Here is a 53,413-nt window from a genome sequence, read left to right on the forward strand (position 1 = left end):
GCCGGTGTCGATGTCCGCGACGGCGAGCACGCGCACGTCGGGGAAGGAGGTGAGGTTGCGTAGGTACTGGCCGCTGATCACTCCGGCGCCGACGAGTGCGACGCCGACCGGGCCGTTGCTCAAGAGCTCTCCAAGGAGGTGAGGTAGGCGTGGCTGTCCGCGAGGGCCGTGAAGATGTCGGTGGCGCACTCGTCGAGCTCGACGACGCGCCAGGCGCCGGGGGCGGCGGCGAGGATCTCGGGCACGGGCATGACGCCGGTGCCCACCGCGGTGTGCGGCTCGCCCTTGACCCCGGGGCCGTCCTTGACGTGCAGCGCCTCGATCCGGTCCGACAGGCGGCCGAGCAGGGCGGGCACGTCGGCGCCGCCCACGGCCGCCCAGTAGGTGTCGATCTCCAGGAAGACCTCGGGGGCGAGCAGGTCGGCCAGCACCTCGATGGCGTGCCTGCCCTCCACCCGCGGCTCGAGCTCCCACCAGTGGTTGTGGTAGCCGATCCGCATCCCGTGCCGCGCGGCCTGCTCCGACAGGCCGTTCAGCAGGTCGGCGGCCCGCTGGAGGCCGTCGCGCGTGGTGAACTCCTCGTGCGCGATGCCGGCAGGGAGGATGACCTTGTCGGTCCCGATCGTGGCGATCGCGTCGAAGACCTCCGCGGGCTCCCGGTCGAGCAGCGCGTAGGCGTGCGTGCCCGACACGCTCAGCCCCAGACCGTCGGCCACCTCGCGGAAGCCCTTGGGGTCGGCCATGGGGTCGAAGGGCTCGACGGCCCGGTACCCGATCTCGGCGATCCGCCTCAGCACGGTGTCGCGGTCGGCGGCCAGCGGTTCTCTGACGGTGTAGAGCTGGACACTGATCGGTCGGGTCATCCGCGTACCCCCATGAGGTGCTCGAGCGCGAGCTGGTTGAGGTGGGTGAAGTGGAAGCCGCGGGCGGCCGCCGCCTCGGGGTCGAAGTCGTCCTTGGCCAGGTCCTGCCAGGTCTCGCCGGCGGCCAGGGTGGACTGGGCGAGCTCGTCCACGCGCGAGGCGCTCAGGGCCTGCTGGACCTCGGGGTCGGCGCGGAAGGCGCGCGACTTCTCCTTCAGGATCAGGTAGGTGCGCATGTTCGCCGCCGCCGACACCCACACGTCCTCGGGGTCCTCGGTGCGCAGGGGCTTGTAGTCGAAGTGGCGGGGGCCGTCGTAGCCGCCGTTCTCCAGCAGGTCCACCAGGAAGAACGCGCTCTTCAGGTCGCCGTGGCCGAAGATCAGGTCCTGGTCGTACTTGGGCCCGTGCTGGCCGTTGAGGTCGATGTGGAACAACTTGCCGTGCCACAGCGCCTGGGCGATGCCGTGCACGAAGTTGAGCCCGGCCATCTGCTCGTGGCCGACCTCCGGGTTGAGGCCCACCATCTCAGGGTGCTCCAGCTCGTTGATCAGCGCCAGGGCGTGGCCGATCGTGGGCAGGAGGATGTCGCCGCGTGGCTCGTTCGGCTTGGGCTCAAGGGCGAAGCGGATGTCGTAGCCCTTGTCGATGACGTACTGGGACAGGAGGTCCAGGCCCTCCTTGTAGCGGTCGAGCGCGGCCTTGACGTCCTTGGCGGCGTCGGACTCGGCGCCCTCGCGCCCACCCCAGCAGACGTAGGTCTTCGCACCCAGCGAGGCGGCCAGGTCGAGGTTGCGCATGACCTTGCGCAGCGCGTAGCGGCGGACGTCGCGGTCGTTGCTGGTGAAGGCGCCGTCCTTGAACACCGGGTGGGTGAACAGGTTCGTGGTGGCCATGGGGACCTTCATGCCGGTCTCGTCCAGGGCCTTCCTGAAGGCGGCGATGGCCTTGTCGCGGTCGGGCTCGACGGCGAGCAGGTCGTCGTCGTGGAAGGTGACGCCGTGCGCGCCCAGCTCGGACAGGCGGTGCACGCTCTCCACGGGGTCGAGCGCCGGCCTGGAGGCGTCGCCGAAGGGGTCGCGGGCCTGCCAGCCCACGGTCCACAGGCCGAAGGTGAAGCGGTCGTCGGGGGTGGGAGTGAATGCGGTCATTTGTTGTCCTTGGCTTGGATTAGTCCATAATCTGTACATAATCCTGAGGAGGTGAGTGCCGTGTCGTCAAGAGGGGTTCGGCATGATTCCATGCGCGCCCGTAACCTGGCCGTAGTGCTGGCGACCATTCACCGGTCAGGACCTCACACCCGCGCCGCGCTCGCGGAGCGGACCGGGCTCACCAAGACCACCGTGTCCAGCCTGGTCTCCGACCTCCTGGAGGCCGGTGTGGTGACCGAGAGCGGGGCCGTGCGGGGCGGGGAGCGGGGGCGGCCCGGTGTGGCGGTGAGCCTGAGCGGGCATCGGGTGGCCGCGCTGGGGCTGGAGATCAACATCGACTATCTGGCGGCGTGTGTCGTCGATCTGACCCGTGCCGTCCGGCTGCGGCGGACGCGGCCCGCCGACAACCGCAACTCCGACCCCGCGCGGATCCTTTCCGGGGTGCGGAACCTGGTGAAGGAGATCACGGCCGAGGCGGAGGCCGACGGGCTGCGCGTCATCGGGGCGGCGCTGGCCGTGCCTGGCACGGTGGAGGGCGGGGTGGTGCGCAGCGCGCCGCATCTCGGCTGGCGGGACGTGCGCGTGGCCGACCTGGTGGACCTGCCCTTCACGATCGACAACGAGGCCAACCTGGCGGCGCTCGGCGAGTTGTGGTTCGGGTCCAGGGAGACCGACTTCCTCTACGTGTCCGGGGAGATCGGCATCGGCGCCGGTGTGGTGGTCGAGGGCACGGTGTTCAGGGGCACGTTCGGGCTGGCGGGGGAGCTGGGGCACGTCGTCGTCGTGCCGGACGGGCCCACGTGCCGCTGCGGCGGGCGGGGCTGCCTGGAGGTGTACGCGGGGCAGGACGCCCTGCTCGGAGAGCTGGCCTCGGTGGGTGAGCTGGTGGGGCGGCTGGAATCAGGCGACCCCCGGGCGCTGGAGGCGTGCGAGCGGGCCGGGCACGCGCTCGGGGTGGCGCTCACCTCGGCCGTGCACCTGCTGGACCCGGGCAGGATCGTGCTCGGCGGGATCTTCGCGCCGCTGTACCGGTGGCTGGAGGGACCGGTGTCGGAGGGCCTCGGGGCCAGGCTGGGCCAGATGCGCGGCACGCCTCCGGCCCTCGTGGTCTCGGCGACCGGCGCGGACGCGGCCGTCCTGGGGGCGGCCGGGTCGATCATCCAGCAGATCATCGCCGAGCCCGCTCAACTCCTCGGGCTGTGAGCGACAATTCTCGACATGTTGGTTGAAGAGCGGGACCCGGGTGATCTCGAGCTCGCGGCGTTGCTGGACGCGGCGTTCGCGGAGCTGGTCGTCCGTTACGGGCTCGAAGGGCGCTCGCAGGTGAAGGACGGCGCCAGGTTCCTGGTGGCCTCCGTGGACGGCCTGGCCGTCGGGTGCGGCGCCGTCCAGCACGTGGACGACGGCACCGGCGAGCTGAAGCGGATGTACGTGCTGCCCGACCACCGGGGGCGCGGCGTCGCCAGGTCGTTGTTGTCCGCCCTGGAGGACCTGGCCCGCGACCTGGGCTACCGGCGGCTGCGCCTGGCGACCGGCCTGCGGCAGCCCGAGGCCATCGCGTTGTACGAGAAGTGCGCCTACACGCTGACCGAGTCGTACGGCAAGTACGTGGACGCGCCGCTGGTCCGCTGCTACCAGAAGGAACTGGCTCAGTAGTAGCCCTTCTCGCCGTCGAGCAACTCCCTGACCGTGTCGAGCTGGCCGGCGTGCCTGGCGGTCTCCTCGAGCATGTGGAGCAGGACCCAGCGCAGCGTGGGCGGGTTCTCGAAGAGGGAGTGCTTGCCCAGGTCGTCGAAGGAGTGCGCGGCGACGATCTCGTTGGAGACCTGGCACTGGCGCTCGAACTCGTCGAGCAGCCGGGCCAGTGGGACGCCCTCCACCCGCATGTCGGCGTTCTCCGCCGACTCGTCGAACTGCGGGTTGACGGCGGAGTCGCCGCCCAGGAACAGCACCTCGAACCAGCAGTGCTCGGTCCAGCGCATGTGGGAGAGCAGGCCCGCCACCGTCATGAGCGGCGAGGTGGGCAGGACGGGGCGGTGCGCGTCCTGCTCCGACAGTCCTTCGCACTTCCACAGGACGATCGAGCGTTGCAGGTCGAGCCAGCCGACGAGCTGGGTGCGTTCGTCGGCGACGGAGGGAGGGCGTACCCGAGGGATGCTCATGGGCGCCGACGCTAGTTCACGCCGCGCCGGCGCCGCACGAGGTTTTCTACGCCCTGCCGTTGAGGGCGAGGACCTTCAGGTTGGGCACCGCGGTGCTGGTGAACGAGACCGCCTCGCGGGCCGGGTCGACCGGTACGGACAGGCGCCAGATAGTCACCTTGCGGCCGTCGGCCGTGCCGTTGACGTTGTAGCGGGTGTCGGCCGTGAGCGCCGCCTGCTCGCCGAAGTGGGCCGACGTGCTCGCCCAGTCGGTCACCTTGAGCGGGGCGGTGGAGGTCGTGCCGTCCGCGTAGGTGATCGTCAGCTCGGTCTGCTGGTCGCCGTTGACCGCCGTGGCCAGCAGGTCGAGCGCCTGGTAGCGGCCCTTGGTGAGGTAGGTGCGCTGGCCCCTCAGGCTGTGGAAGTTGCCTGCCGTGCCCTTCGTGTCGGGGATCAGGAAGCCGTTGTCCGCCCCGGGGGCCGGGAGTTGCTCGGCGGGGAAGCTCCAGCCCTTGCCGTCGAGGTTGCCCTGGGCCTTGGCGTCCGTCGTGGCCACGCCGTCCACGTCGTACTGGAGTCTCTGGGCGCAGGACTCACTGATCGGCTCGCACGCCTCAGGAAGGTTGGGGATCGGGGTCTGTGCATCCGGTACGTGATCGACGGGCAGGTCGGCCTTGGCCGTGGCCCACGCCTTGTTCGCGGTCGCGCCCACGGTGACGGTGACCTCGCCACCCCGGTTGAGCAGGGACTCCGGGAGCCAGGAGCGGGTGTACGCCCTGCCGTCGACCTTGACGTCCTGGACGTAGATCGCGTCGGGGGCGGCCCGCGGGGCCGTCACCGTGATCGTCCGGCCGTTGCCGCGCTTGATCCACGCCTTCTGGAACATGGGGCTGGACAGCAACATCTCGGCGCGGCTGGGCGTCTGCGGGTACATGCCGAGGGCGGCGAAGACGTACCAGGCGGACATGGTGCCGAGGTCGTCGTTGCCGGGCAGGCCGCTGGGGCCGGTCTTGTAGACCAGGGAGGCCATCGCGCGTACCGTCTCCTGGGTCTTCCACGGCTGCCCGAGCGCGTTGTAGAGCCACGGGACGTGGATGCCCGGCTCGTTGGTCGGGTCGTAGCGGAAGCCGTCGCCGCCGGTCGCCCACGAGCCGTCGGCGCGGTGGAAGAACGTGTCGAGCCGCTTGGCCGCCTGCTCGGCACCGCCCATGGCGGCGGCCACGCCTGACACGTCGTGCTGGACCATCCACGTGTACGTCGCGCTGGTGCCCTGGGCGAAACCGGCGTCCGAGGTCGTCGAGAACGGCCACGACCAGCTCCCGTCGGCCTTGCGGGCCTGCTGGTAGCCGCCCTCCGCGCCGGCGGACGGGTTGAAGGTGCTGCGCCACCAGCTCGCCCGCGGCATCAGCGTGTCGTGCTCCTTGGCACGGCCGATCCGCCCGGCCCAGTCCGCGAGCGCGAAGTCGGCCGTGGCGTCCTCAAGAGTCTCGGCGGCGCCGCCCCAGCAGTGGCAGGTGTCCTGGGGGGCGTAGTGGAGGCGCAGGTACTCGGCCAGGTTCGGGCGCTGGCCCTCGCACTGGCCCGGGCAGCCCTTGTCGGACAGACCGGACTCGTGCGGCACGGTCGCCTGCTTGTAGAGGGAGTCGAAGGCGCCGCGCACGTCGAAGTTCCGCACCCCGAGCGAGTAGAAGCCGGCCAGCGCGGGGGCCGACGGGTCGCCGGTCATGACGTGGGTGGGGCCGTTGACGTGCACCCAGCGGTCCCAGACGCCGCCGTTCTGCTGCGCCAGGTTGTACAACGACTGGGCGTAGTCGCCGGCGACCTGGGGTTCGAGCAGGGCGAGGAGCTGGGTGTGGGCCCGGTACTGGTCCCAGCCGGAGAAGTTGCCGTACTGGGCCCGCTGCCCCTTGGCCAGCCTGTGCACCTTCTGGTCGCTGCCCAGGTAGGTGCCCGCGACGTCGCTGGTGACGTTGGGCTGGAGGTAGGAGTGGTACATCGCCGTGTAGAACGTCGTGAGCAGGTCGTCCGAGCCGCCGGCGACCTCGACCGAGCGCAGTTCGTCGTTCCAGACGCGGCGGGCCCTGGCGGCCACCGAGGCGACGTCGTCGCGGTTCGAGACCTCCTTGGCGAGGTTCTGCCTGGCGGCGTCGAGGCTGGTGTAGGAGATGCCGACCTTCATGCGCACGTCGGCGTCGAAGGTGGTGTCGAAGCTGACGTACCCGCCGGAGCCCTTGCCGGCGCGGTCGGCGCCGGTGGCGTAGCCCTCGCCGCCGCTCGCCGTGGTCGTGCCCTTGCGCAGTTCGCCGTCGACCCACGTGCCGGTGCCGGAGAAGGCGTGGTCGAAGGTGGCGGCGAAGTGCAGGCGGTAGTAGGTCTTGCGGTTGTTCACGCCGCCGTTGGCGCGGCGGCCGCAGAACGCGCCGGTCAGGACGGAGCCGGTGACCGTGCGCTTGGCCGGGTCGATGGTGATCTCGGCGTCCTCGCTGCCGTTGAGCGAGTTGGAGACGCGGAACAGCAGGTTGGCCGCCGAGCCTTTCTGGAAGGTGAACTCGCCCACGGCCGCTCGGGTCGTGACCGACAGGTCGGTCTTGACGCCGGAGTCGAGGGTGACGGTGTACCGGCCGGGCTGGACGCTCTCGTTCTCATGCGTGAAGGTGCTCGCGTACACCGCGTCGGTGGTGTCCGCGGTCGGCGAGGAGGTGACCTCGCCGGCGAAGGGCATGATCGGGACGTCTCCCGCGGCTCCCGGGTGGCAGCCGGCGCCGTTGACGTGCGTCAGCGCGAAGCCGCGCGTCCGTGGCGCGTTGTAGGAGTATCCGTTGGCGCCGGCGGCGTTGGTCTGGTCGCCGGAGGTGTTGGTGGGGCTCCACGAGATCATGCCGAACGGCAGGACGGCACCGGGGTAGGTGTTGCCGCCGCCCGCCGAACCGATCAGCGGATCGACGTGGCCTGCTGGGTCGGTGACCTTCGCGGGGCTGGTGAGGGGGGTTGCTGCGGTCGCGGGCACGGCGATGCCGGTCGCGAGGAGCGAGCCGGCTATCGCGGCGGCGAGCCACGAACGGGGATTGAACACCTCGTGATCACACTGCTCCACATTAACCGGACCATGAACGTTCCCGTAAGAGCGGACGTCGCGCCTGATAAGACACGATTTGCAACGAATGTGCAATGTGCTGAGCGACCCTCGCCATGACCGGCCACACTCCGAGAAGGGACTCGTCATGGCCATCGACCAGGACAAGCTCATGGACTTCCTGCATCTCTTCGTCAGCGACCTCGGTGCCACGATCGCGGCGGGCAACGTCCTGGTGGGTGACCGGCTCGGCTTCTACCGCGCGCTGGCGGACAAACCGCTGCTGCCGCACGAGCTGGCGGAACGCACCGGCACCTTCCCCCGGTACGTGGAGGAGTGGCTCAACGGCCAGGCCGCGGGGGGATACGTCTGCTACGACCCCGACAACGGCTCCTACTGGCTGACCGAGGAGCAGGCGTTCGCGCTCACGAACCCGGACGGGCCGATGTTCCTGCCCGGCGGGTTCGAGATGGCCATCGGGGCGCTGCGGGCCGGGCCGCGGGTCGAGGAGGCGTTCCGCACCGGTGAGGGGATCGGCTGGCACGAGCACGACGCCGAGGTGTTCAGCGGCTGCGAGCGCTTCTTCCGCCCCGGGTACGCGGCCAACCTGATCAGCACCTGGCTGCCCGCGCTGGACGGCGTGGAGGCCAAGCTGCGCGCCGGAGCCCGGGTCGCCGACGTGGGCTGCGGGCACGGCGCCTCCACGGTGCTCATGGCGCGCGCCTACCCCAAGGCCACGTTCGCCGGCTCCGACTATCACGAGGGATCGGTCGAGAAGGCCAGGTCGGGAGCGATCAGGGCCGGGGTGGCTGACCGCGTCTCGTTCGGGGTGGCCTCCGCCCAGGGGTTCCCCGGCGGGCCGTACGACCTGGTCACCTCGTTCGACTGCGTGCACGACATGGGCGACCCCCTGGCCGCCGCCCGCCACGTCCTCGGCTCCCTCACCCCCGACGGCACCTGGATGGTGGTCGAGCCGAACGCGGGCGAGAGCGTGAGCGACAACCTCAACCCGGTCGGGCGGGCGTTCTACTCGTTCTCGACGTTCCTGTGCCTGCCGAGCGCCCTGTCCCAGCCCGGCGGGTACGCACTCGGCGCCCAGGCCGGGGAGGGCAGGATCCGCACGGTGGCCATGGAGGCCGGGTTCACCCGCTTCCGCCGGGTCGCCGAGAACCCCTTCAACATCGTGTACGAAGTCCGTCCCTGAGCTCCGCAGATTGTCCGCTCCCTGTGGTCTGATGTGACCCCACGACGTGTTTCGGAGGTCCCAGCATGCGGAAGATCATCGCGGAGCTGTTCATCTCGCTCGACGGTGTCGTCGAGGCGCCCGACCAGTGGCACTTCCCCTACTACAACGAGGAGATGGGAGCGGCCGTCGGCGCCACCCTCGGCACGGTGGACACGATCCTGCTCGGCCGCAAGACCTACGACAGCTTCGCCGGCGCCTGGCCGGAGCGCGAGGCGGGCGGCGGGGAGGACGCCCCCTTCGCCAAGCTCCTCGGCGACGCCAGGAAGATCGTCGCGTCGAACCAGCCGCTCGAGTTCACCTGGCGGAACTCGGAGCTGCTCTCGGGCGACCTCGTCGAGGCGGTGACCGCCCTGAAGAACGAGCCCGGCGACGGCCCCATCGCCATGAGCGGCTCGGTCTCCATCGTCCGCCAACTGCTGGCGGCCGGCCTACTGGACGAACTGCACCTGATGGTGCACCCGATCGCCGTACGCAAGGGCATGCGCCTGTTCGATGAGGACGAGACCCCGATCCCCCTGAAGCTGCTCTCCTCGCAGACCTTCGAGACCGGCGTCCTGAACCTCTTCTACGCCCCCGCCGACCAGGCCGCCGAGACCGGCTACGACGACGTCAAGACACACCTGTCCTAGCGAGCTCCGCCGGGCCACGCCGAAGGGCGCGGATCAGCCGGACAGGACCCGCTGGCCGGCGTCCACCGGGATCTTGACCCCGGCCACGGCGTCGAAGCCGCCGTCGAGGATCGAGCCCACCACCGCGGCGACGTCCTGCGGATCGAGCATCCGGCCGAGGACCGAGCGCCGCCCCAGCGCCTCCTCCACCTCCGGGGTCAGCATCGTGGCACTGCCTTCTGTGCGAACGGCGGCGGGCGCCACGGTGTTCACGGCGATCCCCCAGGCGCCGGCCTCGGCGGCGACATGCTGGGCGAAGGCGTTGAGCGCGGCCTTCGCGGTCGCGTGCGCGTCCACCCGCGCGCAACCCTCGACGAGCGCCGCCACCTGGCCCGGGTCGCAGACGTCGGCCTGTACGGCCCGCGCCACGCCCCCGGCGGCCTCGATCCGCCTGACCACCGAGGCGGCCGCCGGCTCGTCGGCACGATAGTTGACGATCACGTGGAAGCCGCGACGGCCGAGCTCCTGGGCCGTCGCGGCGCCGATTCCGCGCCCCGCGCCGGTGATGAGCGCGATCTTCTCCATGGCATGCCTCCTGGTCCCGCGGTGCTTACCTTAGGTACTGGGCATTCGATAGGAAAGTACATACCCAAAGGTAAGCTCGTCACCGCTGGGCGTTCTCCTCCAGCCAGGCGACGATGCTGGCCACGAATTTGTCGACGTTCACCAGCGGACGGCCGTCGAGGACCCCGACGAGATGCCCGACGCCGAACGGGGCGTCGTAGACGCGGGCGCGCCGGTAGGTCTCGGGGTCCACGGCCTTCCTGACGGTGTCCCAGCCGTGCCAGGCCATCAGGGCCGCGTCGACGGCGGGGTCGAACAGATGGGCCTGGTCCCAGTCCAGAACCCCGACCAGCCGGCCGTCCCGGCCCCAGTGCACGTTGTCGGCGCCCAGGTCGCCGTGGACCAGCGCATCCGGTACGGCCTCCAGGGTCCTCGCCTCCTCCAGACGCCCGCGGCACTCCTCCCGCCACCTGTCCGGCAGGTGCGGGACGACCTCCTCGGCCAGGACGTCGGCCCAGCCCTGCTCCCTCGGCGCGTTGAGCAACCGCCTGAGGCGTGGCGTGACGGTGACCTCCCGTACGGCACGCAGCAGCCTCCCGGTCTGGCCGGGGTCGCCCTGCCCCTCGGGCCAGGCCTCACCGTCGATCCAGGAGACGGCGGCCGCCGCGCGCTCGCCGAACCTGGTCACCGGTGTGAGCGGCTCAGGCACCGCGAAGGGCAGCCCCGCCGTGGCCAGTTCCCGCAGCACCTCCATACGGCGCGGCATCTCCTCGGCCGACGACGAATGCTTGGTCACCCGTACGGCCGCGGTTCCAGGAAGGAGGACGACGTGGTGGAGATTGCCCGCCGTGATCCGGGCCGTGTCCAGGGAGTGGCCGGGGAGCAGGGCTTCGGCGATCTCCAGCAGTTCGTCGGTGACGGGGGAGCGTGTGGTCATGTCTTCGCCAACGTCCACGTCGCCGCGAGATTCCGGCTGGACGAAGTGACTCTCAGGCGACGCCCTGGTCCGCCGTCCCGGCCTGGGCCGCCGCCATGCGGGCCCGCCCGCGCCTGCCGACCGACATCGTGTACGTGACCAGCGCCGCCACCACCACGAGGGGAAGGACGCTGTTGAGCAGGACCATGGTGGCGGTCGGCAGCAGGAAGGCGAGCACGACGCGGACGGCGGCCTCCAGCAGGAACCCGGCTCCCCACACCACGGTCAGCCGATACTGGGCCCGGCGGAACCCGGGAAGCTCCCACATCCCGTTCCACCGCGCCAGCCCGGCGGGCGTGCCGTCAGTGCCGAATTTGCGCCCCAGGTGGAACATCAACGGCCGCGGCAACGCCAGACTGCCGAGGAACGCCAGCCCGAGCACTCCGGTGATCGCCGAATCCTTGATGAACAGCAGCCGCGTCGAGTTGTAGGCCACCATGCTGAGCGCGCCGAGCAGCAGCAACACGAGGATCATCACGCCGAACTCGTCCACGCGGCGCTTGAGCGCGAAATACAGGCCCGTCTCGGCGGCCGGCCACACGCCGCTGATCAGGAGCGCGTTCACCTCGCTCACGCCGTGGTCGGTGAGGATCCCATAGGTGACGAACGGCGCCACGATGCCGAGCAGGACCGTGGGCCCCCAGTTCAACAACATCGCCTTGCCCTTGCCTGACCCCATCACAGCCTCTTCGTGTGTCGAGTATTCTCACGATCGTGAAAGAAACAGTAACAGGAAGCGGTGCCGGGGTAAACGTGTCGCGCGGGCCGGGAGTCGCGCTGGTGCCGCTCCTGTTCGGGGTCGCCGACCGCGAGGAACTGCCCGGCGTGGTGCTGGTACGACTGCTCACCGACCTCGGCTCGACCCCGGCGGCGGCGCGGTCCCTGATCGCCAGGATGCGGCGCGACGGGCAGATGGAGGCCACCTCGCGCGGCAGAGGAGCCGACTACCGGCTGGCGGGCTTCTTCCTGCAGTCGTTCCGCCAGATCCGCTACAGCAGGCCCGCGCCGCCCGCCTGGGACGGCTCCTTCCACGCGATCTTCTACACGGTCCCCGAGTCGCAGCGCGCCTACCGCGACCTGCTGCGCCGCGCGGCCACGCTGGCCGGCTACGGGCTCATGCAGCCCGGCGTGCTCATCTCCGTCACGGACCTGCGCGAGCGCCTGACGGCCGAACTCGGCTCCGCACCCCCGGCGGAGCCCGGCTCGGCACCTCACGCGGGGGCGGCCGAATTCGGCTCGGCGTCCCGGGCGGGGACGGTCTACCACGGCCGCGTCACGCTGAACCTCGCCGACGCCGCCGACGTCGCGCACCGGGCCTGGGGGCTGGACGAACTGGACCGCCGTTACCGCTCACACGCCACCCGGCTGCGTACCGCGATCCGCGATCAGCCGATCCCGCCGCCGCCCGGCGCCGAGGCGCTGGCGTCGTACGCCCGGCTGTTCGGCGGCGCGCTGGTCGACACCCTCCGCACCCCGCCCGCGCTCCCGGCAGAACTCCTGCCGAAGGATTGGCCCCTGCCGGACCTGCTGACGGCGATCCAGGAGACGTACGCACACTTCGGACCCGCGGCGAGAACCTACGCGCAGGACGTGCTGGCCGCTCACACGGCCGAGCAGTCTCCTCAAGGGCTGCGCGGGGTTACCAGGCCGGATTCGTAGGCGAGGATCACGAGTTGGGCGCGGTCGCGGGCGTGGAGCTTGACCATGGCCCGGTTGATGTGGGTTTTCGCGGTCAGCGGGCTGATCACCATGTGGTCCGCGATCTGGTCGTTGGACAGGCCGCGCGCGACCAGGGCGACGGCCTCGCGTTCGCGGTTGGTCAGCTCCTTCAGTCCGGTGCCGGTGCCGGTGTTGAGCGGCTGGGTGACGTACCTGTGGATGAGCTTGCGGGTGATCGACGGGGCGAGCAGCGCGTCGCCGCGTGCGGCCACGCGTACGGCGTGCAGGAAGTCTTCGGGCACGATGTCCTTGACCAGGAAGCCGGCCGCGCCGGCGCGCAGCGCGTTGAAGACGTATTCGTCGAAGCCGTAGTTGGTCAGGATGACGACGTGCACCCCGGCCAGGGCCGGGTCCGCGGCGATGCGCCGGGTCGCCTCGATACCGTCGACGATCGGCATCTGGATGTCGATGAGAGCGATGTCGGGCAGATGTCGTCTGGCCAGAGCCAGGCCCTCCAGCCCGTCGCCGGCCTCGGCCACCACCTCGATGTCGTCTTCGAGGTCGAGGAGCGCGCGGAATCCGCTGCGCAGGAGCGGCTGGTCGTCGACCAGCAGGACGCGGATCATGCTGTCCTGTCCATGGGGAGTTCGGCCTGGACGGTGAAGCCCCCCTCGCCGCGCGGCTCCGCGCGCAGCCGGCCGCCGAGGGCGGTCACGCGTTCGCGCATCCCGAGCAGCCCGACGCCGGGCACCGGGACGGTGTCCGTTGTGGCCCTGCCGTCGTCATCGATGCGTACGTTGAGGGCGTCGGGACGACAGTCGATCCGGACCGACGCGGTAGCGGCGGCGGCATGGCGGGCGATGTTGGTGAGCGACTCCTGAACGATCCGGTAGACGGTCCTGCTCACCGCGGCCGGCACGTCGTCGCGTTGCCCTTCGATCGTCAGCGTCGCGTCCAGGCCGATGGTACGAGCCCGTTCCACCAGCTCCGCGACGTGGTCGAGCCCGCGCGGCGGGGTCGTGTCGTCATCGCGCAGCGCCTGCAGGGTCGCGCGCAGTTCCCGGGTCGCCTCACGTCCTGCCGCCTGGATCGCGAGCAGGGACTCCGGCACCTGTTCGCCACGCTTGCGGGCCACGTGGACGGCCACCTCGGCCTGCACCTTGATGATCGAGATCTGGTGGGTGAGCGAATCGTGCAACTCCCGCGCGATGTGCAGCCGCTCCTCATCCGCGCGACGCCGCGCGATCTCCTCCCGGGTGCGCTCGGCCTCCTCCGCCCGCCGCTCGGCCTGCCGCAACGCCTCACCCGCCGCGCCGGCGGCGATCAGCCAGGCCAGCTCAAGGGCACCCCGGGCCTGCGCGAACGCCTCCCCCGTGTCGTGCAGTCCCGAGGCCAGGGCCGCGAGGGGGAGAAGAACCAGCATGGTCACGCTCGCCGCCACCGTGATGGCGCGGTGCCCCGCCCGTACGGCGGCGTACACGGCGAACAGGTACGCGACGGCGGGCACGTCGAAACCGGCCGCCTGGTAACCCACCGTGCACAGCCCGGTGACGGCCAGGACGACGACCGGAGCCCGGCGCCGCGCGGCCAGCATCAGGCCGCCGCCGGTCAGCAGCGCGTAGCCGAGCAGGTCGGGGGCTGTGGCGGAGCCCTGCCCTGACAGCCCGGTGACCAGCAGGGTGGCCGCCACGCCGACGGCGATCGCCGAGTCCATGACAGTGGACCGTCCTGTCCTCATGCGCGCACCTTAGCCCGATGTCCGCGGGGGCGGCTCCTGCGCGCGGATGAGCGGCCGGCTACCGCGAACGCGGTACTTCCGCGGCGGATGCGGCCTCCGCGGTAGCCGGCTGCGGCGTCGGCGGCAGCGCGAAGTGACCGCGTTCGCTGGACGACCGGCGGCGGGTTCGGCGGACACGATGAGGCCATGTCCAGTCGTAGGAGAAGGAGCAGCTCATGTCCGTCCGTCACCTGCTTGCCGCGTACGTCCTGAGCCAGCCGGACCCCGTCAGCGCCTCCACCTTGACCGCCGGTCGTCTGTGGTCCGTGGTGGCGGCGCTGCTGGGGCTGGCCGGCGCGGTCATCGGCGGGCTGGCACTGGCCCGTTCCGCCGGTCGTCCGCGGTCCTTGGCGGCGGTGCTGCTGGGGGTGGCCGGCGCGGTCATCGGCGGGCTGGTCGTGGCCGCCGCCGAGGGCGGTCCCGGCACCGGCTACGGAATAGTCGGTGGCTTCGTGGCCCTGGCGGTGGGACTGATCGCCATGCTCCTCGGCGGGCTGGCGCTGGCCCGCTCGCCCCAGGAATCCCCACGTGGGGGAGGGGCAACCGCCCCTCCCCGGTAGCCGTGGCTCCGTTTCACACGAGCCGGCGTACGAGGGGCAGTCTGGTCCGGGTGATCAGCGCCGCCACGGTCGCCAGAACGGGCAGCCCCACCACCACGGCGATGAGGAACGGCCACGGTATGGCGATCGTCGCGGGATCCCCGTCGCCGTACGTCGTCATCGGCCGGCTCAGGGCCACGCCCGTCACCGTTCCCGCGACCAGCCCCACCAGCGCGCCGAGCCCGGAGATGTAGAGGGCCTGGCCGGCCACGACCATCCGCAACGTCCCCGGCGGGGCGCCGATGGCCAGCATCGTCGCCCGTTCTGGCCGCATGTCGGCGGCTGCCAGGCGGGTGGCGGTCAGCGTGCCGCCGACGACGAGGACAAGAGCGCCGCCGAGCCAGCCCCACAGGCCGGGGTCGGGCGTGTTGCGATAGCCCTCCTCGGTGGCGAAGGTGACGCGGGAGGTCACCTTGCCGAGATCGCGCCACAGCGTGGAATCGGCCGGCGGCCGGTACATGGCGTAGAGCTGGCGCTCCGCCGCCGTGAAGCCGGCCTGCTCGACCAGGGCCCGCGGCAGCAGGGCGCCGCCCTGGTGCTCGTCGGCCGGCGTGGCCGCCACCGCGGGCACTTCGAGCTTGCGCGCGGGGCCGGACGTGGAGCTCGCCCGCAGCGTCAGCTTGCCGTCCCGGACCGCGGACGCGTCGAACACCACGGCCTTACCGCTCGCCAGCGCCGCGGCCGCCCGCGGGTCGTCGCGCCCTTGCAGGAGACTGAGCAGGGCCCGGTCGCCGATGGCCGCCGTGCGACGCGTGCGTGCGCCGTTCCACCGCACCGTGTACCGCAACGCGTAGCGGTGGTCCTGGGCGTCCCTCGCTTGGTAGCCGGCGGCCAGCGGCACGCCCGGCAGTTGGCGGGCCGCTACGGCGCGCAGCTTGTTCCAGGTCGCGTCGGCCATGGTGCCGCCCCAGATCGCCAGCATGCCGGTCGGGCGCGCCGAGGTGTAGGCGTTGCGCCGGTCCATGTATTCGCTCTGGGCGCCGATGCCCATCGCGACGACCGTGGCCGTGACCGCCATGACGGCCGCCACGGCGCTCGCCGTACGGGATCGGTGGCGGACCGCGTCGCGGACGGATACCCGCAGCGGAAGCCGCAACCGCGTGGCCACCCGTCCCGTGAAGCGGACCAGCCATGGCGTCAGCACCACCAGCCCGATCATGACCAGCACCGCGGCGGCCCACACCCACGCCGAGCCCGACTGGCGCCGCGCCACCACGGTCGCCCCCAGCCCCGCCAGCACCAGCACGGCCCCCGCCAGCGGCCATCCGGGCCGATCGGCCGTCGCGGGCGCGCGGCCGGCCAGCACGGTCGCGGTGTCCTGCCGAGCCGCCTGTACGGCAGGCACCAGCGCCGCCACGATCCCGGCGATCAGGCCCAGCGCGGCGACGCCCAGAACCGGCCCCCACGGCACCTCCGCAGGGCCGACCTGCCCTCCCCAGCGCGTCACGACCTGGGCGCCCAGCGTTCCTGCCCCGATGCCCAGCACCGTCGCCACGAGGGTGGCGGCGCCGCCGAGGACCAGTCCGTCGGTCAGCACGATCGTCCGCAGATGCCCGGCCGAGCCGCCCTGCGCCGCGATCTCGGCCAGTTCCCTGCGCCGTCTCTTGAGCCCGACCGCGAAGGCGGGCCCGGCCAGCAACACGGTCTCCAGCACCACCATGATCACCATGGCGCCGAGCCCGACCGTTTCCTGGACGCCCATGGAGGCGAGACGAATCACGGCGCGCGGCGAGGTCAGGATCGTGGCGTGGGAGGTGACATACAGGCCGGCCCTGTTCAGGGTGGGTATCACGCTCCAGGACACGGGCTTCGCGGTGTCGGCGAGCCAGCCGGTGCCGTACATGGTCGGAGACACGAAGTCGTCCGGGGGCGTCAGCGGCAGATCCAGACCGACGACCTCGCGAAGCGAGGGCTGGAACGGGTGCTCGACCACGCCCACCACTGTCAGCGGCGCCGCGCCGGGCAGCCGTAGGAGGTCGCCGGGCCGCAGGCCGAGCGCGGGTGTCACCGCGACCTCGCGGCCGGCGGGAAGCCTGCCCTCGCTCAACGTCAACATTCCCCTGGTGAGGGGATCGCGCAGATCGGTCTCCATCAGGTCGACCCGTTCGCCGCCCAGCCGGATCTCGCCGGTGCTGAAGGGGATCACCCTGGCGCCCGGTCCGAGCAGGGCCGCCACCTCGGCGGTGCCGAGCTTCGGAGCGGCCGGTCCGCCTGTGTTCCAGCTCGTCCCGTTCGGCTCCTGCTGGAGCACCGTGCCCTCAGGCGTCTGGAGGAGGCGGGCGTCGGCCGTGCCGAGCTCGGTCACCAGCCCCTCCCGCGGAGACACGCTCATGGTCTCGGTGAGGGTGAAGACCCCCGTGATCACCAGGACGGGTAAGCCGATCATCACCATGATGAGCACGCTTCGTCCCCGGGAACGCCACGCGTTCCTGCGGGCGAGGCGCAGCGCGACCCGTAGGGCGCTCATCGGGCGCTCACCAGCGGCGTGTCCGTGGTGTCCGCGATCATCCCGTCGCGGAGGAACACCACACGATCGGCCCAGGCGGCGTAGCGCGGCTCATGGGTGACCAGCAGAACCGCCGCGCCCGCGTCACAACGAGCGCGCAGCAACTGCAGGATCTCATCGCCGGTACGCGTGTCGAGCGCCCCGGTCGGCTCGTCGGCCAGCAGCAGGGATCGGGTGCCGACCAGGGCGCGGGCGATCGCCACCCGCTGGCGCTGTCCACCGGACAACTCCTCGGGGAAGCGGTCGGCCAGGTCCGCCACATCGATCTCCGCCAGCACGGCCATCGCCTCCTCCCGGGCCGGACGTGAGCGCACGCCGTCGAGCTCACGCGGCAACATCACGTTCTCCGCCGCCGTCAGCGACGTGATCAGGTTGAGGTCCTGGAAGACGTAGCCGACGCTGCGGCGCCGCAGCGCCGCGAGGTCACGCAGGCCGGCCAGGTCCTGCTCGCCGACGTGCACCGTCCCCGACGTGGGCCGATCGAGCCCGCCCGCGAGGTTGAGCAGGGTCGACTTGCCGGACCCTGACGGGCCCATGACCGCGACCAGCTCCCCCGCGTCGACCTCAAGGCTCACACCCTTCAGAGCGTGTACGGCCGTCGCCCCTTCTCCGTGGACCCTGGCCACCTCAGCCAGCCGTACGACCGTCATCTTTCCTCCTTGAGAACAGCCTCACAGTGGTCCAGCCACCGTTGCTCGGCCTCGGCCTGGAAGATCATGGAATCGATCACGAGCCGCTGGGCCGCACCCTCCGTGGCGGCTCGCTTGGCCTTGGTGAGCTGCTGGAGAGTGCGCATGGTCGCCGTACGCTGCCGGTGGATGACCGCGGTGACGTCCACCTGCTTGGCGGCGACAGCCATGGCCAGCTTGATGACCAGCTCGTCCCGCGGCCGGTCGGAGTGGATGACGGGGGTGCCGAACCATCGCACCATCTCCGCCCGCCCGGCCTCGGTGATCGTGTAGACGACCCGGCCCTGCTCATCCGACTCCTCCGGCGCGACCAGGCCGTCGCGCTCCAACCGGGACAGCGTCGTATAGACCTGGCCGATGTTGAGCGGCCAGGTCGCCCCGGTGGACGCCTCGAACTCCACCCGCAGTTGGTAGCCATGCCTGGGCCCCCTGCTGAGCAGGGCCAGCAGCCCGTGCCTGATCGACATGAATACTAAGTATGCATACTCAGTATGCCCGCCTCAAGGGATTCGCCGTATTCGGGGGGGTTTTGGCGAGCTGAAGGCCGTCTCCGGCCTATGCGAGTTCTATGCGGGCGATATGCGGGCCCTCGACTACCGTCTGCTTCCGCAGGAGTCATCTGGACGCCGGATAACCACCTGTTCAGAGAGGTGAGCATGCCCGAGAACAGCAGGCCGAAGACCCTCAAAGTTGCCATCGTTGCTCTGTCAGCCGCCTTCGCGGCGACCCTGATACCCCAGGCCGCGTCGGCGCAGGATGTCAGCGTCCTGGCCGTTTCGCACAAGAGCCCGTTCAACTGCGGAAAGACCTTCTACGCCAACAACTGGACGGGCACCCCCGCCCACAACCCATCGGGCTCCATCGACTGGCAGAACTATGGAAGCGATGTCATCAACGGGGAAACCGTTCGCGCCACCGCTGCCGGCACCGCGTACTTCTACGACGCGGGTAGCACCAGCTACGGCAAGTGGGTGGAGATCCGTCACAGTGACGGGACCCGCACCCGCTACGCCCACCTCGCGACCCAGGTCAAAGGGGCCGGCAGCTCCATGAGCGTCAGCCAGGGCACCCAGATCGGGACCGTCGGCTCGACGGGCGGCTCCGATGCTCCCCACCTGCACTACGAACAGCGGACCTCCGGCGGTGGGATGGACACCAGCCCGACCGTGGAGGGCACGACCGTGTCGCTGGGCCAGAAGAAGGCCATCACGAGCACCAACGGGTGCGGCGGCGGCAACCCCCACACCGCCGAGGAGGTTTGCGGCAGCGGTTACGCGGTCATCGACTCGGCCGCTCTCACCGGTGGTCGTACCTACCTGCTGTACAACGCGGGTAACGGCGACAACTGCGTCGCGACGCTGAAGACGACGAACCTCAGCACGGCCTCCGCGATGTCGGCCTTCCTGGAGCCGCAAGGGGAGAGCAGGGCCACCGACTCGGGCAGCTACCAGTACTACGCCGGGCCTGTCAGGCGCGACGCGGCCGGACAGTGTGTCAAGTGGGGTGGCTCGATCGGCAGCAGCACCTACACCAGCGGGTTCGAACACTGCGACTAAGAGCGTGGCCCAGCTGATCGGGTCAACGGCGCAGCAGGGCTCGTACCCGGTCGATCGTGGCGTCGGCGCGTTCCAGGTTCTCCTGGAGCGCGCCGGTGGCGTGGCGGAGCTGCTCGGCGACGAGCTCCCGGTCGGCGTGGAGCGCGTTGCCGGCGCCCGGGAGCCTGACGCCGGGGCTGGTAGCCGGGTGGCCCGCGGTCAGAACGGCCAGTCCGCGGTGCGTGCCATCTCCACGTGCGGGATCGCGGTGAACCAGCCACTGGTGACGTCAGTGATCACGTGTTCCTGGCCGGGGATCGTGACGGCTTCGGCCGCCTGGGCCGCCTGGTCGGGATGGGTGAGGACGACGACCCTGTCATGTCCCGCCGCGCGATCACGGATGGCCCGCGCGGGGCTCGTCGAGCCTCCGATGCTTGCGAAGCCGTCGATCAGGTCCAGCGGCGACTCTCCCGGCCGGACCGGCAGCGTGGCGTCGGTCGTACCGAGAATGACGACCTGCGCGTGTGCGGCGCGGCAGGCGAGCGCCACCCCGAAGATCGCGGCCGCGTCTGCCCTGGTCAGGCCGTTGTCCGCGGGGCCCGTCATCAGGTCGCCCTGGTCGATCAGCACGAGTGTGCGGCCGGGCAGCGCGGGAACGTTGGCCAGTGACAGCTCCAGAGCCGCTTTCAACGCCCGGGTCCAGCGGGAATCCGGTGCCGACCGCCAGGCGGCGAAGACCTCCAGCGGCGTCACCCCGGACCGCAGCACCGCCGCGGGCGCCGCGATTTCCCCGGCCACCTGACGAGCGATCTCGTCCGGCATCTCGTCGCGGTCGAAGTCGGCCAGATGGGCGAGCCGGTCCTGGTAGGTCATGGACGGCACCACCGCGGCCCAGGCCGGGCCGGTCATCGTGCCGAGCAGCCAGCGTCGCGCGGCGGGCCAGGTCATGGCGGCCTCGGCCAGCATCCGGCCGCCCTCCGGCCGCTCGAACAGGGCGGGGCGACGGTTCGCGGGAATCCAGTACAGCGCGCGGCGGGCACGCAGCAGCGGCAACGACGCCGGGATCAGGTTGAGGTCGCCGCGCCTGCGGGCGATCGCGTGGCGGAAGAGCGCCGCCTGCCTGGTTCCCTGGGGGACCGGGTGAGTGAGCGCCAGTACGTCGGCGAAGCGTAGCGGGGCGCCGGGGCTGTCGTAGGTGGCCATCGCGAGTTCGTCGTAGAGACGGACGGCGGCGTCCGCGATGCCCCGCTTGACCGGCTGGGGGATCGCCCTGCCGTACCACTGGAGCCAGTAGGCGAGCAGCTCGCCCGGCTCGTCGGCGCGGTGCAGGGATCGATCGAGCAGGTGCCGGGTTCCTGTGGCCCCTGCTTCGAGCCGGGCCTGCGCCAGCTCGGCGAGCGCGGCCAGCCGGAGGTCGCGTAGCCCGGCATGGCGGCCCATCCAGCCGATCAGCCGGGTCAGCCAGGCCTCGTCGGAGCCGGCGAGCCAGGTGACGAGAGCCACGTAGCGGCCCGAGGGTGTGCGGGCGTGGGGGTCACCGAGCGCCCTGGCCGCCAGGAGAAAGATCTCCTTCCTGATCGTTTCCACGCTCGTGGAGGCGAGGGCGGTCATGGATGGCTCAACTCCGTCGGCGAGTAGGGGTGGAACGGCCTCCCGAGAAAAGGAGCCGACCGGGACACGGCATGCCCCAGCCGTGTCTGGCGGTGGGCCGCAGGCGCACCGGGAGGCCTCGTGCCGTGACACCTGGGATGGGGAGCGGCACGCCTGCGGGCCACTGCGCTGAGACCCGCACTGCACGTGTCCTGGGACGGACCCGGATGTGTCAGTGCCTTCCACTATGCGGTGCCGAAATTATCCCTGCAAGCAATATTTTCATCTCTTCGCCTGGTTTCACGTGAAAAGTGGATAAATGTGCGTATGAAACCCCTTTTTTTGCGTCGTTTCTGTTCCGCGGGCGACTGACGCCACCAAGGCAGAGTGGAAGGCCTGGGCGATCTCGCTGATGTGCGCGATGGTGTCGCGCAGCTCCTGCTCCTCATCCGCGCCCGCGCGGCGCAGCTGGGCTCGCCAGGCCGATTCGGCGACCTCGCCCTGCGCGGCGCCGATCACGAACATCAGGACCGTCGCCGCGGCCGAGATCCGGCAGCTCGATCTCGCCGAAGACGTGATCGGCGGCCAGCACCAGACATGAGCACTCACGTACGCGCTCGCAAGGGGCGTCGCCCGCGCAGTGTCGTCATCGACGCGACACTGCAACTGCTGACCACCGTCCCCTTCCTGCTCGGAACCTTCGTCGTTCTCGCTTACGGGGGAGCGGCTCAGGCCGCCGCCGAGGCGGAGATCGTGCGCCAGGGGCTCCCCGGCGGCATCCTGGCCCAGCACGGCGTCAACTTCAGTGGCAGCGACACCCTGATCATGCCCGGCTGGCTGACCGCCGCGAACATCGCCAAGCTCGCCCTGACCACTCTGGGCTCGCTCCTCGTGATCGCCCTGCTCGCGGTCCCCACGGCGCGTCGCGTGGGGGGCCGTGTCAGTACGGCGACGGTCCGGTGTCAGGGCGGTTGGCGATGGTGAACGCCATGAGGTGTTCGGCGATTCGGGCCCAGCTATTGAGTGTTGCTATGTACCGGTAGTCAGTGTTACCGTGTACCAGTAGTTAGCGTTATTGAGTAGCTGAGGGATGGTCCATGGGCAAGCAGATGACGGAGATGCTCAAGGGCGTGCTGGAGGGCATCGTCCTGGCGATCCTGTCCGGCCGGCCCGCGTACGGCTACGAGATCACGGCATGGCTGCGGGATCAGGGCTTCTCCGACATCGCCGAGGGCACTGTCTACGCGCTGCTGGTCAGGATCGAGCGACGCGGCCTGGTCGATGTGGAGAAGGTCCCGTCCGAGAAGGGGCCGCCGCGCAAGGTGTACTCCCTGAACGCTCAGGGACGGGACTACCTCGACGAGTTCTGGAGGACCTGGAGCTTCCTCACAGAGCGCCTTGAACCGCTCCGCGAAAGAGGTAAGTAGCCATGGACGCAGAGTCGAACGAGCCGAAGAGGGGCTTGCTGCAGTACCTGGAGGTGGTCACGGGGCCGCTGGCGGACAAGAAGCGCTGGTGGCAGTACAAGGCGCGGGTCAAGAACCTGCCCGAGAACTATCGCACGGCGGTCGAAGCGCTGGAGCGGTACCTGATGCACTTCGGGCCGGGCGACGGCGCCGAGGCGGCCTCGATGTTCGAGGACCTCGCCGACCTGTTCGAGCGCAGCGCGGCGGACGGAACCCCGATCCGCGAGATCTTCGGCGAAGACCCCGTGGAGTTCGTCGAGGCGTTCATGCAGAACTACTCCGCAGGGAGCTACATCCGCCGCGAGCGCGAACGCTTCACCAACGCCATCGCCCGCGCCGCCGGCGAAGACACCGGACAAGAAGACAGGACGGTCTGATGACGAAACAGCAAGCCCAGGCGATCCATGTGCATGGTCTGGAGAAGTCGTACAAGGAACTGCGTGTGCTGCGCGGTGTGGACTTCGAGGTGGCGCGGGGCAGCATTTTCGCCCTGCTCGGCTCGAACGGGGCCGGCAAGACGACGGTCGTGAAAATCCTGTCCACGCTGCTCAAGGCCGACGCGGGGACGGCCAGCGTCAACGGATTGGACGTCGCCACGCAAGCGGCGGACGTACGCGAGTCCATCAGCCTCACCGGGCAGTTCGCCGCCGTCGACGAGATCCTCAGCGGGCGCGAGAACCTCGTGCTGATCGCCCGGTTGCGGCACCTCAAGGAGCCAGGCAAGGTCGCCGATGACCTGCTGACGCGTTTCTCGCTGACCGATGCGGGCGCGCGGAAGGTGTCGACGTATTCGGGTGGCATGCGCCGCCGCCTCGACATCGCGATGAGCCTCATCGGCGATCCGCCGGTCATCTTCCTCGACGAGCCGACGACCGGGCTCGACCCCCAGGGGCGCATCGAGGTGTGGCAGGCCGTCAAGGAACTCGCCGACCAGGGGACGACGGTGCTGCTCACCACGCAGTATCTGGACGAGGCCGAACAACTCGCCGACCGGATCGCGATCCTGCACCAGGGCCGGATCATCGTCAACGGCACCCTGGACGAGCTCAAGCAGCTGCTCCCGCCCGCCAAGGTCGAATACATCGAAAAGCAGCCGACCCTCGAGGACATATTCCTCACCCTCGTCGGCACGAAGGCATAAGGAATCACGATGACCAAGCATTTCTTCGGTGACACCGTCACTCTGTTAGGGCGGTCCCTGCGCCACATCGCGCGCAGCCCTGACACCATCATCACGACCGCGGTCATGCCGATCGCGATGATGCTGATGTTCGTCTACGTGTTCGGCGGTGCGATCAACACCGGCTCGGATTCGTATGTGAACTACCAGTTGCCCGGCATTCTGCTGATCACGATCGCCTCGGGCATCGCCTACACCGCGTTCCGGCTCTTCATGGACATGAAGAGCGGCATCTTCGAGCGCTTCCAGTCCATGCCGACCGCACGCTCGTCCGTGTTGTGGGCGCACGTGCTGACCTCACTGGTCGCCAACCTGATCTCACTCGTGGTCGTCGTGCTCGTCGCCCTGCTCATGGGTTTCCGCTCGTCGGCGACACCGCAGGCGTGGCTCGCGGTAGTCGGCATCCTGATCCTGTTCACCCTGGCGCTGACCTGGATCGCCGTCATCCCCGGCCTGACCGCCAAGACCATGGAAGGCGCGAGCGCGTTCTCCTACCCGCTCATCTTCCTGCCCTTCCTCAGCTCGGCCTTCGTGCCCACCGCCACCATGCCCGGCCCGCTGCGCGCCTTCGCCGAAAACCAGCCGGTGACCTCCATCGTCAACACCATCCGCGCCCTGTTCGCCCAGCAGCCGGTCGGCGCCGACCTGTGGATCGCCCTGGCCTGGTGCGTCGGCATCCTCGTCGTCGCCTACGGCTTCGCCACGGCCACCTACCACCGCAAGATCTCCTAGGCCCTTTGTCCCACGTCGATGAGAGGAATGACCATGGAACACACCCTCGCCACGATGCCGACCGCGCGTCAGGCCGGCTGCCCCTTCGACCCGCCCAAGGAGCTGGTCGAGGCCCGCGAGCAGAGCCCGATCAGCCGTCTCCCCTTTCCCGACGGGCACCAGGGGTGGCTGATCACCGGTTTCGACCTGGTCCGGTCGGTGCTGGCCGACCCTCGCTTCAGCTCGCGCAAGGAGCTGATGGGCCACCACCCGCTGATCGACTACGGCGGCATCGAGGTCCCTCCGGCGCCGCCCGGGGAGTTCCTGCTGATGGACGACCCGCAGCACAGTCGCTACCGCAAGCCGCTGGTGGGCAAGTTCACCGTGCGGCGGATGCGGCTGCTCACCGAGCGCGTCGAGCAGGTCACCGCCGAGCACCTGGAGGCGATGGAGAAGGCCGGGACGTCGGCGGACCTGGTGACCGCCTTCGCCAAGCCCATCCCCGCCGTCATCATCTGTGAACTGCTGGGCGTGCCGTATGAGGACCGGGACTCCTTCCAGGACAACATCGACAAGTTCCTCGGCGGGGAGGTCAGCGACGAGGAGCTGATCGCGGCCTACCTCGCGACCCAGACCTACCTCGCCGAACTGGTGGCCGCCAAACGCGCCGACCCCACCGACGACATACTCAGCGACCTGCTCGACAGCGACCTGACCGACGAGGAGCTGAAGGGGATCGCCCTGATCCTGCTGTCGGCGGGCTTCGACACCACCGCGAACATGCTGGCGCTGGGCACCTTCGCGCTGCTGCAGAACCCGGAGCAGCTGGCCGCGCTGCGCGCCGACCCCGCACTCACCGACGCCGCCGTGGAGGAGCTGCTGCGGTATCTGAGCGTCGCCAAGCAGTTCACCAGGGTCGCACTGGAGGACGTCGAGCTGGGCGGCCAAGCCATCAAGGCCGGCTCGACGCTCATCCTGTCCCTCAGCACCGCCAACCGTGACCCCGAGCGCTTCACCGACCCCCACGCCCTCGACATCCAGCGCCAGGACGGCGGGCACCTGGCCTTCAGTCACGGCATCCACCAGTGCCTGGGCCAGCAGCTGGCCCGCGTGGAGCTGCGCGTCGCGCTTCCCGCGCTGCTCAACCGCTTCCCCGCGCTGCGCCTGGCCGTACCGGCGGAAGAGGTCGCCCTGCGCCCGGAGACCGCCGACATCTACGGGGTCAAGAGCCTCCCGGTCACCTGGGACGCCTGACCGCAAGCCAATGACCGTGATCCTGCTCAAGAACCAGGATCCGCCGTCGAAGCAGCCGCCCGCGCCCACCAGGGCCGGTCCAGCCTCACCCTGGCCGACCTGATCCGCAAGATCGCCGCAGCCCTCGGCGCCGCATGATGTGATGCCGACCTGCTGTCGCGGTTCTGTCCCGGCCCGTGTGCTTTGTTGGCCGGCACTTCGCACTGACAAGCGGAAACGCCGCATGGTGCCACCACCACCCCGCCATGGCGCCCTTTTGGCGCGCCCTGACGATGCCGCACAACCAGCCCAAAAGGAGGGCACGTGTCAAAGGTAAAACGGCGAGGGTTCCTCGCCGCAGTCGCACTCGCGATCCCGCTCACGGTCGCCGGTGCTCCCGCCGCATTCGCGACGGCGGAGCCGGAGATCAAAGTCTCCGGTGGGCTGACGCAGCCGACCTTCTCCTACAAGGACGCCATCCGTGAGCACGTCCGGGTGCGGTCGTCGGTCGACAGCGACGGAGACGGCGAAAAGGACCTGGTCCGGGTGGACATCATTCGGCCGAAGGAATCCGGTTCCGGGCTCAAGGTCCCGGTGATCATGCAGGAAAGCCCGTACTACGACGATCGCTGAACGGCCGGGCGACCGCCTACGACGACCAGGGCGCTCCGGTCAAAGCCGCCTGGACCACCGGACGTACCGCAATGATCGGCCATTCCTATGAGGGAGCGCTCGGCGTCGGCGTCGCCGGCACCGGCGTGCGGGGGCTGGAGACGATCGTGAATATCGCGGGGTACACCAGCGGATACGAGAACATGCGCAACAACGGCACCCTCACCTGGTTCAAGGGCGGGGCGGCGTGGCAGTCCAAGCGGGTCGACAAGGATCCGGACGAGAAATGCGCGGCGGTGCGCCAGAAACTGCTCGATGACTCCGACGATGAGACCGGCAATTACAACGCCTATTGGCACGAGCGCAACTACCGGGACGGGCCGATCTCGAAGGCGCGCAACATCCGCGCCAGTGTCTTCTCGGTGATGGGCATGCAGGACCGGAACGTGGTGGGCAGCCAGTTCTCCGAGTGGTGGGCCAAGCTGCCCCGCGACATTCAGCGCAAAGCATGGGTGACGCAGTACGGGCACCTCGACCCGTACTGGGCCCGCCGCGACGTATGGATCGACACCCTGCACCAGTGGTTCGACCACGAACTGATGGGCGTTCCCAATGACATCATGCGCCGGCCGCGCGTCGACGTGCAGCTCGGCCCGGACCGGTGGACCACCCAGGCCGACTGGCCGGCGCCGGCGCGGACGGCGACCCTGCGTCCGCAGCAGGACGGCTCCCTGGGCCGCACGCCCTCGACCGGCACCGGCGGCTACCTCGACACCGCCCAGACCGAGGTCGCGATGGCCGCCGACCCCGGCACCGCCAACCCCAACCGGCTGGCCTTCCTGACCCCGCCGCTGCAGAACACGACGCGGCTGTCCGGAACACCGTCGGTGAGCCTGCGCCTCAAGCTGGACAAGCCGACCGCCAACCTGGGCGTCCTGCTCGTCGACTACGGCGACGACACCCGCATCAACTACCGCGAGACCACCACGACGGCCGCGCAAGGCCTCAAGTTCATCGGCGGCGAAGACTGCGTCGGCGAAAGCACGGCCGATGACGACGGCTGCTACCTCAAGGCCGGCGACAACACGGCGACCTCCGGCTTCAACGTGGTCACCCGCGGAATCCTGGACGCGCAGAACCACAAGTCGCTGAGCCGCTCGACACCGCTGACGCCCGGCAAGCCGTACCAGATCACCTGGTCGATGCTGCCGCAGGACTACGAGTTCAAGGCCGGGCACCGGCTGGGCCTGGTGCTGACCGGAGCCAACGACGACTTCAACCTCGACGAGACCGGCAACGGCACCGGGGACGACGTCGAACCCGGCACCGGGGCCAGGGTCGCCATCGACCTGGCCGGCACCTCGATCTCGCTGCCGATCGTCAACGGCACGCCCATCGGGTAACAGCAAGATGGATCTTCATCCGCGCAGAATGGAAAGGACACGCCCGACCGGTCGGTCATGGACGACCCTTGCCTGCCGATGAACTACAGTCATCCGCCATGGCCGAATCCTCCCCCTACCTGACCGCGACGGCGGACGCCTACGACGCCGTCGCCGACCTTTACGCCGACCTCGCCCGAGACTCGCTCGACCGCCTGCCACTGGATCGCGCGATAGTCGCCGTGTTCGCCGAACTCGTACGGGCCGCAGGACCCCGGCCCGTCGCCGAGGCCGGCTGCGGTCCCGGGTACATGACGGCGCACCTGCGTGACCTCGGACTGGACGCCTTCGGCATCGACCTGTCTCCCGCACTGATCGACATCGCCCGCAAGGACCATCCTGACCTGCGTTTCGAGGTCGGCTCGATGGGCGCCTTCGACGTGGCCGACGGCGAGCTGGGCGGTCTGCTCTCCTGGTACTCCGCCATCCACATCCCACCACCGGAGCTGCCGCCGTACATTGCCGAATTCCGCCGGGTGCTGGCCCCGGGCGGTTACCTCCTGCTCGGCTTCTTCGAATCCGAGGGCGGTCCGGTGCTGGAGTTCGACCACAAGGTCACGCCGGCCTACCGGTGGCCGATCGACAACTTGGCCGACCTGGCCCGCAAGGAAGAGTTCGTCGAGGTGGGGCGGATGTTGCGCGAGCCTCTGGAGGATGAACGATTCCGCCGCGGCCACCTGCTGATGCGCGCTCATTAGGGGGGCACGTACACCAGACCGGCGGGCATGCGGGCGGCCTGGCACAGAGCAGGCACGCCCGCTGCCCGAACCGCGTCCCCCCGCTACCGCGGACCAGACGCCACCTCGATGTGCCGCACCGCCCCACGTTGGCAGCCGTTGCTCAAGCGGCCTCCCGGGGAGCGGCGGCGCGCCGGGGGTGGCCGTCAGGTGACGGTCAGCACGATCTTGCCTCGGACGTGGCCGGTCTGCACTTCTCGGTGGGCTTGGGCGGCCTGGCCGAGCGGGAAGGTCGCGTGAATGGGGATCTGCAGGCTGCCCTGTTCGTACAGGGTGACGAGTTCGCGCAGGTCGGCGGTCGACCGGCCGCCGACGCGGAGGATGCCGTGATCCTTGACGGCCTGGACGTCGACGAGGGTGCCGATGCGCCGCCGGTCGGCCACGACGGCGAGTGAGGCGGTGATCGACTCGCCGCCGATCGCGTCGAGTGCGGCGTCGACCCCCTGGGGTGCCAGTGTGCGGATCCGTTCGATGAGGCCGTCCCCGTAGGAGACCGGGATGGCCCCGAGCGAGCGGAGATACCGGTGATTGCGCTCACTCGCGGTGCCGATGACGGTGGCGCCCCAGAGGCGGGCGAGTTGCACGGCCACGGTGCCCACTCCTCCGGCGGCGGCGTGGACGAGCACGGTGTCGCCGGGGCCGACACCGATCCTGCGGAGCGCCGTGTAGGCGGTCTGGCCCACGGCGGGCAGGCCGGCGGCGACCGTCCACGGCATGGCGGCGGGTTTGCGCACCACGTCGGCCGCGTTCACCACCACATATTCCGCGTAGCCCTGGGCGGTGACCGAGCCGAGGACCTCGTCACCGGCCGCGAACTCGGTCACATCGTCGCCGACCTGCTCGACGACGCCGGCGTACTCGTTGCCGAGGCGGCAGGGGAAGGTCGCGGGAAGCGTGGCGGCGAAGTCGCCGCGGCGCAGTTTCGCATCGACGGGGTTGACCCCCGCCGCCTTGACCCGGACCCGGACGTGCCCGGCCTCGACGGCGGGCGGGGCGATGCGGATGGGGTGCAGGACGTCCGGACCGCCGTAGGCGGAGAACGCGATGGCGATGGCCATGGGAGGCTCCTCCGAGCAGTGGTCAGGCCGGGCGTTGTACTCGGGAGTGACGACCACGAACGCGTCCGCGGCGGCGATACGTGCGGCGAACTCAGTGTTCATCCGTCGCCACTCCCTCATGATCGTCATCGGTCCTGCGGATCGCCGCGGGCGTCAGGCCTTGCCGGAGCTCCGTCAGGGTCCGGGCCAGCTCGGTGCGCTGGTCGTCGGTGAGCCCGCCGAACGTCCGGCGCTCCAGCTCCGACCAGAGCTCGCGAATGCGCGGGCACAGGCCGCGGCCTTTGTCCGACAACGTGATGATCATCGCCCGTCTGTCGGCGGAGGACGGAACCCTGGTGATCAGCGCGGCGCGTTCCATCGTCTGCAGGGTGCTGGTGACGGTGGAGCGGTCACGTCCGAGGAAGTGGACGAGTTTCGACTGCGGGGTCGGCCCGTGCTCCTGCAGGAACAGCAGCACCAACTCCTGCGGTGCGACCAGGTCGAGCCGCTGCAACATCGCGGTCGCGAGCGCGGCGTGCGCCCGGACGAGCTGAAGCAGCAGCGAACTCATCGGAGCTTCGGCCACGCTCACCCCGATATGAGGGGCCCGCTCATTTGTTGGCATGCCAACAAAGTATCAGCGGACGCCCGAGGGCTCGCATCCCCGGGAGGCGGGGTCTCAGTCCGCCTTCGGCTGAGTACGTCGGGCGTAGGCGCGGGCGGCGCGGGCGCGGTCGCCGCAGCGGATGGAGCACCAGTGGCGGCGGCCGTGGCGCAGCAGGAAGCGGTTGCAGGAGGTGGAGCCGCAGGCGGTGAGGCGGTCGGCGTCGGGCCCGGTGAGGAGGTCGGCCGAGTTGGCCGCAAGGGTCGCGAGAGCGCGGTCGAGGATCGCGTTGGTGGGGCACGGCACCGTGCGGTAGGGGCCGTTCTTCTCGTCCCAGTAGAGCAGGGCGGCCGTGGGGGCCCTGCTCAGCGCGTCATTGACGGCGGACAGAGCAGCGGGCAAGGCGGGCAGCCCGGCGACGCGGGCGGCGAACAGCGCCCTGATGTGTTCGCGCAGCGAGCGCAGCTGCGTCGTGCACATCTCCTGCACCCCGGCATCGGCCGGAGCGAGGCCGCGTTCGGTGAGCCACTGATTCGTCGCCTCAGGGGTGCCGAGCAGATCGATGAACTGCCCTCCGGGCAGCGCGATGGCGCTGTTGACAAAGTCGAGGGCGAGGTACGCCTCCGCCCCCGGCGCGGGCGGCAACGCAGACTCCGCGGTCACGAGCTCGCTCATACCTCTCATGGTACGGCTTGCATTCATCCGTGAGACACCGCTACCGTCCTTCACGGATAAACCGCTTCCTATCCGTGAGGTTCTCGATGACAAGCGCGACCACTGAGCAGATCCACGTCCGCGTCCTTGGCGGCCCGACCGCCCTCTTCGAATACGGTGGCCTGCGATTCCTGACCGACCCGACCTTCGACGCCCCCGGCGACTACCAGGTGCCGGGTGGCCGGCTGACCAAGACGGCGCCCTCCTCCGCCGCGCCGGCCGGCCTCGGGCGTATCGACGTGGTCCTGCTCTCCCACGACGAGCACCCCGACAACCTCGACAACTCCGGCCGAGCGCTGCTCGCCGACGTCCCGCTCACCCTCACCACACCTGAGGGCGGGCAACGTCTGGGGAATGGGGCCAAGGGGCTGGCCGACTGGGAGTCGATCGAACTGGACCGCCCCGGCGGCGGCACGATCACTGTCACGGGCGTGCCCGCCATCCACGGGCCCGGCGCACGCGAGGACGTCGAACCGATCACCGGCCAGGTGGTCGGATTCGTCCTGACCGGGGAGAGCCTGCCCACGGTCTACGTCAGCGGCGACAACGCCTCGCTCGACATGGTCAGGCAGATCGCCGAACGCTTCGGCCCGGTAGGGACCGCCATCCTCTTCGCCGGAGCTCCCCGCTTCTCCGTCCTCTTCGACGGCGCGCTCATCGTCCTCGACAGCGTCCAGGCTGCCGAGGCCGCGAAGATCCTCGGCGCCCGCCAGGTGGTTCCCGTCCACTACGACAGCTGGGCCCACTTCACCGAGGGCCGTGACGAACTGGTAGCCGCTTTCGCCGAAGCCGGGCTTGACTGCCTGGACCTGGGAGACATGAGGACTCTCTCGTCATGACTACCGTGCCTGACCAGATCGAGGACCTCACACGCCTTCAGGCGCAGCGCCGTACCCTGGTCGTTCTGGTCACTGCTCAGGTCCTCAGCGGCGCCGGACTGGCGGCCGGCGTGACCGTCGGCGCCCTGCTCGCGCAGGACATGCTCAGCTCCACCAGCCTGGCCGGTCTGCCCAGCGCCCTGGGCACCGCCGGCTCCGCGCTGGCGGCCTTCGCCGTCGGGCGCATCTCTCAAGCCCACGGCCGCCGCCCCGGCCTTGCCGCCGGGTATCTGGCCGGCGCCGTCGGCAGCGCGGGCGTCATCGCCGCCGCCGTCGCCGGCGATTCCGTCCTGCTGTTCCTCGCGCTGTTCGTCTACGGCGCCGGCATGGCCACCAACCTGCAGGCCCGCTATGCCGGGGCCGATCTGGCAGTCCCCGCGCACCGCGCCCGGGCAGTGTCCACGGTGCTGGTCGCCACCACCGTGGGCGGCGTGGTGGGCCCCAACCTCGCCGCGCCCACCGGCGACCTTGCGCGCACCCTCGGCATCCCCTACCTGGCCGGGCCGTTCCTTCTCGCCGGCACCGCCTACGCGCTGGCCGCCCTGGTCCTGGCGGTCTGGCTGCGTCCCGACCCGCTGCTGCTGGCCCGCACCCTGGAGACCGAACGCGCCGCCGTGGCGTACGCGCAGCCGGGCGGCCTCCTTCCAGCGGCGGTCGAAAGGCGCCGCTTCAGCGTGTACGTCGGCGCGCTGGTCATGGTGCTCACCCAACTGGTCATGGTCGCGATCATGACCATGACACCCGTCCACATGCACGACCACGGCCACAGCACCGCCGCCTCCGGTCTCGTCATCGCCATCCACATCGGTGCGATGTACCTGCCCTCGCCCCTGACCGGCTGGCTCGTCGACCGCTACGGCCGCCTCACGATCGCCACCACCTCCGCGCTGGCCCTGCTGGCCGCCGGAATCGTTGCCGCCAACGCCCCCGACGACTCCGTCGCGGCGCTCGCGGTGGCCCTCGCGCTGCTGGGTCTGGGTTGGAACCTCGGCCTCGTCACCGGCACCGCGATCATCACCGACGCCGTCCCGCTGGCCACGCGCGCCAAGACCCAGGGCCTGGTCGACGTCTCCGTCGCCATCGCCGGCGCCGCCGGCGGCCTGGCCTCGGGCCTCGTCGTCGCCGGAGCCGGCTACCCCCTTATGGCCATCGGCGGCGGCATCCTGGCACTGGCCATCGTGCCGGCGGTCGCCGCGGCGCGCAGCCGATGAGCGCCGGCACTTCGGGGGTTCCGGGATCGCCACGGCTCTCTTGACAAACCGGACTGTGGTCCGCTAGCTTCCGAGCCATCCACGAAACGGACTGTGGTCCATTTCTATGAGGGGCGACAATGACCACCATCACCCGAGACGACCTGCGCGCCGCTCTGGGCGGTGTCGTCGTGCTCGACACGCTCGGCGGCCAGTACTACGCGCAGCAGCACCTGCCCGGCGCGCTCTCGCTGGTCGAGAGCGAGGTCGCCGAGCGCGCGGCCATCCTGCTGCCGGACAAGGACGCCGCCATCGTCACCTACTGCACCAACCCGTCCTGCAACAACAGCAAGGCGGTGGCGGGCCGCCTGACCGCGCTCGGCTACAAGAACGTGCGCCGGTACGTCGAGGGCATCGAGGATTGGGTGGCGGCCGGGCTGCCGGTCGAGTCCGGCGTGCCCGCCTGACACCGCGGCGCGGCCTGCGGACAGGCGGGACGCGCCTCGTCTTGAGAGCGGCCCGTTTGGGAGCGGCCCGTTCGCCGCCGGGCGCCTGGCCGACCGTTTCGGTCCCCGGCGGGTCGTCGTCTACGTGAGTCTCCTCATCACTCTGGCTGGGCCGGGCGCGGGCCTGGTCACCTCGCTCTACCAGTCCGCCGTCTACCTTGCCGTCTCGCTGTCCGGCGCGCTGGGGGCGCTGGGGCTGCAGGCGTGGGGAAGCGGCCCGGCTGCCCGCGATGGCCGCCGTGCTGATGGTCGCCGCCGCCGATGGCCGGGTGCGCCGTGCGTAGTCGAAACAGCTGCCCAGGTAGGCGTTGCCGAGGCTTCAAACCGGGCCTTCCAGAAATGCCACCAGAATTCTGGACATGGACGTAGATGAACGATGATCCAGCTAAGGAGACCGGATGGGAGCCGATCCCGACAGCCGGTTCGTGGAGATCTACGAATCCGCCTACGAACCCATACTCGGGTATGTCCTGCGCCGCTGCCCGCACCCGGAGGACGCCGCCGACGTGGTGGCCGAGACGTTCACCACGGCGTGGCGTCGCATCGAGGAGTTGCCCGAGGGCGACGAGGCGAGGCTGTGGCTGTACGGCGTGGCACGCCGGGTGCTCGCCAACCACCGGCGCGGCGAGCGGCGCCACGAGCAGCGCACGGCGGCCCTGCGCGAGCGGCTCGCCGCCTCCCCGGCGCTGGCCCGCCCGCCGGAGGACGAGATCCCGCAGATGGGACGGGTCTTCCGCGACCTGACCGACGACGACAGGGAGCTGCTCTCCCTGGTCGCCTGGGAGAGGCTGGACCATGGGCAGATCGCCCGCATGCTCGGCGTCTCCCGCAACGCGGTGCGGATCAGGCTCTATCGCGCCCGCAAGCGTTTCGCTCGCGGGCTGGCGAAAGCCGGGATCGACCATCCTCGTGCCGTCGCCCTGGAAGGGAGCTCGCTGTGAACCTCACTGATCTCGCCCACGTACGCGACGAGGACCTCGCCGGAGAGGCGTCCGCACCGGAGGCGCGGACGCTCATGCACGCGATCATGTCCCAGGGACGGGAACCAGTGGCCGCGGCACGGCCGCGCCCGAAGGTACGACGGCGGCTCGTGGTGGGCTTTGCCTCCCTGGTGACGGCCACGGCGGTCGCTGTCGGCACCGGCCTGGTCGGTGGCCCGGTGACGAGTTACGCCAACGCGGCCGTCTCCATCGAGAAGGCCGATGACTACTTCAGCGTGAGCATCACCGACCCCACGGCCGACCGGCATCGCTTCGAGGAGGCGTTCCGGGCGGTCGGGCTGAACGTCACGGTCAAGGTGATCCCGGCGGCGCCGTCCGACGTGGGGAAGCTGGTCGGCCCCATCGTCCCGGGCGGCTTCAAGTGGCACGGGAGCATCGGGACGCAGGGGATCACGCCGTGCTCGTCGGTGTTCTGCGCGAAGGTGTGGATGCCGGCCGACTTCCCCGGCCGTGTGGTGTTCGGCATCGGCCGTCCCGCCAAGCCGGGCGAGCCGTACGCCGACAATGGTCTCGTCGACCCGAACGGCGAGGAGGCCCTGTCCGGCTACGCCAGTCACGGCAGGACGGTGGCGGAGGTACGGGCCGAGCTGAACCGGCGCGAGCTGAAGGCCGGCTACCGGCTGCTCTGGATGTACAAGGACGACAGCGACGGCGGCATCTCGTGGTTCGACGAGGCCGCGCCGGGGAGCCGGGTCGAGGACGACTGGATCGTGGCGTCCACCCGGTTCCACAGCTCCGACACCGTCGACCTTTACGTGACTCCCGGCAAGGACGCGGGCCCCGCTCCCAGCCCGCACCCCGAACCCCAGTGGTACGACATGCCGGACTGAGCCCGGAGCAGGGGACGACGCCCCGTTCCCTGGGCTTTTGTCCACAACCGGGACAGGTGTGGTCAGGTTCCGGATGTCGCGAGCATTCTGATCGTGAAGTCGATTGCTGTGGTGAGCCGTTGGGGATCGTGTCCGGCGCGTTCGCGTACGCGCAGTCCAAGCACCGTCGTGAACAGCAGCTCCACTGCGGCGTCGACGTCCAACGCAGCGGGCAGATCGCCGTCGTGGATGCCGCGGTGCAGCAGTGACGCCAGGGTTTTCCTGGTGACTTCGAACGCGTCCTCGGTCCTTTGCCGGACCTCGGGGTCGGTGGTGCCGAGTTCGGCAGCCGTATTGACCACGAAGCAGCCGCGACCCGCCTTGTGGCTGATCATCCAGATCAACCACTCCCGCAGGATCTCGAGGCTGGGGCCGGGGGCGCTGAGCTGCTCCTCCGCTTGGGCGGACTCCGTTGCCCGATAGTGGTCCAGCGTCCGCAAGAACAGTGTGTGCTTGTCGTTGAAGGTGCGATACAGGCTGCTTTGCTTGAGTCTGAGCTCGGCGCCCAGGTCGCGGACGGACGTGGCGTTGTAGCCGCGACGCCAGAACAGGTGGGTCGCCTTGGCGATCACGTCTTGCTCATCGAACTCCCTGGGCCTCGCCATGGTCACCACTCTATCAAGTTGTGGAGCAATCGTTCCCGTATTAGGGTGTGCCGCCATATGGGAGCGATCGCTCCCGAATGAGAGGGGAGACTCGACGTGACGACAACGGACCCGGCGGCGACCGGGCGAGACGCGTCAGCGAGGAATCAGTGGATCGCGGTGTCCGCCGTGGCCTTCGGCACATTTCTCCTGGTGACGGCCGAACAGCTCCCCATCGGGCTGCTCACCCCCGTCGGATCGGCACTGTCGGTTTCTGAGGGCGCGGCGGGCTTGATGGTCACGGTCCCCAGCATCGTCGCCGCCGTCGCGGCGCCATCGGTCCCGGTACTCGTAGGCAGGATGGACCGCCGGCTCTTGCTCGTCGCCTTGATGGGGCTCATGACGCTTGCCAACCTGGCCTCCGCCCTGGCCCCGGACTATCCGCTCCTGATCACCGCCCGAGTGCTGGTCGGGGTGGCGATCGGCGGGTTCTGGGCCGTCGCCGGCGGTCTGGCCGTCCGGCTCGTCCCCGCCCCGCTCGTGCCGCGGGCCACGGCGATCATCTTCGGCGGCGTCGGGGCCGCGAACGTCTTCGGCGTCCCCATCGGCACGATGATCGGCGGGCTGGCGAGCTGGCGGATCGCGTTCGGCGCGCTGAGCGCCCTCGCATTGGTCGTGCTGGTCGCCTTGGTGGCCGTGCTGCCACCGTTGGCCGCTGCTCAACCTGTCGGCTTGCGGCGGCTGGCCGACCAGTTCCGCAACCAGGGCGTCCGGGTCGGCATCCTGGCGACCTTCCTGATCGTGACCGGTCACTTCGCGGCCTACACGTTCATCAGCCCCGTACTCCAGGATCTGTCCGGCATCGACGCGCAACTCGTGGGGCCGCTGCTGTTCGGATTCGGTCTGGCAGGCGTCGCAGGGAACTTCATCGCGGGTGCCGCCGTCGCGAAACGGCTCCATCGGACGGTCCTCACCATCGCCGCCGCGTTGGGGGTGACCGTGATGCTCTACCCCATGGCAGGGCACACCGCCGCGGGCGGGGTGGCGCTGCTCGTCGTCTGGGGCCTGGCGTACGGCGGGGTGTCCACGAGCCTCCAGACGTGGATGATCAAGTCCGCGCCACAGGCGGTCGAGGAAGCCTCCGCTCTGTGGGTGGCGGTGTTCAACCTCTCGATCGGCCTCGGCGCGCTGGCCGGCGGCACAATCGTCGATGCCCTGCCCCTCCAGGGCATCCTCTGGCTCGCCGGCGTTCTCGTCCTGATGGCCGGGCTGGCAGTGTGGAGCGCACGCCGAAACGACAGCCTTCGATGACCCGTCTCCCCGATCTGCGCGATCACCTTTGCCGGCGGCTCCACCAGCCGCCATGAGGATCCGCACATCGGCTATCGATGTACTGACGGACTTGTCGGCGATCCCCCACCGGCCTGCGGCCGAGCATGCGGATGCCTACGATGCCGGAAAGGTATAGGCGTCCACAGCTTTGACCACCCTTGTCTACGCTGCCCCTGTTGCGATGCCCGCCTTTCGGCTTACAGCACAGGGGGGGAGAGCGCTCAAGGATGAAACGCACGCTGACTCTCCTGCTGCTGGCGTTAGTCTGCACGACCTTGTCCGCATGCCAGAGGGAACCGGTTGACCTCGGCCCCTTGCCCTCGGTCCTTCCGGATCCCTCCTCTTTCGGGGCGTACATCTGCGATCACGGGGACGTGGGCATTCCGGCCCGCGCGGTCGAGCTGATGACCGGACTGTCTGCCGACATGACTTGGTACGGGCATTTCGATCTCGGGCCGGCCCCTGTAGCCACGGCCAACGTGTGCGAGGTGTACGACCCCAACGATCCCGATCAGGGGACGGTGCTTGAGATCAACCTCGCCGATCTCGGCGAGGAGTGGAAGGAAAACGTCTTCGACAAGCGGCTCCAGGCCGGCGGCACACCGATGCCGGAGCTGCTTCCTGATGCGGTCGGCGTCTACTGGGCGGGCCCGACCGCCGATTTGGGACCGGTCCGCGGCGAGGCGAACACCTTCAACGAGGCCAGGGCCTATCTCTTCAGGAACGGGACCGAACTCGGTATCCGGCTCAAGCATGGCGTAGCGGGGCGGGACAACGCGGCTGATGTGCTGGCCCTCATGAGACTGATCGCACCTACGCTGATGCAGCGCTGACGCCCCCCAAGGCCGACGACGGTGCAGCAGTCGCATGCCGTCCGGCGCCGACATGAAACGATAGTGGCGAACCCCGCTGTCAGAGCCGACCTGGGCGGCCAGGCTCGGCCCGGACCTTCGAGCGCAGCAGGTGGAGCGCGAGCAGGGTCGACCAGGCCGAGCCGAGGACGAGCGTGCCACGCTGGAACAGCCCACCGAACTCGGCCAGGCCCGCGACCTGGGTCAGGGCCATGGCGGTGAACACGTACCCGACGACCAGGCCGGTGGCGGTGAGCGCCGAGTAGCCGGCCCATCCGCGCCGCCCCCAGCGGGCGAAACGCACGGCCATGACCGCGCAGGCGGCGGGCAGCGCCACGAAGACCGGGATCGAGAACCGATCATGCAAGGCGGCGTGGAGGTCGCTGTAGGTGTCGGAGAAGGTCGGGCTGCCCGGTGGATAGCCGCCGGCGGGGTCGGTGACGAAGATCCCCGCCCCGATCAGGCCGATCGCATAGGCGCCGATCAGCAGGGGTCCCCAGATAGAGGCGCCCAGAGGCCGTAGCGCGCGCCGCAGGCCCACGGCGAAGGCCAGGGTCAGCAGGCCGGTGACGATGAAGTTGAGCACCTGCATCCAGCCCAGATCGCCGAGTTGCAGCGTGCTGACCGGATGCCGCAGCGGGTTGTAATGAGCCCGCGTGGCGCCTTCGGCCAACCAGGCCACCGTGAACAGCGGGCCGGCGATCACGCCGCAGCCGAGCAGCCATCGAGACGTCAGGGAGGTGGCAACGGGTAAGTCATGGCTGGTCATCCTGGCTCCTGAGGTTCGGCCGACCCGCTCGGCGGTGGTCCGGTCATGCCGTCCAGCAACTGACCGACGATCTGCTCCCGCAGGGCTCCCTCACGGGCGTCCAGCCCGGCGGCCTTGATCAACTCGGTCCCCCGGGAGGCGAGGACGCTGCCGCCCACCAGCGCGCTCATCGCGACCCCGTGGGCGATCTCGAACGGGCAGTCCGCGCGGAACACTCCCTGACGCTGCCCACGCTCGTACAGCCGGCGGATCTGGGGGAACGGCGCCGTCTCCCCGCTGGGCAGCGGCAAGGCCCGCCAGCCTCCGAGTGCCTCGTGCAGGGTCAGAGCGACCAGCAGCGGCCGGGCCGCGAACGTCTCGGCGAAGCCGGCCAGGACCTTGCGCATGCCCTGGTACGGATCCATCGTCGCGGCCTCGTCGACGATCTCGCGCCACGCCTCCACCAGTCCATGGGTCTGGGCGTCCAGCACGGCCGCGTACAGGCCGTCCTTGCTGCCGAAGTGGTGGTAGATCATGCGCTCGTTGACCCCGGCCCGCTGGACGATCGCCTGGATCCTGGCGCCCTTGGGGCCGCTCCTGGCGAACTCCTCCGCGGCCGCGGCCAGCAGCGCCGACCGGCTGTCTCTCATGCAGTAAATATTTACTGAACGCCGCCGCGAACGCAACCATCGTTTTCCGCCACTCCGCACCGGCAGCACTGTGGCTGAGGCTCTCATCAGAGCGGCCGCGGCACGGGGTTCCGTGTCGCGGCCGCTCTTTCGCGCCTAGCGTGTCAGGAAGGCGGGCGGAGCGCCGCCACCTGGCTCATGTTCTTCAGGTCTTCTGCTTGAGCGTCCCGGGACGGATGGCCACATCATCGATCTGGAACGCGGGCCCGGCGTTGCTCGCGTTCCAGACGAAGGTCCAGTCGACGCGGGTCGTGCCCGCGGGCGCGGTGAACGTGCCGGCCGCCTTGGTCCAGGCGGTCTTCTGGGCCAGGGAGATGGCGTCGGTACGCAGCACCGTGCCGGACTCGTCACGCCAGCGCACATTCCACGTGACGGCAGGCATGGTCGCCACGGCCTCCCGGTACCACAGCGACACGTCGTAGCTCGTACCGGCGACCACACCGCTGTATCCGGGATAGTTGTCAAGCGCAACCGCGCTGCCACCCGACTGGGTGCTGGTCAGCTGCAGCGAGCCCGTGCCACCATGCGCGCCGCCGGTCTGGTGCGCCACGCCGGACCCGTACCACGGGGCGTAGGGCGAGATCGTCGAGCCGGACTCGAAGTCCTGCTCGGTGATCGCCGGCGGGACGGGCGTGCCGCCGTCGAACGTGCTGCCGGCGTCCTGGCCGTACTGAGGGCCGACCCACTGCCCGGGCACGATGCGACTGCCCATGTCGGTGACCCTGAACTGCCACGGTCCTGTGTAGGTGTTGTCGTGCCAGGAGTTGTTCGACCCGTGGACGATCGACTTCTGGATCACGTCGTTCTTGTACGGGGACCACTCTGGGAACGTGCCCCAGTTGGACAGCAGGGCCATGTGCCCGCAGTACTGCGTTGGGCAGCCGCCGTTGACGGCACTGGGGTCGAAGGCGAACGTGTTGTGGTGAATGTCGACGTTCTTCGTCCACCAGCGGCAGTTGGTGTAGAGCGGCTCGCCGGCGATGGCAGGAGCCGCGCACTGTGAGGTGTTGGTCGGCCCGACGATCAGCGTGCAGTCGCCGGTCGTCGAGGCTGGGCTGTTGCAGAACCGGTCGGCATTCGCCCACGCGGTGATCCCGCCCCAGTTGTTCTCCAGCAGGTTGCCGGTGATCTCGATCTTGCTGGTCCGCGCTTGCACGCGGGGCTCACCATCCGCCTCGGACAGGTAGATCGCCGCTTCGGGGAACGGGTCGCCCTTCGTCGCCCGCTCGGCGCCGGAGGCCCAGGCGTTGCCGCGGATGGTGTTGTCCCGGATCACGACGTTGTAGCTGATCTCGTAGAAGATCGCGAGCGAGTCGTTGTCCTCGATGAGGTTGTCCTCAATGAGGAAGTCGTTGTTGTTGGTGTCCGCCCAGACCCCCGGCCCGTGGTTGCCGTGGACCCAGTTGCCGGTCACGTCGGCGCCGTTCACCGCCCAGAACTTCATGCCCCCGGTACATCCGCACCCAGGGACCTGGTGCTCCCAGTCCTCGGTGTTGTTGCCGGTGAACTCGTTGTCCGCCACAACCAGGCCGGTGATGGTGTTGCCGGACTTGTACGCGTTCAGGCCGTACTGCCCGTTGTCCTTGAAGCAGTTGCCACGGATCTTGTTCGTGGCCCCGGCCATCAGCCCCGCGCCGGAGTTGTCGCGGATCGTGTTGTGCTCCACGACCCAGCCGTCGCCGGAGTCGTGGTTGACCACACCCTCATCGCGCGGCGCGACGAATCCGGTGATGGTCAGGTACTGGATCGTGACGCCGGTCGCCTGCTGACCGAACGCGTACCGGTTCAGCCCCTGCCCGTTCAGTACCGCGCCGGGCGCGCCGATGAACGTCGCGCCGTTGCCCGGGATGATCTGGGCGTACTGGTCGGCGGCCAGTGTGTGCGTGCCGGTCTGGAAGTAGTACGTGGTGTTCGCCTTGCGTAAGTCCACGCCGCTGTTGTCGCCCGCGGGGACCACGACCGCGCCGGAGGGCGGTGTGGTCGGGCCGTTCAGCGACGAACTGCCGCATACCGCTGCCGTTGCCGTCGTCGAACCGGTTGCCGGGTCGGCCGCGTCGCCACTCGCCGGTGTCGCGCCGCCCATGACGACCGTGGCGAGGGCCACCAATGCCACTGGCCAGGTTCTTCGCATTCCTGTTTCTCCTCAGGTTTGACCAGCCTTGACAGAACTTGACCGTAAGCCGCCGCCACTGTAGCCGGAGCTCCCGCCTACCCTCAAGATCGGAACTGAGTGGGAACTGCAGGGCCGATGCCGCCGTCCTGCAGGTCAGGGACAGCGATGGACAGTCACCGTTCCTGAGATGATCATCCTCATGGGACGACGACTCCGCGATGCGTAGGGGCAGGACGTCCGGCGGATACACCGAGGACCTGCGCGAACGGCGTAGCGTCAAGTGGCGCGAGAGCGGCCTGTCGGGGAGACGTGGCGGAGCTTGAGCAACGCGAGGACGGCCGCGACCGCGGCGATCACGGCGGCGATGAGGGCGGCCGTGTTGAGTCCGCTGGTGAAGGCTTCGCGGGCGGGGGCGAGTAGCGCGGCGCCCAGGTCTGTCGGCAGGCCGGATGCTGCGGAGACCGCGCCGTGCCTGTCCGGAAGCCGGCCTTGTCAGGGGCGGACAGCGCCGAGCAGGCGGTCGCGCCAGTAGTCGTCGAGGTCGACCACCTTGATGATGTCTCCGGTCTGGGGGGCGTGCACCATCTTCCCGTTGCCGGCGTACATGCCCATGTGCCCAAGCCCTCTGCTGAAGAGCAGGTCTCCGGGTTGCAGTGCGTCCAGCGGGACGCGGCGGCTGGAGCCCCAGGACCACTGGGTCCAGGTCGTCCGCGGCAGCCCGACCCCGCCGGTACGCCAGGCAGCCTGCGTGAGACCTGAACAGTCGTAGGAGCCGGGCCCGGTGCCGCCGTACCGGTAGGGCTTGCCGACCTGCGCGAAGGCGAACTGGAGCGCGAGGCGGGCGTTGCCGGAGGCCGGACCGGTGTATTCGATGCCGGGGCTGTTGGGGTCGCCCGCCTGGAAGGTGCCCAGCCGTCGCAGGAGCTTGGTCTGTTCGTCGACCAGTTTGTCCACCTTGCTCTTCTCGCCGCGTACCTTGTCGCGCGCGTCGTCGGTCTCTGTCAGGACGCGCTGGGCTTCGGTGCGCCGATCCCGCAGTTCCCTGGTGGTCGCCTCATACGCGCGCACCTTGGCCGCTCTGTCCTGCGCCAGCTGCCGAAGAGCGGCCATGCTGCCCAGGGCCGCGTCGGGGCTGCCGTGGAAAACAAGCGCCTGCCAGCTCGTGAGGGGGCCGGACTGGTAACCGTTGACCGCTATCGCGGCGAGTTCTTCGCGCAGAACGCTCACTTGGGCGTCTTTACGGCCGAGTTCGGTGCTGAGCTTGTCGTACTTCTTCTTGGCCGTCTTGTACGCCTCGTTCGCCTGGTTGTACCTCTCGACGAGCTGATCGGCTTGTTCGTTGAGCTTCACCAGCTTGGCCCGAACCTTGGCCGGCGACGGTTCGGCGAAGGCGCCGCTGGGAGTCGCGGCCAGTGCGATCAAGGCTAACGCCGTGGCTACTGCGGTTCGCCCGAGCCTCGTCCACACGGCCACTACGATGCCTCCTCGTAACGCTCTGAACCTGGGCGAAATAGTACAGAATTCTGAGAGGTCATTGCCCAGTTCCGAGCGATTCGCGCGACCGAGACGATGTACTACTGGCGATAGCGGATGAACTTCTCCGTCTCACCTGTGGATACGCGGGGATAGCGCCATGGTGTTCAAGAGATGTGAACGCGCCCCGGGCTTCCACGCGGTTCGAGGAGGCCGGGGCGCGCGTTCACGTCAGTGAGCGGCATGTCGTCCGCCGTCGCGACGAGCAATGACGAGTGGCGACATGCGCCCGGTGCCCCGCCGATGGGGCCCGCGCGGCAGGCGTGACGTCCCGCCGCTTTGTTGCCCGGAATACCGTAGGGGGGTATGGTGTTGTTCTGAGCGACCGACTGAGGAGAGGGTCGACATGGCCGGATACAGCGGAAACAAGCAGGACCACGCGATGCGGCTGCGCCGTATCGAGGGGCAGGTCCGTGGCCTGCAGCGCATGGTCGAGGACGACAAATACTGCATCGACATCCTGACTCAGGTGTCGGCGGCGACCAGCGCGTTGAAGTCGTTCTCTCTGTCGTTGCTCGAGCAGCACCTGGCCCACTGTGTGGCCGAGGCCACGCAGAAGGGCGGGCCGGAGGCGGAGGCGAAGATCAAGGAAGCCTCCGACGCCATCGCCAGACTTGTTCGTTCCTGACTGACCGGATTGAAGGAGAGACCGATATGAGCGTCACCTACACCGTCAAGGGCATGACCTGCGGCCACTGCGTCAGCTCGGTCAAGGAAGAGGTCACCGAAGTGGCCGGTGTCACCAACGTCGAAGTGGACCTGGCGACCGGACTGCTGACCGTGGACAGTGACGGCCCCGTGGACGCGGCGAAGATCGTCGCCGCGGTGGAAGAGGCCGGTTATGAGGTGGCGAACCAGTGAACACCGCAGCCAAGCTCGGCTCGTACGTCCTGGGCCTGGCCGTCGTCTTCGGCGGCGCCCTCGGCGCGGGCAAGGTAGTGGGGCCGGTCGGGACGCCCCCGGCCGAGGACCACGCCGCCATGACGGCGACTGCGGGGCCGGGGGAGCAGCAGGCGAAGAACGATACCCCCGGGGGGCTTCAAGTGTCCGAGAACGGCTACACCCTCAACCCGCTCACCGTGACGATCAAGCCCGATGAGCCGACCGACTTCCGCTTCTCGGTGACCGGACCCGACGGCGAATCGGTCACTGACTACCAGGTCGAGCACGACAAGAAGCTGCACCTCATCGTCGCCTCCCGCGACCTGAAGACGTTTCAGCATGTGCATCCCGAGATGGCGCCCGACGGTGTCTGGTCGGTCAAGCTGACACTGCCGACGGCCGGGCCGTACCGTGTCTTCGCCGACTTCGCGCCCACCGGCGGCAGCGGGCTGACCTTGGGAGCCGACCTGTCCGTGGCCGGCGACTACCAGCCCGAGGCGCTCCCTGAGCAGAGCCGTACAGCGACGGTCGACGGCTACGAGGTCACCCTGGACGGCGATCTGACGCCTGGGCAGTCGAGCAGGCTCACCCTGAAGGTGAGCAGGCACGGCGAGCCGGTCACCGACCTGCAGCCCTACCTCGGCGCCTACGGCCATCTGGTGGCCCTGCGTGCCAGGGACCTGGCCTACCTGCACGTCCACCCCGACGGAGAGCCCGGCGACGGCAAGACCGAGGCCGGCCCCGAGATCGTCTTCTACGCCGAGGTGCCCAGCACCGGCGACTACCGGCTGTTCCTCGACTTCCAGCACGACGGCGAGGTCCGTACGGCCGACTTCACCCTCGGCGCAGGTGACAGGCCCCAGGTCCCGACGCCCGAACCCACGCCCACGTCGAGCGGGCACGCCGACGACGGCCACGGCCACTGAGCGAGAGAGAAAGGAGAACGGTGATGACCCAGGTCACCGATGACCGGCAGAACGCGGTCGAACTCTCGATCGGCGGCATGACCTGCGCCTCGTGCGCCAATCGCATCGAGCGCAAGCTGAACAAGATGGACGGCGTGAGCGCGACGGTCAACTACGCCACGGAGAAGGCGAAGGTCACCTTCCCCGAAGGCGTCGAGCCGCAGCAGCTCATCGCGGAGGTGGAGAAGGCCGGCTACTCGGCCGCGCTGCCCGCCCCGCCCAAGGCGGAGCCGCAGGCGACCGACCAGGAGCCGCAGGACGAACTCCAGCCGCTGCGCCAGCGCCTCATCACGTCCGTGGTGCTGTCGGTGCCGGTGGTGGCGATGGCGATGATCCCGGCGTTGCAGTTCACGAACTGGCAGTGGCTGTCGCTGGTGCTGGCCGCGCCGGTGGTGGCGTACGCGGGCTGGCCGTTCCACAAGGCGGCCTGGACCAATCTGCGGCACGGCGCGGCCACCATGGACACGCTGATCTCGGTCGGTACCCTGGCCGCGCTCGGCTGGTCACTGTGGGCGCTGTTCTTCGGCACCGCGGGCACGCCAGGCATGACACACCCCTTCGCGTTCACCATCGAGCGCACCGACGGCTCCGGCAACATCTACCTGGAGACGGCCGCGGCGGTGACGGCGTTCATTCTGGCCGGCCGCTACTTCGAGGCCCGCTCCAAGCGCCGCGCGGGTGCCGCGCTGCGGGCCCTGCTGGAACTGGGCGCCAAGGACGTGGAACTGGCCGACGGCCGGCGTGTCCCCGTCGATCAGCTCAAGACCGGGGACCGGTTCATCGTCCGGCCGGGGGAGAAGATCGCCGCCGATGGGGTGGTCGAGGAGGGCACCTCCGCGGTGGACGCCTCGATGCTGACAGGCGAGTCCGTGCCGGTCGAGGTCGGCGTGGGCGACGCGGTCACCGGTGCCACGGTGAACGCGGGCGGCCGGCTGGTCGTGCGCACCACCCGGGTCGGCGCCGATACCCAATTGGCCCAGATGGCCAGGCTGGTGGAGGACGCGCAGACCGGTAAGGCGCAGGTGCAGCGGCTGGCCGACCGTATCTCCGGCATCTTCGTGCCGATCGTGATCGCGCTGGCGCTGGGCACGCTGGGCTTCTGGCTCGGCACCGGGGACGGGGTGGGCGCGGCGTTCACCGCGGCGGTGGCGGTGCTGATCATCGCCTGCCCGTGCGCGCTGGGCCTGGCCACGCCGACCGCGTTGCTGGTCGGCACCGGCCGTGGCGCCCAGCTGGGGATTTTGATCAAGGGTCCGGAGGTGCTGGAGTCGACCCGCAGGATCGACACGGTGGTGCTGGACAAGACCGGCACGGTCACCGAGGGCAAGATGACACTCACGGCCGTCCACGTGGCCGAAGGGGAGAGCGAGGAGGAGGTGCTGCGCCTGGCCGGCGCGCTGGAGTACGCCTCGGAGCACCCGATCGCCCAGGCCGTCGCCAAGGGCGCCACCGCCCGCGTCGGCGAGCTCCCGGCACTCGAGGACTTCGCCAGCGTCGAAGGGCTCGGCGTGCAGGGCATCGTGGACGGGCACGCCGTGCTGGTCGGCCGTCCCCGGCTGCTGGAGGAGTGGTCGCAGCACCTACCGGCGGACCTGGAGCGCGACCTGCACGAGGCCCAGGCCGCCGGCCGCACCGCGGTCGCGGTGGGCTGGGACGGCCAGGCCCGCGCCGTGCTCGTGGTGGCCGACGTGGTCAAGCCGACCAGCCGGGAAGCCATCGCCCAGCTCGGTGCTCTCGGTCTCACGCCGGTGCTGCTGACCGGCGACAACAAGGCCGTGGCCAAGACCGTCGCCGCCGAGGTGGGCATCGACGAGGTGATCGCCGAGGTGCTGCCCGCCGACAAGGTGGAGGTGGTCAAGAGGCTGCAGGCCGAGGGCAAGGTGGTGGCCATGGTGGGCGACGGCGTCAACGACGCCGCCGCGCTGGCCCAGGCCGATCTGGGATTGGCGATGGGCACCGGCACCGACGCCGCGATCGAGGCCTCGGATCTGACGCTGGTCCGCGGCGACCTGCGGGTGGCCGCTGATGCCATCCGGCTGTCGCGGCGCACGCTATCAACGATCAAGGGCAACCTGTTCTGGGCGTTCGCCTACAACGTGGCCGCCCTGCCCCTGGCCGCGCTCGGCCTGCTCAACCCGATGATCGCGGGTGCCGCGATGGCGTTCTCCAGCGTGTTCGTGGTCAGCAACAGCCTGCGGCTGCGCCGCTTCAAGTAGTACAGGTGGGATGGCTCCGCGTCGAACGGCGTGGAGCCATCCCTTCAGGCCATGGTCAGGCCGCCTCCAGCGCCCGCTCATACCACAGAGGGATAAGGTGCATCTGGCCCATTGCGTCGCCGAAGCCACCAGAGAGGGCGGCCCGGAGGCCGAAGCGAAGATCAAGGAGGCCAGCGACGCCGTCGCCAGGCTGGTGCGTTCCTGACCCCCGCATGAAGAGATCGGCCTGGCCGTCCTGGCTGATGTGAACTTGGCCATCGGCTCACACACCCACAAGCGCCGCGTCCGGCAGGACGTCAATGTGACCGAGCAGGGGAGCCTTCGTGAGGTCGTTGTAGTTCAGCCCGCCGTCATCACTGACCTTCAGCCCGTCGGGTGTAGTAACTAGAGGGTCAGGAAGGAATGGCAGTGATGGGCGAGGAACACGGTCACGCCCGGCGCCGCCGCCAGCGTGGCGGGACCCACGAGCAGCGCTGTGACCGCGACCAGCCCGGCGATCCGCTCCCTGCGGCTGAGCGGCGCCTGCGGGTGCAGCATCCGGCGGACGCGGGTCAGCGCCGTTTCGCCGCCCGCGCCCAGCGCGAAGGCCGGCACCTTTCCCGTCGCGAGGCCGACCAGCGCCGCCGCGATGTGGATGCGCTGGTGGCGGCGTGCCGCCACGTCATCGGCCAGCAACTCGACCAGCCGCGCGACCTCCACGCGGGCCCGGGACCCGGCGACAGGGCCCTCGCGGGTCCTGCCGATGAACAACTGAGCGCCGAGTGCCGTACGTCCCCGCGTGGCGGCACTCGGCTGGTTCCTGGCAGGTGCTACGAACCGCGTTAGTACACTGACAAGAGTCGTGACGTGCTGATCACCTGCGAGGGGCGGTGGGATCTATGCGGCGGAGCCGTACAGTGCACGCGCTGCGTGCCGTCCTGCTCGTGACCCTCGCCCTGGGCGTGTGCGGCATGCATACCCTCGGACACCTGGATGGCCGGCACGGCGGCTCCTCTGCCGCTGTCCACGGTATGAAGGCGACTCCAGGCCCCGTTTCCGTTGTTGTTCCCGCGGGCTCAGAGGCATTTGTTCCCGAGCGTGAGATGCCCGGGTTCGACCCGACGGACGTCTGCCTGGCCGTGCTCATGTCGTTCGTGGTCCTGCTGTTGATCACAGCCTGGACCAGAGTGGGACGACGCATTGCTGACGAGGGCCGGATGCCCCTGTCCGTCAGGCAGGTCGCCAGGCCTCCGCCGAGGCTCGTTTCCCGGCGCCTGGCGATTCTCTCGATGTTGCGCATATAGGCCGACGGCTCATGCGGGACGGGCTTCCGGCCTGCCCGCGCGCAGGCCCAGACTTCTGACACGATCGAGAGAGCAAACAGCAATGCGCATCAACCGCAAGATGTCCGTGGCCGTCGGTGCAGGCGCCCTCGCGCTGGTGACCGCCTGTGGCGGCAATGGCGACTCCATGGCCGGGCACGAGGCAATGGGCAGCAGCGCGCCTGCCGCCACCACCGCCAGTGCGCAGCCTTCGGCCACGTTCAACGACGCGGACGTCACGTTCGCGCAGATGATGATCCCGCACCACGAGCAGGCGGTCGAGATGGCCGACCTCGCGCCGACGCGCGCGGCCGACCCGGAGATCAAGGAGCTCGCGGCGAAGATCAAGGCCGCCCAGGACCCGGAGATCCAGACCATGAAGGACTGGCTGACCGAGTGGGGCAAGGCCGCGCCCGAGGACGGCATGGGGCATGACATGCCCGGCGTCATGCCCGAGGAGGACATGACCAAGCTCAAGGCGGTCAAGGGGGCCGAGTTCGACAAGCTGTTCGCCCAGCAGATGATCGCCCACCACAACGGCGCGATCGAGATGGCCCGTACCGAGCAGTCGGGTGGCTCGAACCCCGAGGCGAAGGAACTGGCCAAGGCCATAGAAACCACGCAGCAGGCCGAGGTGGAGCAGTTGCGGAAGATCCTCGACCGGCTCTGATCGCATGACCTGTCCGGGCTTCGGGGACGCCCGGACAGGTCATGCTGGTCGCCCCGAACCAGCTCACCGGCACGTTCAATCTCCTCGCCGGGCTTGAGCCGACTGCGCGGGAAGCGTAGGGACGGCTTGTTCAACGCGTTCGGTCAACATCGCCTGGAAGTCCGCGCAACTGGCGAAGTCTTCGTGGTCGCAGGTCAGCGCGCAGTCGATGAGCTCGAGCGACGCTTGGGCCTGGGTAATGCGCCGCACCAGGCCTTGGCGGTGGCGATGGAGGATCTCCCGACGGGCAGCTGGCTCCGCTGTGGTGAGCATCTCGCGGAGGTTCTCCAAGCCGATGCCCGCTTGCCTGGCTTGGAGGATCACCGCTATGCGGTAGAGGTCATCGCGGCTGTAGCGGCGGCGGTCGCCCACGGCGCGGGCGGGGGCGAGCAGCCCCATCGCCTCCCAGTGGCGCAGAACATGGGGCGCGAGTTCGAACCGGGCCGCCACATCGCCAATTGCCATAGCCGGATTTGACTTCATGTCGACATTAAGTCGCAAGGTGTGGTGCATGTCCAACCACACAGAACTCATCAAGCTGCTCGACATCGCCGACGCCGTCCCGGCCGCCGCCATGCTTCGCGCCCGCTCGTACGAACTGCTCCGACTTCGGCCAGGGGACTCCGCCGTCGATGTGGGCTGCGGGGCCGGCCGAGCGGTGGCCGAGCTGTACGACAGGAAGGTGGCGGCGGTCGGCGTGGACGTCAGCGAGGAGATGATCACGGTTGCCCAGCAGCGCCGGCCCGACGCTGATTTCCGGATCGGCGACGCCTATGAGCTCCCTCTGGGCGACGGCGAGATGGCCGGTTACCGCGCGGACAAGGTCTTCCACGAGCTCGACGACGCCACCCAAGCGCTGGTCGAGGCCAACCGGGTGCTGGCTCCGGGCGGGCGGATCGTCCTCATCGGGCAGGACTGGGATTCCTTCATCATCGACTCCCAGCAACCCGATCTCACGCGCACGATCGTGCATGCCCGCGCCGATCTGATCGTCAATCCGCGCGCGGCCCGCAGTTACCGCAACGTGCTGCTGGACGCCGGCTTCCGCGAGGTGGAGGTGGAGGTGCACGTCGGGATCTTCACCGACAAGACGATGCTCGGCATGCTGACCGGCATCGCCGAGGCTGTACACGCGGCCGGGATCATCACCCGAGAGCAGTACGACACCTGGACTGCCGAACAGCTGCGGCGGGCCGAACAGAACCGGCTATTCCTTGCGCTGCCGCTGTTCCTCGCTTCCGCCACGCTGGGTTAGGAGTCACCTGCGCATACGGTGGGCCACATCGCGGATCGCCGCCACCAGCCGATCGACGTCGTCCGTCGTGGTGAACAGCGCAGGAGTCACCCGGACACAGTCGCCTCCGCTCAGGCCGCCGCGCCGGACGGTGAAGATGCGGTGGCGGTTCATCAACTGGTCGGCGAGGGCGACGTTGTCGGCCTCACTGGTACGTCCTGCGATGCGGAACGCGGTGATGGCCCCGTACATGGCCGGATCCTCGGGAGTCAGGATCTGCAGCCCAGGCGTGCCACGGAGCTGGTGCACCCAGCGGTCGCGCAGGTAGCGCAAGCGGGCCTGCTTGGCGGGGGCGCCAAGGGAGTCGTGGAAGTCGAGCGCGGCATCGGCGGCCAGGATCGGGGCGACGTTCATGGTGCCGGAATGGACCCGGGAGCGGATGTCGTCGGCGGGGTACGTCTCGTCGGCGAAGGCGAGGTCGATGTCGGCGAGGCGGCTCCTGCCGATGTAGAGGAACCCGGCCCCGAGAGGCAGGCCCATCCACTTGTGCAGGGAGAAGACGGCGAACTCGGCGCCGAGGTCGGCCATGGTGAAGTCCAGCTGGCCCCAGGAATGAGCGGCGTCGACGATGACGTCCACACCGCGCCGGCGCGCCATCGCGGTGATCTCCTTGACCGGTGTCACCAGGCCGGTGCGGTTGTTCATATGCGAGAGCAGGAGCAGCCGGACGCGGGGGTGATCACGGAGGGCGCGTGCGTAGGCGTCCAGCACGGTCTGCCGCGTGGCCGGCTCGGGGATGATCAGCCGTTCGACGCGTACGCTGCGGCGTTCCCGCAGCCAGTTCATCGCGTACTGGCCGCTGTGGTAGTCGAGGTCGGCGTACATGACCGCGTCCCCGGGACGCAGGCGGCGGTAGCCGGTGATGAGGTTCTGCAGGGCCTCGGTGCCGCCGCGGGTCAGGGCGATCTCTGTCATATCGACGCCCAGCATGGTGGCGATGCGCCGGCGTACCTGGTCGGCCTGCGCCTTGTACGTGGTGCGCAGCAGGTGGGAACTGCGCTCGTTGAGGTGGTCGACGGCGCGGTGGTAGGCCCGGCGCACCGGCTCCGGCATGACGCCGTAGTAGCCGTTCTCCAGGTTGACGAACTCGGTGCTGACCCGGAACTGCCCGGCCACGGTGGCCCAGTAGTTCTCATCGCGTGCGAGTCGTTCGGGAGCGACGTGACGGGGAGCCGCGAGAGCGGAACCGGCTCTCGTACTGACGGCCACCGTGCCGAGCCCGGTCATCAGGGCGCGTCGAGAGAGGTGCATAGCGAGGCTCCACAGAATGTAGCGGAACTGATCTTAATTGTCGCTCGTACAGCATTTCGCACGTGCACTGTCGGCGTCGGACATTGTCGCCGACTTTGCGGAAACCTTTGGTTTCACTGGGCGCGTCCTGCCTCTTGACGGGCATTATTGTTCATGATGACTGTGGCGCGATCATTCCGTCTGCGCCGTCCGGCCACATGGAATGCCGGGCGGCTTCTGGCGCGTGCCCTGATCGCCCTCGCGCTGTTCACCGGAGTGGTTTTCGCCCATGGCGGCGCGTGTGCGGCCATGGTGCTGTCAGAGGCGGACGTGCATCCTGCCCACACTTCGTTGGCCTGGCAAGACGCGGGGTGCGTGCACCACGAATTGCCGGAAAACCATCGTCATGGGACCGAGCAGGAACTTTCGGCATTCAGCCCGGACGGTGCATCCGCGCCAGTCGTCAGAATGGCGTCCACGTGCATCGGTTCGCCGTGGATGGCCGAAAGCCCTCCCGCGGCTCCTGCGGAAATAGCGCTCTCTTCTTTTCTATATCGGGAAAAACTCGGCGTGATGCGCATATAGGACCTCGGCCTGTGCTGTCGTCTTCTCTTCCATGTGGCAAGGCGGTTATTCCGTCATGCCGGATAGCGTCACTGAGCCGAGGATTCTCCAATGACATCGCAAATCGCCTTCGCGCGCCCGGAAAGCGCGCTGACAACCGGACATGCGTCTCTCTCGCTCGCGGTCGGGGACACGCCGCTTGCTCTCGTAGCCGACCCGTTCGTGCCCGATGGACAGTCCTTCTGGGCCAAGCTCGAAGGCTTCAACCCCGGCGGCATCAAGGACCGCCCCGGTCTGCACATGATCCGCCAGGCCCGCGCACGCGGCGGCCTGCGCCCCGGTGGCACGATCATCGAATCCACCAGCGGCACCCTTGGGCTGGGCCTCGCACTGGCCGGCATCGTCTTCGGACATCCCGTCGTGCTGGTGGCCGACCCGGGCATGGAACCGCTGATGTGCAGACTGCTCGGCTCCTACGGCGTACGGCTGGAGATCGTGACCGAGCCCCATCCGACCGGAGGCTGGCAGGAAGCCCGGCGGGAGCGCGTCCAGCAGCTGATGCGGGAGCTACCCGGCTCCTACTGCCCCGACCAGTACAACAATCCCGACAACGTCGACGCCTACGCCGGGCTGGCCCACGAACTGCTCCGCCAGCTGCCCCACATCGACGTGCTCGTCTGCTCGGTGGGCACGGGCGGGCACAGCGCGGGCATCTACCGGGTTCTGCGCCGCCACAACCCCCGCCTGCGGCTCGTGGGCGTCGACACCGTCGGCTCGACCATCTTCGGCCAACCGGCCAGGCCCCGGCTGATGCGCGGACTGGGCAGCAGCATCTACCCGCGCAACGTCGACTACGACGCCTTCAGCGAGGTGCACTGGGTCAGCGCCGCCGAAGCCGTGTGGACCTGCCGCACCATGGCCCGTCAGCATTACGTCACCGGCGGATGGAGCACGGGAGCCGTCGCGCTGGTGGCGCGGTGGCTGGCGCGGACCGGCCCGGCCGAGCGCAGCGTCGTGGCGGTCTTCCCCGACGGCCCGTGGCGCTACTGGAACACCATCTTCGACGACGACTACTGCCGGGCTCACGACCTGCTCGACGCGCCACCCGCCGACGAGCCGGAAGAGGTGGACTCTCCACGCGACCACGAGGTACACCGCTGGACCCGATGCGCCAACGTGATCGATCCGCTCGCCACCGCGTCTCGGAAGGCCGGCTGATGACGGGGACCATCCGCCAGTTCCGGTCGT

General features: G+C 69.4%; 58 protein-coding genes and 1 pseudogene (2 of these 59 cut by a window edge). 33 read left to right on the top strand and 26 right to left on the bottom strand.

The features are described 5' to 3' along the window. The 3 genes in view from ACFPZ3_RS00915 to xylA are tightly spaced (each overlapping or abutting the next) and all read right to left on the bottom strand, a layout consistent with a single transcriptional unit that may run on beyond the window. A protein-coding gene (locus ACFPZ3_RS00915; protein WP_379511958.1) for a Gfo/Idh/MocA family protein crosses the window boundary here: on the bottom strand, positions 1–123 show its 5' end (the start). Its footprint begins 981 nt before the window's first position; 123 of the gene's 1,104 nt are visible here — the first part of the coding sequence; the start codon lies at positions 121–123; the stop codon falls past the left edge of the window. Continuing rightward, positions 120–863, bottom strand: coding sequence for a sugar phosphate isomerase/epimerase family protein (locus tag ACFPZ3_RS00920; protein WP_379511959.1), 744 nt, complete (start codon positions 861–863; stop codon positions 120–122). The genes ACFPZ3_RS00915 and ACFPZ3_RS00920 overlap by 4 nt, the downstream gene beginning before the upstream one ends. After that, entirely contained in the window at positions 860–2,011 is a 1,152-nt protein-coding gene (xylA, locus tag ACFPZ3_RS00925) for a xylose isomerase (protein ID WP_379511960.1), read from the bottom strand. Before xylA ends, ACFPZ3_RS00920 begins: the two co-directional genes overlap by 4 nt. A 90-nt stretch (positions 2,012–2,101) precedes the next feature. Between xylA and ACFPZ3_RS00930 the strand changes: the two genes are divergently transcribed. Together ACFPZ3_RS00930 and ACFPZ3_RS00935 are read left to right on the top strand one after the other, a co-directional pair. Continuing rightward, positions 2,102–3,214, top strand: coding sequence for an ROK family protein (locus tag ACFPZ3_RS00930; protein ID WP_379511961.1), 1,113 nt, complete (start codon positions 2,102–2,104; stop codon positions 3,212–3,214). A gap of 15 nt (positions 3,215–3,229) precedes the next feature. Further along, positions 3,230–3,667: a GNAT family N-acetyltransferase gene (locus ACFPZ3_RS00935; RefSeq protein WP_379511962.1), complete on the top strand. Its 438-nt coding sequence runs from the start codon at positions 3,230–3,232 to the stop codon at positions 3,665–3,667. Here ACFPZ3_RS00935 and ACFPZ3_RS00940 read toward each other — a convergent pair. Together ACFPZ3_RS00940 and ACFPZ3_RS00945 are read right to left on the bottom strand one after the other, a co-directional pair. Beyond that, the gene (locus tag ACFPZ3_RS00940; RefSeq protein WP_379511963.1) at positions 3,661–4,173 is read right to left on the bottom strand and encodes a DinB family protein; all 513 of its coding nucleotides are present in this window, start codon (positions 4,171–4,173) and stop codon (positions 3,661–3,663) included. The two genes, ACFPZ3_RS00935 and ACFPZ3_RS00940, sit on opposite strands and share 7 nt — an antisense overlap. Before the next feature lie 46 nt (positions 4,174–4,219). Beyond that, a complete protein-coding gene (locus ACFPZ3_RS00945; protein WP_379511964.1) occupies positions 4,220–7,225 on the bottom strand; it encodes a GH92 family glycosyl hydrolase in 3,006 nt (1,001 codons plus the stop codon). A 148-nt stretch (positions 7,226–7,373) separates the two neighbouring features. Here ACFPZ3_RS00945 and ACFPZ3_RS00950 point away from each other — a divergent pair, with 148 nt between their 5' ends. Then, entirely contained in the window at positions 7,374–8,429 is a 1,056-nt protein-coding gene (locus ACFPZ3_RS00950) for a class I SAM-dependent methyltransferase (protein ID WP_379511965.1), read from the top strand. A 65-nt stretch (positions 8,430–8,494) separates the two neighbouring features. Beyond that, a complete protein-coding gene (locus ACFPZ3_RS00955; protein ID WP_379511966.1) occupies positions 8,495–9,100 on the top strand; it encodes a dihydrofolate reductase family protein in 606 nt (201 codons plus the stop codon). A gap of 33 nt (positions 9,101–9,133) precedes the next feature. On the opposite strand, the gene ACFPZ3_RS00960 is transcribed toward ACFPZ3_RS00955, so the two are convergent. The 3 genes from ACFPZ3_RS00960 to ACFPZ3_RS00970 all read right to left on the bottom strand — a co-directional run bounded on the left by ACFPZ3_RS00960 (position 9,134) and on the right by ACFPZ3_RS00970 (position 11,298). After that, positions 9,134–9,664, bottom strand: a complete 531-nt coding sequence (locus ACFPZ3_RS00960) for an SDR family oxidoreductase (protein ID WP_379511967.1) — start codon at positions 9,662–9,664, stop codon at positions 9,134–9,136. Positions 9,665–9,743: 79 nt separating this feature from the next. Continuing rightward, the gene (locus ACFPZ3_RS00965; protein WP_379511968.1) at positions 9,744–10,580 is read right to left on the bottom strand and encodes a phosphotransferase; all 837 of its coding nucleotides are present in this window, start codon (positions 10,578–10,580) and stop codon (positions 9,744–9,746) included. 52 nt (positions 10,581–10,632) lie between these two features. Further along, on the bottom strand, positions 10,633–11,298 hold the full coding sequence (locus ACFPZ3_RS00970; RefSeq protein WP_379511969.1) for a VC0807 family protein: 666 nt from the start codon (positions 11,296–11,298) through the stop codon (positions 10,633–10,635). Between the two features lie 35 nt (positions 11,299–11,333). Between ACFPZ3_RS00970 and ACFPZ3_RS00975 the strand changes: the two genes are divergently transcribed. Then, positions 11,334–12,278 (top strand): PaaX family transcriptional regulator C-terminal domain-containing protein, encoded by a 945-nt coding sequence (locus ACFPZ3_RS00975; protein WP_379511970.1) that lies wholly within the window; start codon positions 11,334–11,336, stop codon positions 12,276–12,278. Here the strand turns inward: ACFPZ3_RS00975 and ACFPZ3_RS00980 are convergent. Both ACFPZ3_RS00980 and ACFPZ3_RS00985 read right to left on the bottom strand, forming a co-directional pair. Continuing rightward, positions 12,242–12,904 carry a response regulator gene (locus ACFPZ3_RS00980; RefSeq protein ID WP_379511971.1) on the bottom strand — a complete coding sequence of 221 codons (663 nt, stop codon included), beginning with the start codon at positions 12,902–12,904 and terminating at the stop codon, positions 12,242–12,244. The genes ACFPZ3_RS00975 and ACFPZ3_RS00980 overlap by 37 nt on opposite strands. After that, positions 12,901–14,016 (bottom strand): sensor histidine kinase, encoded by a 1,116-nt coding sequence (locus tag ACFPZ3_RS00985; protein ID WP_379511972.1) that lies wholly within the window; start codon positions 14,014–14,016, stop codon positions 12,901–12,903. Before ACFPZ3_RS00985 ends, ACFPZ3_RS00980 begins: the two co-directional genes overlap by 4 nt. A 215-nt stretch (positions 14,017–14,231) precedes the next feature. Between ACFPZ3_RS00985 and ACFPZ3_RS00990 the strand changes: the two genes are divergently transcribed. Next, positions 14,232–14,615, top strand: coding sequence for a DUF6223 family protein (locus tag ACFPZ3_RS00990; RefSeq protein ID WP_379511973.1), 384 nt, complete (start codon positions 14,232–14,234; stop codon positions 14,613–14,615). A gap of 13 nt (positions 14,616–14,628) precedes the next feature. Here ACFPZ3_RS00990 and ACFPZ3_RS00995 read toward each other — a convergent pair whose 3' ends face one another. From ACFPZ3_RS00995 to ACFPZ3_RS01005, 3 genes are read right to left on the bottom strand one after another with little or no spacing between them, the layout of a single operon-like run. Then, on the bottom strand, positions 14,629–17,121 hold the full coding sequence (locus ACFPZ3_RS00995) for an FtsX-like permease family protein (RefSeq protein WP_379511974.1): 2,493 nt from the start codon (positions 17,119–17,121) through the stop codon (positions 14,629–14,631). Then, entirely contained in the window at positions 17,118–17,810 is a 693-nt protein-coding gene (locus ACFPZ3_RS01000) for an ABC transporter ATP-binding protein (RefSeq protein ID WP_379511975.1), read from the bottom strand. Before ACFPZ3_RS01000 ends, ACFPZ3_RS00995 begins: the two co-directional genes overlap by 4 nt. Next, positions 17,807–18,316, bottom strand: coding sequence for a PadR family transcriptional regulator (locus ACFPZ3_RS01005; RefSeq protein WP_379511976.1), 510 nt, complete (start codon positions 18,314–18,316; stop codon positions 17,807–17,809). The genes ACFPZ3_RS01000 and ACFPZ3_RS01005 overlap by 4 nt, the downstream gene beginning before the upstream one ends. Positions 18,317–18,505: 189 nt before the next feature. Here ACFPZ3_RS01005 and ACFPZ3_RS01010 point away from each other — a divergent pair, with 189 nt between their 5' ends. Then, positions 18,506–19,405, top strand: a complete 900-nt coding sequence (locus tag ACFPZ3_RS01010; protein WP_379511977.1) for a M23 family metallopeptidase — start codon at positions 18,506–18,508, stop codon at positions 19,403–19,405. Between the two features lie 198 nt (positions 19,406–19,603). Here ACFPZ3_RS01010 and ACFPZ3_RS01015 read toward each other — a convergent pair whose 3' ends face one another. Further along, positions 19,604–20,995 carry a TROVE domain-containing protein gene (locus ACFPZ3_RS01015; protein WP_379511978.1) on the bottom strand — a complete coding sequence of 464 codons (1,392 nt, stop codon included), beginning with the start codon at positions 20,993–20,995 and terminating at the stop codon, positions 19,604–19,606. Positions 20,996–21,274: 279 nt separating this feature from the next. Continuing rightward, the gene (locus tag ACFPZ3_RS01020; RefSeq protein WP_379511979.1) at positions 21,275–21,499 is read right to left on the bottom strand and encodes a hypothetical protein; all 225 of its coding nucleotides are present in this window, start codon (positions 21,497–21,499) and stop codon (positions 21,275–21,277) included. 72 nt (positions 21,500–21,571) lie between these two features. Here ACFPZ3_RS01020 and ACFPZ3_RS01025 point away from each other — a divergent pair, with 72 nt between their 5' ends. The 9 genes from ACFPZ3_RS01025 (at position 21,572) to ACFPZ3_RS01065 (ending at position 28,316) form a co-directional block, all read left to right on the top strand. Further along, positions 21,572–21,958 carry a hypothetical protein gene (locus ACFPZ3_RS01025; RefSeq protein WP_379511980.1) on the top strand — a complete coding sequence of 129 codons (387 nt, stop codon included), beginning with the start codon at positions 21,572–21,574 and terminating at the stop codon, positions 21,956–21,958. A gap of 113 nt (positions 21,959–22,071) precedes the next feature. Continuing rightward, positions 22,072–22,401 (top strand): PadR family transcriptional regulator, encoded by a 330-nt coding sequence (locus ACFPZ3_RS01030; RefSeq protein WP_379511981.1) that lies wholly within the window; start codon positions 22,072–22,074, stop codon positions 22,399–22,401. 2 nt (positions 22,402–22,403) lie between these two features. Next, positions 22,404–22,817 (top strand): DUF1048 domain-containing protein, encoded by a 414-nt coding sequence (locus tag ACFPZ3_RS01035; protein WP_379511982.1) that lies wholly within the window; start codon positions 22,404–22,406, stop codon positions 22,815–22,817. Further along, a complete protein-coding gene (locus tag ACFPZ3_RS01040) occupies positions 22,817–23,581 on the top strand; it encodes an ABC transporter ATP-binding protein (RefSeq protein ID WP_379511983.1) in 765 nt (254 codons plus the stop codon). The genes ACFPZ3_RS01035 and ACFPZ3_RS01040 overlap by 1 nt, the downstream gene beginning before the upstream one ends. Positions 23,582–23,590: 9 nt before the next feature. Continuing rightward, positions 23,591–24,352 carry an ABC transporter permease gene (locus tag ACFPZ3_RS01045; protein ID WP_379511984.1) on the top strand — a complete coding sequence of 254 codons (762 nt, stop codon included), beginning with the start codon at positions 23,591–23,593 and terminating at the stop codon, positions 24,350–24,352. Positions 24,353–24,385: 33 nt separating this feature from the next. Continuing rightward, on the top strand, positions 24,386–25,585 hold the full coding sequence (locus tag ACFPZ3_RS01050) for a cytochrome P450 (RefSeq protein ID WP_379511985.1): 1,200 nt from the start codon (positions 24,386–24,388) through the stop codon (positions 25,583–25,585). Between the two features lie 303 nt (positions 25,586–25,888). Continuing rightward, a complete protein-coding gene (locus ACFPZ3_RS01055; RefSeq protein WP_379511986.1) occupies positions 25,889–26,197 on the top strand; it encodes a hypothetical protein in 309 nt (102 codons plus the stop codon). Next, positions 26,194–27,579, top strand: coding sequence for a CocE/NonD family hydrolase C-terminal non-catalytic domain-containing protein (locus tag ACFPZ3_RS01060; protein ID WP_379512046.1), 1,386 nt, complete (start codon positions 26,194–26,196; stop codon positions 27,577–27,579). The genes ACFPZ3_RS01055 and ACFPZ3_RS01060 overlap by 4 nt, the downstream gene beginning before the upstream one ends. Before the next feature lie 98 nt (positions 27,580–27,677). Beyond that, complete coding sequence (locus tag ACFPZ3_RS01065; protein ID WP_379511987.1) at positions 27,678–28,316, top strand: class I SAM-dependent methyltransferase; 639 nt, start codon at positions 27,678–27,680, stop codon at positions 28,314–28,316. Positions 28,317–28,501: 185 nt separating this feature from the next. On the opposite strand, the gene ACFPZ3_RS01070 is transcribed toward ACFPZ3_RS01065, so the two are convergent. From ACFPZ3_RS01070 to ACFPZ3_RS01080, 3 genes are all read right to left on the bottom strand, one after another. Further along, the gene (locus ACFPZ3_RS01070) at positions 28,502–29,515 is read right to left on the bottom strand and encodes an NADP-dependent oxidoreductase (RefSeq protein ID WP_379511988.1); all 1,014 of its coding nucleotides are present in this window, start codon (positions 29,513–29,515) and stop codon (positions 28,502–28,504) included. Then, on the bottom strand, positions 29,505–29,963 hold the full coding sequence (locus ACFPZ3_RS01075) for a MarR family winged helix-turn-helix transcriptional regulator (RefSeq protein WP_379511989.1): 459 nt from the start codon (positions 29,961–29,963) through the stop codon (positions 29,505–29,507). Before ACFPZ3_RS01075 ends, ACFPZ3_RS01070 begins: the two co-directional genes overlap by 11 nt. Positions 29,964–30,071: 108 nt before the next feature. Beyond that, positions 30,072–30,671 carry a CGNR zinc finger domain-containing protein gene (locus ACFPZ3_RS01080; protein WP_379511990.1) on the bottom strand — a complete coding sequence of 200 codons (600 nt, stop codon included), beginning with the start codon at positions 30,669–30,671 and terminating at the stop codon, positions 30,072–30,074. 86 nt (positions 30,672–30,757) lie between these two features. Between ACFPZ3_RS01080 and ACFPZ3_RS01085 the strand changes: the two genes are divergently transcribed. The 5 genes from ACFPZ3_RS01085 (at position 30,758) to ACFPZ3_RS01105 (ending at position 35,115) form a co-directional block, all read left to right on the top strand. Beyond that, entirely contained in the window at positions 30,758–31,549 is a 792-nt protein-coding gene (locus tag ACFPZ3_RS01085; protein WP_379511991.1) for an MBL fold metallo-hydrolase, read from the top strand. Then, entirely contained in the window at positions 31,546–32,799 is a 1,254-nt protein-coding gene (locus ACFPZ3_RS01090; RefSeq protein ID WP_379511992.1) for an MFS transporter, read from the top strand. The genes ACFPZ3_RS01085 and ACFPZ3_RS01090 overlap by 4 nt, the downstream gene beginning before the upstream one ends. Before the next feature lie 119 nt (positions 32,800–32,918). After that, complete coding sequence (locus tag ACFPZ3_RS01095; protein ID WP_379511993.1) at positions 32,919–33,245, top strand: rhodanese-like domain-containing protein; 327 nt, start codon at positions 32,919–32,921, stop codon at positions 33,243–33,245. 437 nt (positions 33,246–33,682) lie between these two features. Next, complete coding sequence (locus ACFPZ3_RS01100) at positions 33,683–34,225, top strand: RNA polymerase sigma factor (protein WP_379511994.1); 543 nt, start codon at positions 33,683–33,685, stop codon at positions 34,223–34,225. Continuing rightward, a complete protein-coding gene (locus ACFPZ3_RS01105) occupies positions 34,222–35,115 on the top strand; it encodes a hypothetical protein (protein WP_379511995.1) in 894 nt (297 codons plus the stop codon). Before ACFPZ3_RS01100 ends, ACFPZ3_RS01105 begins: the two co-directional genes overlap by 4 nt. Before the next feature lie 62 nt (positions 35,116–35,177). Here ACFPZ3_RS01105 and ACFPZ3_RS01110 read toward each other — a convergent pair whose 3' ends face one another. After that, positions 35,178–35,759 (bottom strand): TetR/AcrR family transcriptional regulator, encoded by a 582-nt coding sequence (locus ACFPZ3_RS01110; RefSeq protein ID WP_379511996.1) that lies wholly within the window; start codon positions 35,757–35,759, stop codon positions 35,178–35,180. Positions 35,760–35,855: 96 nt separating this feature from the next. Here ACFPZ3_RS01110 and ACFPZ3_RS01115 point away from each other — a divergent pair, with 96 nt between their 5' ends. After that, positions 35,856–37,049, top strand: coding sequence for an MFS transporter (locus tag ACFPZ3_RS01115; protein ID WP_379511997.1), 1,194 nt, complete (start codon positions 35,856–35,858; stop codon positions 37,047–37,049). A gap of 248 nt (positions 37,050–37,297) precedes the next feature. Further along, positions 37,298–37,903 carry a hypothetical protein gene (locus ACFPZ3_RS01120; protein WP_379511998.1) on the top strand — a complete coding sequence of 202 codons (606 nt, stop codon included), beginning with the start codon at positions 37,298–37,300 and terminating at the stop codon, positions 37,901–37,903. Between the two features lie 79 nt (positions 37,904–37,982). Here the strand turns inward: ACFPZ3_RS01120 and ACFPZ3_RS01125 are convergent, their stop codons facing one another. The 4 genes from ACFPZ3_RS01125 to ACFPZ3_RS01140 all read right to left on the bottom strand — a co-directional run bounded on the left by ACFPZ3_RS01125 (position 37,983) and on the right by ACFPZ3_RS01140 (position 42,893). Continuing rightward, positions 37,983–38,690 (bottom strand): DUF998 domain-containing protein, encoded by a 708-nt coding sequence (locus ACFPZ3_RS01125; protein ID WP_379511999.1) that lies wholly within the window; start codon positions 38,688–38,690, stop codon positions 37,983–37,985. Further along, positions 38,687–39,319, bottom strand: coding sequence for a TetR/AcrR family transcriptional regulator (locus tag ACFPZ3_RS01130; protein ID WP_379512000.1), 633 nt, complete (start codon positions 39,317–39,319; stop codon positions 38,687–38,689). Before ACFPZ3_RS01130 ends, ACFPZ3_RS01125 begins: the two co-directional genes overlap by 4 nt. A gap of 184 nt (positions 39,320–39,503) precedes the next feature. Then, complete coding sequence (locus ACFPZ3_RS01135) at positions 39,504–41,489, bottom strand: right-handed parallel beta-helix repeat-containing protein (RefSeq protein ID WP_379512001.1); 1,986 nt, start codon at positions 41,487–41,489, stop codon at positions 39,504–39,506. 474 nt (positions 41,490–41,963) lie between these two features. Further along, on the bottom strand, positions 41,964–42,893 hold the full coding sequence (locus ACFPZ3_RS01140; protein ID WP_379512002.1) for a C40 family peptidase: 930 nt from the start codon (positions 42,891–42,893) through the stop codon (positions 41,964–41,966). Between the two features lie 457 nt (positions 42,894–43,350). Between ACFPZ3_RS01140 and ACFPZ3_RS01145 the strand changes: the two genes are divergently transcribed. From ACFPZ3_RS01145 to ACFPZ3_RS01165, 5 genes and pseudogenes are all read left to right on the top strand, one after another. Continuing rightward, complete coding sequence (locus tag ACFPZ3_RS01145; RefSeq protein WP_379512003.1) at positions 43,351–43,632, top strand: metal-sensitive transcriptional regulator; 282 nt, start codon at positions 43,351–43,353, stop codon at positions 43,630–43,632. 26 nt (positions 43,633–43,658) lie between these two features. Continuing rightward, positions 43,659–43,865 carry a heavy-metal-associated domain-containing protein gene (locus ACFPZ3_RS01150; RefSeq protein ID WP_379512004.1) on the top strand — a complete coding sequence of 69 codons (207 nt, stop codon included), beginning with the start codon at positions 43,659–43,661 and terminating at the stop codon, positions 43,863–43,865. Continuing rightward, a complete protein-coding gene (locus tag ACFPZ3_RS01155) occupies positions 43,862–44,812 on the top strand; it encodes a hypothetical protein (RefSeq protein ID WP_379512005.1) in 951 nt (316 codons plus the stop codon). The genes ACFPZ3_RS01150 and ACFPZ3_RS01155 overlap by 4 nt, the downstream gene beginning before the upstream one ends. 23 nt (positions 44,813–44,835) lie before the next feature. Beyond that, positions 44,836–47,067, top strand: a complete 2,232-nt coding sequence (locus ACFPZ3_RS01160) for a heavy metal translocating P-type ATPase (protein ID WP_379512006.1) — start codon at positions 44,836–44,838, stop codon at positions 47,065–47,067. Between the two features lie 100 nt (positions 47,068–47,167). After that, positions 47,168–47,272 (top strand): annotated as a pseudogene (locus ACFPZ3_RS01165) (metal-sensitive transcriptional regulator); the annotation flags it as partial. A gap of 179 nt (positions 47,273–47,451) precedes the next feature. Here ACFPZ3_RS01165 and ACFPZ3_RS01170 read toward each other — a convergent pair. Then, positions 47,452–47,817 carry a M48 family metalloprotease gene (locus ACFPZ3_RS01170; RefSeq protein WP_379512007.1) on the bottom strand — a complete coding sequence of 122 codons (366 nt, stop codon included), beginning with the start codon at positions 47,815–47,817 and terminating at the stop codon, positions 47,452–47,454. 615 nt (positions 47,818–48,432) lie between these two features. On the opposite strand from ACFPZ3_RS01170, the gene ACFPZ3_RS01175 reads away from it, so the two are divergent. Continuing rightward, positions 48,433–49,038: a DUF305 domain-containing protein gene (locus tag ACFPZ3_RS01175; RefSeq protein ID WP_379512008.1), complete on the top strand. Its 606-nt coding sequence runs from the start codon at positions 48,433–48,435 to the stop codon at positions 49,036–49,038. A 75-nt stretch (positions 49,039–49,113) separates the two neighbouring features. On the opposite strand, the gene ACFPZ3_RS01180 is transcribed toward ACFPZ3_RS01175, so the two are convergent. After that, on the bottom strand, positions 49,114–49,590 hold the full coding sequence (locus ACFPZ3_RS01180) for a helix-turn-helix domain-containing protein (protein ID WP_379512009.1): 477 nt from the start codon (positions 49,588–49,590) through the stop codon (positions 49,114–49,116). On the opposite strand from ACFPZ3_RS01180, the gene ACFPZ3_RS01185 reads away from it, so the two are divergent. After that, entirely contained in the window at positions 49,589–50,332 is a 744-nt protein-coding gene (locus ACFPZ3_RS01185) for a methyltransferase domain-containing protein (protein ID WP_379512010.1), read from the top strand. The genes ACFPZ3_RS01180 and ACFPZ3_RS01185 overlap by 2 nt on opposite strands. Before the next feature lie 3 nt (positions 50,333–50,335). On the opposite strand, the gene ACFPZ3_RS01190 is transcribed toward ACFPZ3_RS01185, so the two are convergent. After that, complete coding sequence (locus ACFPZ3_RS01190; protein WP_379512011.1) at positions 50,336–51,622, bottom strand: aminotransferase class V-fold PLP-dependent enzyme; 1,287 nt, start codon at positions 51,620–51,622, stop codon at positions 50,336–50,338. Between the two features lie 153 nt (positions 51,623–51,775). On the opposite strand from ACFPZ3_RS01190, the gene ACFPZ3_RS01195 reads away from it, so the two are divergent. The 3 genes from ACFPZ3_RS01195 to ACFPZ3_RS01205 form a co-directional block, all read left to right on the top strand. Beyond that, entirely contained in the window at positions 51,776–52,186 is a 411-nt protein-coding gene (locus ACFPZ3_RS01195; RefSeq protein ID WP_379512012.1) for a hypothetical protein, read from the top strand. Positions 52,187–52,276: 90 nt separating this feature from the next. Beyond that, entirely contained in the window at positions 52,277–53,383 is a 1,107-nt protein-coding gene (locus ACFPZ3_RS01200) for a PLP-dependent cysteine synthase family protein (protein WP_379512013.1), read from the top strand. Continuing rightward, positions 53,383–53,413 carry the 5' end (the start) of an MFS transporter gene (locus ACFPZ3_RS01205; protein ID WP_379512014.1) on the top strand. It continues 1,226 nt past the right edge of the window, so the window shows 31 of its 1,257 coding nt (coding positions 1–31); its start codon is at positions 53,383–53,385; the stop codon falls past the right edge of the window. Before ACFPZ3_RS01200 ends, ACFPZ3_RS01205 begins: the two co-directional genes overlap by 1 nt.

Source organism: Nonomuraea insulae, from assembly GCF_042656245.1.

Excerpts from the sequence above, each read along its gene's own strand:
- ACFPZ3_RS01045 (WP_379511984.1), top strand. The coding sequence starts at position 23,591 with ATGACCAAGCATTTCTTCGGTGACACCGTCACTCTGTTAGGGCGGTCC.
- ACFPZ3_RS01125 (WP_379511999.1), bottom strand. The coding sequence starts at position 38,690 with ATGACCAGCCATGACTTACCCGTTGCCACCTCCCTGACGTCTCGATGG.
- ACFPZ3_RS01070 (WP_379511988.1), bottom strand. The coding sequence starts at position 29,515 with ATGAACACTGAGTTCGCCGCACGTATCGCCGCCGCGGACGCGTTCGTG.
- ACFPZ3_RS01195 (WP_379512012.1), top strand. The coding sequence starts at position 51,776 with ATGATGACTGTGGCGCGATCATTCCGTCTGCGCCGTCCGGCCACATGG.
- ACFPZ3_RS00985 (WP_379511972.1), bottom strand. The coding sequence starts at position 14,016 with ATGAGGACAGGACGGTCCACTGTCATGGACTCGGCGATCGCCGTCGGC.
- ACFPZ3_RS01065 (WP_379511987.1), top strand. The coding sequence starts at position 27,678 with ATGGCCGAATCCTCCCCCTACCTGACCGCGACGGCGGACGCCTACGAC.
- ACFPZ3_RS01085 (WP_379511991.1), top strand. The coding sequence starts at position 30,758 with ATGACAAGCGCGACCACTGAGCAGATCCACGTCCGCGTCCTTGGCGGC.
- ACFPZ3_RS01020 (WP_379511979.1), bottom strand. The coding sequence starts at position 21,499 with ATGTTCGTGATCGGCGCCGCGCAGGGCGAGGTCGCCGAATCGGCCTGG.
- ACFPZ3_RS01035 (WP_379511982.1), top strand. The coding sequence starts at position 22,404 with ATGGACGCAGAGTCGAACGAGCCGAAGAGGGGCTTGCTGCAGTACCTG.
- ACFPZ3_RS00960 (WP_379511967.1), bottom strand. The coding sequence starts at position 9,664 with ATGGAGAAGATCGCGCTCATCACCGGCGCGGGGCGCGGAATCGGCGCC.
- ACFPZ3_RS01120 (WP_379511998.1), top strand. The coding sequence starts at position 37,298 with ATGAAACGCACGCTGACTCTCCTGCTGCTGGCGTTAGTCTGCACGACC.
- ACFPZ3_RS01090 (WP_379511992.1), top strand. The coding sequence starts at position 31,546 with ATGACTACCGTGCCTGACCAGATCGAGGACCTCACACGCCTTCAGGCG.
- ACFPZ3_RS01000 (WP_379511975.1), bottom strand. The coding sequence starts at position 17,810 with ATGACGGTCGTACGGCTGGCTGAGGTGGCCAGGGTCCACGGAGAAGGG.
- ACFPZ3_RS00935 (WP_379511962.1), top strand. The coding sequence starts at position 3,230 with ATGTTGGTTGAAGAGCGGGACCCGGGTGATCTCGAGCTCGCGGCGTTG.
- ACFPZ3_RS01075 (WP_379511989.1), bottom strand. The coding sequence starts at position 29,963 with ATGAGTTCGCTGCTGCTTCAGCTCGTCCGGGCGCACGCCGCGCTCGCG.
- ACFPZ3_RS01050 (WP_379511985.1), top strand. The coding sequence starts at position 24,386 with ATGGAACACACCCTCGCCACGATGCCGACCGCGCGTCAGGCCGGCTGC.
- ACFPZ3_RS01150 (WP_379512004.1), top strand. The coding sequence starts at position 43,659 with ATGAGCGTCACCTACACCGTCAAGGGCATGACCTGCGGCCACTGCGTC.
- ACFPZ3_RS01110 (WP_379511996.1), bottom strand. The coding sequence starts at position 35,759 with ATGGCGAGGCCCAGGGAGTTCGATGAGCAAGACGTGATCGCCAAGGCG.
- ACFPZ3_RS00955 (WP_379511966.1), top strand. The coding sequence starts at position 8,495 with ATGCGGAAGATCATCGCGGAGCTGTTCATCTCGCTCGACGGTGTCGTC.
- ACFPZ3_RS01030 (WP_379511981.1), top strand. The coding sequence starts at position 22,072 with ATGGGCAAGCAGATGACGGAGATGCTCAAGGGCGTGCTGGAGGGCATC.
- ACFPZ3_RS01200 (WP_379512013.1), top strand. The coding sequence starts at position 52,277 with ATGACATCGCAAATCGCCTTCGCGCGCCCGGAAAGCGCGCTGACAACC.
- ACFPZ3_RS01175 (WP_379512008.1), top strand. The coding sequence starts at position 48,433 with ATGCGCATCAACCGCAAGATGTCCGTGGCCGTCGGTGCAGGCGCCCTC.
- ACFPZ3_RS01010 (WP_379511977.1), top strand. The coding sequence starts at position 18,506 with ATGCCCGAGAACAGCAGGCCGAAGACCCTCAAAGTTGCCATCGTTGCT.
- ACFPZ3_RS01180 (WP_379512009.1), bottom strand. The coding sequence starts at position 49,590 with ATGCACCACACCTTGCGACTTAATGTCGACATGAAGTCAAATCCGGCT.
- ACFPZ3_RS01135 (WP_379512001.1), bottom strand. The coding sequence starts at position 41,489 with ATGCGAAGAACCTGGCCAGTGGCATTGGTGGCCCTCGCCACGGTCGTC.
- ACFPZ3_RS01185 (WP_379512010.1), top strand. The coding sequence starts at position 49,589 with ATGTCCAACCACACAGAACTCATCAAGCTGCTCGACATCGCCGACGCC.
- ACFPZ3_RS00990 (WP_379511973.1), top strand. The coding sequence starts at position 14,232 with ATGTCCGTCCGTCACCTGCTTGCCGCGTACGTCCTGAGCCAGCCGGAC.
- ACFPZ3_RS01005 (WP_379511976.1), bottom strand. The coding sequence starts at position 18,316 with ATGTCGATCAGGCACGGGCTGCTGGCCCTGCTCAGCAGGGGGCCCAGG.
- ACFPZ3_RS01145 (WP_379512003.1), top strand. The coding sequence starts at position 43,351 with ATGGCCGGATACAGCGGAAACAAGCAGGACCACGCGATGCGGCTGCGC.
- ACFPZ3_RS01190 (WP_379512011.1), bottom strand. The coding sequence starts at position 51,622 with ATGCACCTCTCTCGACGCGCCCTGATGACCGGGCTCGGCACGGTGGCC.
- ACFPZ3_RS01095 (WP_379511993.1), top strand. The coding sequence starts at position 32,919 with ATGACCACCATCACCCGAGACGACCTGCGCGCCGCTCTGGGCGGTGTC.
- ACFPZ3_RS00920 (WP_379511959.1), bottom strand. The coding sequence starts at position 863 with ATGACCCGACCGATCAGTGTCCAGCTCTACACCGTCAGAGAACCGCTG.
- ACFPZ3_RS01160 (WP_379512006.1), top strand. The coding sequence starts at position 44,836 with ATGACCCAGGTCACCGATGACCGGCAGAACGCGGTCGAACTCTCGATC.
- ACFPZ3_RS00995 (WP_379511974.1), bottom strand. The coding sequence starts at position 17,121 with ATGAGCGCCCTACGGGTCGCGCTGCGCCTCGCCCGCAGGAACGCGTGG.
- xylA (WP_379511960.1), bottom strand. The coding sequence starts at position 2,011 with ATGACCGCATTCACTCCCACCCCCGACGACCGCTTCACCTTCGGCCTG.
- ACFPZ3_RS00930 (WP_379511961.1), top strand. The coding sequence starts at position 2,102 with ATGCGCGCCCGTAACCTGGCCGTAGTGCTGGCGACCATTCACCGGTCA.
- ACFPZ3_RS00980 (WP_379511971.1), bottom strand. The coding sequence starts at position 12,904 with ATGATCCGCGTCCTGCTGGTCGACGACCAGCCGCTCCTGCGCAGCGGA.
- ACFPZ3_RS01025 (WP_379511980.1), top strand. The coding sequence starts at position 21,572 with ATGAGCACTCACGTACGCGCTCGCAAGGGGCGTCGCCCGCGCAGTGTC.
- ACFPZ3_RS01130 (WP_379512000.1), bottom strand. The coding sequence starts at position 39,319 with ATGAGAGACAGCCGGTCGGCGCTGCTGGCCGCGGCCGCGGAGGAGTTC.
- ACFPZ3_RS00965 (WP_379511968.1), bottom strand. The coding sequence starts at position 10,580 with ATGACCACACGCTCCCCCGTCACCGACGAACTGCTGGAGATCGCCGAA.
- ACFPZ3_RS01015 (WP_379511978.1), bottom strand. The coding sequence starts at position 20,995 with ATGACCGCCCTCGCCTCCACGAGCGTGGAAACGATCAGGAAGGAGATC.
- ACFPZ3_RS01100 (WP_379511994.1), top strand. The coding sequence starts at position 33,683 with ATGGGAGCCGATCCCGACAGCCGGTTCGTGGAGATCTACGAATCCGCC.
- ACFPZ3_RS00940 (WP_379511963.1), bottom strand. The coding sequence starts at position 4,173 with ATGAGCATCCCTCGGGTACGCCCTCCCTCCGTCGCCGACGAACGCACC.
- ACFPZ3_RS00970 (WP_379511969.1), bottom strand. The coding sequence starts at position 11,298 with ATGGGGTCAGGCAAGGGCAAGGCGATGTTGTTGAACTGGGGGCCCACG.
- ACFPZ3_RS01040 (WP_379511983.1), top strand. The coding sequence starts at position 22,817 with ATGACGAAACAGCAAGCCCAGGCGATCCATGTGCATGGTCTGGAGAAG.
- ACFPZ3_RS01080 (WP_379511990.1), bottom strand. The coding sequence starts at position 30,671 with ATGAGCGAGCTCGTGACCGCGGAGTCTGCGTTGCCGCCCGCGCCGGGG.
- ACFPZ3_RS00950 (WP_379511965.1), top strand. The coding sequence starts at position 7,374 with ATGGCCATCGACCAGGACAAGCTCATGGACTTCCTGCATCTCTTCGTC.